This window comes from Alloacidobacterium sp. (assembly GCF_035631355.1).
In the GTDB taxonomy this organism is placed as follows: Bacteria; Acidobacteriota; Terriglobia; order Terriglobales; family Acidobacteriaceae; genus Alloacidobacterium.
The window spans coordinates 1-48,971 of the sequence record NZ_DASQIX010000054.1 but is presented as its reverse complement, the minus strand read 5'-3'; the positions used below and the strand labels follow the sequence as shown (position 1 = coordinate 48,971).

46 protein-coding genes and 1 pseudogene are annotated in these 48,971 nt (G+C 56.4%); 28 read left to right on the top strand and 19 right to left on the bottom strand.

Annotated elements, in window-relative coordinates:
- Positions 1-581: FAD-binding protein (locus VEV40_RS09680; RefSeq protein WP_324831957.1), on the bottom strand; the 581-nt coding region annotated here is incomplete at its 3' end.
- Positions 582-747: 166 nt separating this feature from the next.
- On the opposite strand from VEV40_RS09680, the gene VEV40_RS09675 reads away from it, so the two are divergent.
- Positions 748-1,863 (top strand): VWA domain-containing protein, encoded by a 1,116-nt coding sequence (locus VEV40_RS09675; RefSeq protein ID WP_324831956.1) that lies wholly within the window; start codon positions 748-750, stop codon positions 1,861-1,863.
- A 73-nt stretch (positions 1,864-1,936) separates the two neighbouring features.
- On the opposite strand, the gene VEV40_RS09670 is transcribed toward VEV40_RS09675, so the two are convergent.
- Positions 1,937-3,652 carry an acyl-CoA carboxylase subunit beta gene (locus VEV40_RS09670; protein WP_324831954.1) on the bottom strand — a complete coding sequence of 572 codons (1,716 nt, stop codon included), beginning with the start codon at positions 3,650-3,652 and terminating at the stop codon, positions 1,937-1,939.
- A gap of 113 nt (positions 3,653-3,765) precedes the next feature.
- Between VEV40_RS09670 and VEV40_RS09665 the strand changes: the two genes are divergently transcribed.
- On the top strand, positions 3,766-4,638 hold the full coding sequence (locus VEV40_RS09665) for an ATP-binding response regulator (protein ID WP_324831953.1): 873 nt from the start codon (positions 3,766-3,768) through the stop codon (positions 4,636-4,638).
- 3 nt (positions 4,639-4,641) lie between these two features.
- Here VEV40_RS09665 and VEV40_RS09660 read toward each other — a convergent pair whose 3' ends face one another.
- Positions 4,642-5,667, bottom strand: a complete 1,026-nt coding sequence (locus tag VEV40_RS09660) for an acetamidase/formamidase family protein (protein WP_324831952.1) — start codon at positions 5,665-5,667, stop codon at positions 4,642-4,644.
- 131 nt (positions 5,668-5,798) lie between these two features.
- Here VEV40_RS09660 and VEV40_RS09655 point away from each other — a divergent pair, with 131 nt between their 5' ends.
- The 4 genes from VEV40_RS09655 (at position 5,799) to VEV40_RS09640 (ending at position 7,786) form a co-directional block, all read left to right on the top strand.
- Positions 5,799-6,248, top strand: a complete 450-nt coding sequence (locus VEV40_RS09655; protein WP_324831950.1) for a MarR family winged helix-turn-helix transcriptional regulator — start codon at positions 5,799-5,801, stop codon at positions 6,246-6,248.
- Entirely contained in the window at positions 6,245-6,883 is a 639-nt protein-coding gene (locus tag VEV40_RS09650; RefSeq protein ID WP_324831949.1) for a hypothetical protein, read from the top strand. The genes VEV40_RS09655 and VEV40_RS09650 overlap by 4 nt, the downstream gene beginning before the upstream one ends.
- Positions 6,884-7,024: 141 nt before the next feature.
- Positions 7,025-7,411 carry a hypothetical protein gene (locus VEV40_RS09645; protein WP_324831947.1) on the top strand — a complete coding sequence of 129 codons (387 nt, stop codon included), beginning with the start codon at positions 7,025-7,027 and terminating at the stop codon, positions 7,409-7,411.
- A gap of 48 nt (positions 7,412-7,459) precedes the next feature.
- Entirely contained in the window at positions 7,460-7,786 is a 327-nt protein-coding gene (locus VEV40_RS09640; RefSeq protein WP_324831945.1) for a hypothetical protein, read from the top strand.
- Positions 7,787-7,873: 87 nt separating this feature from the next.
- On the opposite strand, the gene VEV40_RS09635 is transcribed toward VEV40_RS09640, so the two are convergent.
- On the bottom strand, positions 7,874-8,524 hold the full coding sequence (locus tag VEV40_RS09635) for a hypothetical protein (protein WP_324831944.1): 651 nt from the start codon (positions 8,522-8,524) through the stop codon (positions 7,874-7,876).
- Positions 8,525-8,547: 23 nt separating this feature from the next.
- Positions 8,548-9,174, bottom strand: a complete 627-nt coding sequence (locus tag VEV40_RS09630) for an HD domain-containing protein (RefSeq protein WP_324831943.1) — start codon at positions 9,172-9,174, stop codon at positions 8,548-8,550.
- 179 nt (positions 9,175-9,353) lie between these two features.
- Between VEV40_RS09630 and VEV40_RS09625 the strand changes: the two genes are divergently transcribed.
- From VEV40_RS09625 to VEV40_RS09615, 3 genes are all read left to right on the top strand, one after another.
- Complete coding sequence (locus VEV40_RS09625) at positions 9,354-9,893, top strand: helix-turn-helix transcriptional regulator (protein ID WP_324831941.1); 540 nt, start codon at positions 9,354-9,356, stop codon at positions 9,891-9,893.
- Positions 9,894-10,113: 220 nt separating this feature from the next.
- A complete protein-coding gene (locus tag VEV40_RS09620) occupies positions 10,114-11,565 on the top strand; it encodes a DUF3300 domain-containing protein (protein ID WP_324831939.1) in 1,452 nt (483 codons plus the stop codon).
- A gap of 103 nt (positions 11,566-11,668) precedes the next feature.
- Positions 11,669-12,490, top strand: coding sequence for an isoprenyl transferase (locus VEV40_RS09615; RefSeq protein ID WP_324831938.1), 822 nt, complete (start codon positions 11,669-11,671; stop codon positions 12,488-12,490).
- Positions 12,491-12,588: 98 nt separating this feature from the next.
- Here VEV40_RS09615 and VEV40_RS09610 read toward each other — a convergent pair whose 3' ends face one another.
- On the bottom strand, positions 12,589-13,518 hold the full coding sequence (locus tag VEV40_RS09610) for a hypothetical protein (RefSeq protein WP_324831937.1): 930 nt from the start codon (positions 13,516-13,518) through the stop codon (positions 12,589-12,591).
- Positions 13,519-13,600: 82 nt separating this feature from the next.
- Here VEV40_RS09610 and VEV40_RS09605 point away from each other — a divergent pair, with 82 nt between their 5' ends.
- The 5 genes from VEV40_RS09605 to VEV40_RS09585 all read left to right on the top strand — a co-directional run bounded on the left by VEV40_RS09605 (position 13,601) and on the right by VEV40_RS09585 (position 18,057).
- Entirely contained in the window at positions 13,601-14,425 is an 825-nt protein-coding gene (locus VEV40_RS09605) for a phosphatidate cytidylyltransferase (RefSeq protein WP_324831935.1), read from the top strand.
- 161 nt (positions 14,426-14,586) lie between these two features.
- Positions 14,587-15,774 carry a 1-deoxy-D-xylulose-5-phosphate reductoisomerase gene (locus VEV40_RS09600; RefSeq protein ID WP_324831934.1) on the top strand — a complete coding sequence of 396 codons (1,188 nt, stop codon included), beginning with the start codon at positions 14,587-14,589 and terminating at the stop codon, positions 15,772-15,774.
- A 30-nt stretch (positions 15,775-15,804) separates the two neighbouring features.
- Positions 15,805-17,178: an RIP metalloprotease RseP gene (gene rseP, locus VEV40_RS09595; protein ID WP_324831932.1), complete on the top strand. Its 1,374-nt coding sequence runs from the start codon at positions 15,805-15,807 to the stop codon at positions 17,176-17,178.
- Positions 17,179-17,244: 66 nt separating this feature from the next.
- Positions 17,245-17,673 (top strand): thioesterase family protein, encoded by a 429-nt coding sequence (locus VEV40_RS09590; RefSeq protein ID WP_324831931.1) that lies wholly within the window; start codon positions 17,245-17,247, stop codon positions 17,671-17,673.
- Positions 17,674-17,745: 72 nt separating this feature from the next.
- A complete protein-coding gene (locus VEV40_RS09585) occupies positions 17,746-18,057 on the top strand; it encodes a hypothetical protein (RefSeq protein ID WP_324831930.1) in 312 nt (103 codons plus the stop codon).
- Positions 18,058-18,079: 22 nt separating this feature from the next.
- Here the strand turns inward: VEV40_RS09585 and VEV40_RS09580 are convergent, their stop codons facing one another.
- The 6 genes from VEV40_RS09580 to metG all read right to left on the bottom strand — a co-directional run bounded on the left by VEV40_RS09580 (position 18,080) and on the right by metG (position 24,836).
- Positions 18,080-19,456: an alkaline phosphatase family protein gene (locus VEV40_RS09580; RefSeq protein WP_324831928.1), complete on the bottom strand. Its 1,377-nt coding sequence runs from the start codon at positions 19,454-19,456 to the stop codon at positions 18,080-18,082.
- A gap of 89 nt (positions 19,457-19,545) precedes the next feature.
- Entirely contained in the window at positions 19,546-19,968 is a 423-nt protein-coding gene (locus tag VEV40_RS09575; RefSeq protein ID WP_324831926.1) for a cobalamin B12-binding domain-containing protein, read from the bottom strand.
- A 120-nt stretch (positions 19,969-20,088) separates the two neighbouring features.
- On the bottom strand, positions 20,089-21,078 hold the full coding sequence (locus VEV40_RS09570) for a polyprenyl synthetase family protein (protein ID WP_324831924.1): 990 nt from the start codon (positions 21,076-21,078) through the stop codon (positions 20,089-20,091).
- Positions 21,079-21,114: 36 nt separating this feature from the next.
- Positions 21,115-21,615, bottom strand: coding sequence for a YajQ family cyclic di-GMP-binding protein (locus tag VEV40_RS09565; protein WP_324831922.1), 501 nt, complete (start codon positions 21,613-21,615; stop codon positions 21,115-21,117).
- A 38-nt stretch (positions 21,616-21,653) separates the two neighbouring features.
- Entirely contained in the window at positions 21,654-22,481 is an 828-nt protein-coding gene (locus VEV40_RS09560) for a TatD family hydrolase (RefSeq protein WP_324831920.1), read from the bottom strand.
- 159 nt (positions 22,482-22,640) lie between these two features.
- The gene (metG, locus tag VEV40_RS09555) at positions 22,641-24,836 is read right to left on the bottom strand and encodes a methionine--tRNA ligase (protein ID WP_324831918.1); all 2,196 of its coding nucleotides are present in this window, start codon (positions 24,834-24,836) and stop codon (positions 22,641-22,643) included.
- A gap of 201 nt (positions 24,837-25,037) precedes the next feature.
- Between metG and VEV40_RS09550 the strand changes: the two genes are divergently transcribed.
- A complete protein-coding gene (locus VEV40_RS09550) occupies positions 25,038-27,101 on the top strand; it encodes an arginine--tRNA ligase (protein WP_324831916.1) in 2,064 nt (687 codons plus the stop codon).
- Between the two features lie 45 nt (positions 27,102-27,146).
- Here VEV40_RS09550 and pstS read toward each other — a convergent pair whose 3' ends face one another.
- Positions 27,147-28,187: a phosphate ABC transporter substrate-binding protein PstS gene (gene pstS, locus VEV40_RS09545; RefSeq protein WP_324831914.1), complete on the bottom strand. Its 1,041-nt coding sequence runs from the start codon at positions 28,185-28,187 to the stop codon at positions 27,147-27,149.
- A 228-nt stretch (positions 28,188-28,415) separates the two neighbouring features.
- Between pstS and VEV40_RS09540 the strand changes: the two genes are divergently transcribed.
- The gene (locus VEV40_RS09540) at positions 28,416-28,979 is read left to right on the top strand and encodes a type 1 glutamine amidotransferase domain-containing protein (RefSeq protein ID WP_324831913.1); all 564 of its coding nucleotides are present in this window, start codon (positions 28,416-28,418) and stop codon (positions 28,977-28,979) included.
- Between the two features lie 69 nt (positions 28,980-29,048).
- Here the strand turns inward: VEV40_RS09540 and VEV40_RS09535 are convergent, their stop codons facing one another.
- Positions 29,049-30,542, bottom strand: a complete 1,494-nt coding sequence (locus VEV40_RS09535) for a leucyl aminopeptidase (RefSeq protein WP_324831912.1) — start codon at positions 30,540-30,542, stop codon at positions 29,049-29,051.
- A 75-nt stretch (positions 30,543-30,617) separates the two neighbouring features.
- Between VEV40_RS09535 and VEV40_RS09530 the strand changes: the two genes are divergently transcribed.
- Positions 30,618-30,989: a hypothetical protein gene (locus VEV40_RS09530; protein ID WP_324831910.1), complete on the top strand. Its 372-nt coding sequence runs from the start codon at positions 30,618-30,620 to the stop codon at positions 30,987-30,989.
- A 75-nt stretch (positions 30,990-31,064) separates the two neighbouring features.
- Here the strand turns inward: VEV40_RS09530 and ggt are convergent, their stop codons facing one another.
- A complete protein-coding gene (gene ggt, locus VEV40_RS09525; RefSeq protein WP_324831907.1) occupies positions 31,065-32,759 on the bottom strand; it encodes a gamma-glutamyltransferase in 1,695 nt (564 codons plus the stop codon).
- A 201-nt stretch (positions 32,760-32,960) separates the two neighbouring features.
- Here ggt and VEV40_RS20705 point away from each other — a divergent pair.
- Positions 32,961-34,252: pseudogene (locus tag VEV40_RS20705) on the top strand (cation:proton antiporter).
- Between the two features lie 215 nt (positions 34,253-34,467).
- Here VEV40_RS20705 and smpB read toward each other — a convergent pair.
- A complete protein-coding gene (gene smpB, locus VEV40_RS09510) occupies positions 34,468-34,998 on the bottom strand; it encodes an SsrA-binding protein SmpB (RefSeq protein WP_324831902.1) in 531 nt (176 codons plus the stop codon).
- A 182-nt stretch (positions 34,999-35,180) separates the two neighbouring features.
- Between smpB and VEV40_RS09505 the strand changes: the two genes are divergently transcribed.
- The 4 genes from VEV40_RS09505 (at position 35,181) to VEV40_RS09490 (ending at position 39,335) form a co-directional block, all read left to right on the top strand.
- The gene (locus VEV40_RS09505) at positions 35,181-37,490 is read left to right on the top strand and encodes a cohesin domain-containing protein (protein WP_324831900.1); all 2,310 of its coding nucleotides are present in this window, start codon (positions 35,181-35,183) and stop codon (positions 37,488-37,490) included.
- 63 nt (positions 37,491-37,553) lie between these two features.
- The gene (locus VEV40_RS09500) at positions 37,554-38,021 is read left to right on the top strand and encodes a type II secretion system protein (protein WP_324831899.1); all 468 of its coding nucleotides are present in this window, start codon (positions 37,554-37,556) and stop codon (positions 38,019-38,021) included.
- Complete coding sequence (locus VEV40_RS09495) at positions 38,015-38,431, top strand: type II secretion system protein (RefSeq protein ID WP_324831897.1); 417 nt, start codon at positions 38,015-38,017, stop codon at positions 38,429-38,431. The genes VEV40_RS09500 and VEV40_RS09495 overlap by 7 nt, the downstream gene beginning before the upstream one ends.
- 163 nt (positions 38,432-38,594) lie before the next feature.
- Complete coding sequence (locus VEV40_RS09490) at positions 38,595-39,335, top strand: hypothetical protein (protein ID WP_324831896.1); 741 nt, start codon at positions 38,595-38,597, stop codon at positions 39,333-39,335.
- Here VEV40_RS09490 and yihA read toward each other — a convergent pair.
- On the bottom strand, positions 39,314-39,940 hold the full coding sequence (gene yihA / locus VEV40_RS09485; protein ID WP_324831894.1) for a ribosome biogenesis GTP-binding protein YihA/YsxC: 627 nt from the start codon (positions 39,938-39,940) through the stop codon (positions 39,314-39,316). The genes VEV40_RS09490 and yihA overlap by 22 nt on opposite strands.
- 248 nt (positions 39,941-40,188) lie before the next feature.
- Here yihA and VEV40_RS09480 point away from each other — a divergent pair, with 248 nt between their 5' ends.
- Genes VEV40_RS09480 through accC form a run of 3 tightly spaced genes read left to right on the top strand, consistent with a single transcriptional unit; the run spans position 40,189 to position 43,190 of the window.
- Positions 40,189-41,277, top strand: a complete 1,089-nt coding sequence (locus VEV40_RS09480; RefSeq protein WP_324831893.1) for an aminopeptidase P family protein — start codon at positions 40,189-40,191, stop codon at positions 41,275-41,277.
- A gap of 14 nt (positions 41,278-41,291) precedes the next feature.
- Positions 41,292-41,807, top strand: coding sequence for an acetyl-CoA carboxylase biotin carboxyl carrier protein (accB, locus tag VEV40_RS09475; RefSeq protein ID WP_324831892.1), 516 nt, complete (start codon positions 41,292-41,294; stop codon positions 41,805-41,807).
- Between the two features lie 6 nt (positions 41,808-41,813).
- The gene (accC, locus tag VEV40_RS09470; RefSeq protein ID WP_324831891.1) at positions 41,814-43,190 is read left to right on the top strand and encodes an acetyl-CoA carboxylase biotin carboxylase subunit; all 1,377 of its coding nucleotides are present in this window, start codon (positions 41,814-41,816) and stop codon (positions 43,188-43,190) included.
- A gap of 71 nt (positions 43,191-43,261) precedes the next feature.
- Here the strand turns inward: accC and VEV40_RS09465 are convergent, their stop codons facing one another.
- Complete coding sequence (locus tag VEV40_RS09465; RefSeq protein ID WP_324831889.1) at positions 43,262-44,578, bottom strand: ankyrin repeat domain-containing protein; 1,317 nt, start codon at positions 44,576-44,578, stop codon at positions 43,262-43,264.
- A gap of 201 nt (positions 44,579-44,779) precedes the next feature.
- Here VEV40_RS09465 and thiE point away from each other — a divergent pair, with 201 nt between their 5' ends.
- The 3 genes from thiE to VEV40_RS09450 are packed head-to-tail and all read left to right on the top strand — an operon-like array spanning position 44,780 to position 48,568.
- Complete coding sequence (gene thiE / locus VEV40_RS09460; protein ID WP_324831887.1) at positions 44,780-45,412, top strand: thiamine phosphate synthase; 633 nt, start codon at positions 44,780-44,782, stop codon at positions 45,410-45,412.
- 12 nt (positions 45,413-45,424) lie between these two features.
- Complete coding sequence (locus tag VEV40_RS09455; protein WP_414637836.1) at positions 45,425-46,993, top strand: APC family permease; 1,569 nt, start codon at positions 45,425-45,427, stop codon at positions 46,991-46,993.
- 27 nt (positions 46,994-47,020) lie between these two features.
- Positions 47,021-48,568, top strand: coding sequence for an amino acid permease (locus VEV40_RS09450; RefSeq protein ID WP_324831885.1), 1,548 nt, complete (start codon positions 47,021-47,023; stop codon positions 48,566-48,568).
- A 79-nt stretch (positions 48,569-48,647) separates the two neighbouring features.
- Here VEV40_RS09450 and VEV40_RS09445 read toward each other — a convergent pair.
- On the bottom strand, positions 48,648-48,971 hold a 324-nt coding region (locus VEV40_RS09445), incomplete at its 5' end, for a GNAT family protein (RefSeq protein WP_324831884.1).

Here is a 48,971-nt window from a genome sequence, read left to right as displayed (position 1 = left end):
CCGACCGCTCCCAGCGCGACGACTGCGCCGTTGAAAGTGTCGCCGTCTTTGGCGCGCGAAAGCGTGGCCAGATTCCCGTCGGCGGTGACGAATTCAATGGTGGAGACGGCGGTGCTCAGGTTTCCGTTGTGAATACCCGATCCGTGAGTACCGGTTGAGCATGCGCCAACGACGGTGATGTGCGGAAGCGAGGCGAGGTTGTGAAGCGCATAGCCGTGGGAGTCGAGGTAAGGAGCGAGCTTGCCGTAGCGAACGCCTGCGCCTACGGTGACGGTATGCGCCTTATCATCAATGGTCATCTCGTCGAGATGTTCGAGCGAGACTTGGTTCGCGTTGCTGTCGGCGATAGCGTTGAAGGAATGGCGAGCGCCGAGAGCACGGAGCTTGTCGCAGCCTTTGACTACCTTCTGGACTTCTTCGACTGAAGTTGGCGAAAATAGCCGGTTTGTCGAATAGGTGAGATTGCCGGACCAGTTGGTGCGCGGGACTGCAGGTTGGCTTTGTTCAGCGGAAACGAGTCGGAACAAGGTGGCTCCACTGAGTAGTATGCCGGAAGTCTTGAGGAAGTCGCGCTTGTTCATGTTGGGCAACGTTGTATCACGGGGTCTGGGATTATGGCGAGATGGGGTGAGGTTTGTAGTCGCTCACCTCTCGCTGCACGAGGAAGGGTACCCATTTTCGTGCCACGATGGGTCTTTGCCGCCCAGGTCGTGCGTCCAATGTAGCGGACGTGTCAATGGGGGCCTAATGAGCAAGTTGTTGCGGGTTCGCGTGGTTCTGATTTGTTTTCTGGTTTTTCCTTTGCAGCATTTCTCAACGCAGCCGGCCGCAGCGCAGGCAGCCGCCGATTCAGACGGGAAGAAGCTTGTGCCGCGCACGCCAGAAACTGTAGAGAAGGCGATGCAGGCAGAGCGTCATATCAATCTCGATGTAGTGGCAACGGACTCAGCAGGTCGGTCCATGCCCGGGCTGCAGCAGCAGGATTTCACGATTCTGGACAATAACCAGCCGCAGAAGATGGCATCATTTGCTGCGTTGCAAGGACCAACGGCTGACCCTCCGGTGGAAGTGATCCTGCTGATCGATCTGGTGAACACGGGCTTTTCGCGGGTGGCGTATGAGAGGCAGGAGATTGACAGGTTCCTGCGTCAGAACAATGGGCAACTTGCTTATCCGATGACACTGGTCGTGTTTAGCGACACGAATACGGACATGCAACCACAACCTTCACGTGACGGAAACAAGATGGCTGACCTCCTGAGTTCAACCAACTCCTCGCTACGGATTATTGGCAGGTCGGCAGGCTTTTATGGCGCGGAGGAACGGCTGGAAAAATCCTTGAATGCTCTGGATAAGCTAATCGCTTATGAGGGCCCGAAGCCGGGCAGGAAGATGGTGATCTGGATCAGCCCTGGATGGCCGCTGCTCGAAAATCCTAATGTGCAATTTGACGCGAAGGCGCAGCAAGCTTTTTTTAACTGGATTTCGGATTTCAGCAACTCGCTGCGTCAGTCGCGCATGACTCTGTACGCTGTCGATCCGGTCGGAGCGGGCGAGGGCAATATGTTGGGCATGTTTTACTACCAGAGCTTTTTGAAGGGTGTGAAAAAGCCGAGTCAGGCTGGATCGGGCAATCTGGGGCTGCAGGTGCTGGCAATGCGCAGCGGCGGACGCGTGCTGAATTCGAGCAATGACCTGACGAGCGAACTCAACTCATGTGTGGCCGATGCGGGAGCTTATTACGAAATGTCGTTTGACGCCGCACCTTCAGACAAGGTGAATGAGTATCACGAGCTGACGGTGAAGATTGACAAGCCGGGCGCGAAGGCGCGGACGGATGCCGCTTATTATGGGCAGCCTTAGTAATACTTCGAGAAAAGCAGATCCTTCGCTCCGCTCAGGATGATGACCTTCCTTTGGTGGCGAGATGTAGTGATTACGTCTGTAAAATCCCAACATTGAATTTTGGAACGTCGGAGTTGAGTGAGGCGGCCTCGAGGGCCAGCATCAGGGCTTCGCGCGTTTTTGCCGGGTCAATGATAGCGTCTACCCAGAGGCGGGCAGCGGCGTAACGGCAGTCGGTTTGCTCTTCATAAGTGGCTTTGATGGAGGCCAGGAGTTCCTGTTTTTCCTGCTCGCTTAGTTTTTTGCTGCCGCGTTCGAGCTGGCGGATTTTGATTTCGACCAGAGTGTTGGCGGCGGATGCTCCGCTCATGACGGCATAGCGGGCGGTAGGCCAGGCGAAGATGAAGCGCGGGTCATAGGCCTTGCCGCACATGGCATAGTTGCCCGCGCCGAATGAACCGCCCACAATAACGCTGATCTTAGGTACGGTTGAGTTAGAGACGGCGGTGACCATCTTGGCTCCCGCTCGGATAATACCGCTCCATTCGGCATCGCGGCCTACCATAAAGCCATTGACATCGTGCAGGAAGATGAGGGGGACGAGGTTCTGGTTGCAGTCCATGATGAAGCGCGCGGCTTTTTCGGCGCTTTCGGAGTAGATGACGCCGCCGAATTCGACGCGCTTTTCGCCGGTGTGGCTGGTCTGGGGCTGCGGCGTTTTCTGGTTGGCGACGATGCCCACAGCGGTGCCTCCGATGCGTGCATATCCGCAGATGAGGGTGCGGCCGTAGTCGGGACGGTATTCGTCAAACTCGCTGCGGTCTGTGATGCGGGCGATAAGCTCGTGCATGTCATAAGCATTCGCCGCGCTCTTTGCGGGATCGGGGTCGAGCAGGGAATAGAGATCATTGGCGGCGTATTTTGGCGCGTCTTTTTCGATATCGAACTTCGTGCGACTGAAGGGAGCTTGCTTACTTTCACCGAACTTCGAGACGAGCGAGCGCAGGCGCGCGATGCAGAGATGGTCGTTCGGCTCTTTGAAGTCGACGGTGCCGGAGATTTCAGAGTGCATGGCCGCGCCGCCCAGTTCTTCCGCTGAGTACTTCTGTCCGATGGCGGCCTGCACGAGAGCGGGTCCGGCGAGAAAAAGGCCGCTGCCTTCCGTCATGAGGACGTGGTCGGTCATGACGGGGAGGTAGGCTCCGCCGGCGACACACATGCCCATGATAGCGGTGACTTGCGGGATGCCCATCGCGGACATGACGGCGTTGTTGCGGAAGATGCGTCCGAAGTCGTCCTGGTCGGGGAAGACGTCTTCCTGCAAGGGCAGGAAGACCCCGGCGGAATCGACGAGGTAGAGCGTGGGAATGCGGTTTTCCATCGCGATGGTTTGCGCACGGATGACTTTCTTGGCCGTCATGGGGAAGAAAGCTCCCGCTTTGACCGTGGCATCGTTGGCAATGATCATGCAGAGACGTCCGGCGACGCAGCCCAGACCAGTGACAACTCCGGCGGATGGCGCGCCTCCCCACTCGTCATACATGTCAAAAGCGGCGAAGAGGGCCAGTTCGAAGAGCTCTGTTTCGGGGTCGAGGAGCAGCGCGATGCGCTCGCGGGCGGTGAGACGCTTCTTGGCGTGCTGCGATTGAATGGCTTTTACGCCGCCGCCTTCACGGATTTGCGCTTCCTGATCATGAATGCCGGCGAGGAGGGCCATTACGCCCATCGCGTTATTGCGGGTGCGGTGGTTGTTGGGGTCGAGTTTGGAAGCGAGGGCGTTGTTCAGTTTTTGGTCTGGGCTGCTCATAGCAAACTGGCAAGAATAGCATTTTCAGGCTGTCACAGGTTGATTGTGGGAGCAAGCGCTGTCCGGTTTTCAGGCTGCTATGATTGACTTTCCGCATCTTGGAGACGCTTTGAATGATGGCTGAATTACCCTCGAATCAGCAGCCGAGAAAAGTGCTTCTGGTTGGCACGGACGTGCTTGTGGCAAATACAGTCTCGACGGTTCTGTCGGGATGGACCCTAATACGAGTGCACGACAATGATGCAGCGCTCGCGCTTCTGCAAAAAGACTGTGTCGACCTGGTAGTGACCGGAGAGCATACTAATGCCCACGAGGACATCAGTCTGCTCAGGAAGATGAGGCGGGTGTGGCCTCATACTCGCCTCATCATTCTTACCGACGAAAGCACTCCGGAAGATGTGATTGCGGCAATGCGCTGTCATGCCTTCAGCTTTTTCTCAAAGCCATACACGCAGCAGGCTCTTGGTGACATGCTGCGGCTGGCTGCCGAGGCCCCGGCATGGGACGACGGCATTGAATTGATTTCCGCAACACCGGAATGGATTGTTTTGACAGCCCGCTGCGATCTGGGCACAGCGGAACGGCTCTTTCAATTTGCTCACGAAGTAGCGGATTTGCCGGAATCGGAGCAGGAGAAGGTTGGGTTGGCGTTCCGGGAGATGCTGCTCAATGCCATGGAGCATGGCGGTCGTTTCGATCCCAGCAAGCATGTTGAGATTTCGTATGCGCGGGCGCGTCACATGGTCATGTGCCGGATCAAGGATCCGGGCCAGGGATTTTCTCTAAAGCAGAACCCCCATGCTGCCACCAGCAATCCTCCTGATGATCCTTTTCGCCACTTGAAGCAACGCGAGGCAGAAGGGATGCGCCCCGGAGGATACGGTATGTCCATTGCCAAGCAGATGTTGGATGAGGTGATTTATGGCGAAAAGGGAAATGACGTGCTGCTCATCAAGTATCTCGATATGACGCCTGCTGAAAAATAACTCCTACTCCTTACTGGTAAAAATTGCTTTCGGGCATATGGCATGCACTCCAACTTTGCCATCGACCAGCTGCGTAATATCTACATCGACGGCGACGCTGGTGAGCATGTAGGCTTCGTCGCGGGTGAGGTGCTTTTCCGTTACGAGGAAGTCGATCATGTTGCGGACGGCCATCTCGGTTGCAGCCTTCAGATCTTCGTTGAAGCCCATGGCAATGTAAGCGGTGGGTGTTTCGGCGCGCGGCCATAGCAGATGCTGGTCTTTGTGCACGATGAACTGGAAGGTTCCGGTGAGAAAGGTTTCCATGGCGGTGATGTCGACTTCGCCGTTGCCTTGCCCAGCGTGGCCGTCGCCCACTTCAAAGAGCGCACCTTTGGCGTGAACGGGGATGTAGAGAGTGGTGCCGGCGACGAGTTCCTTGTTGTCCATATTGCCGGCGTGCATCCATGGCGGGGCGCTGTTGTAGCGGCCCGCTGATTCGGGCGGGGCCACGCCCATGCTTCCGAAAAACGGGTGCAGCGGGATGTCGATGCCCGGCGCGAAGTGCGCGATCATCTTTTCGCGGTCGAGCGGAATGACACGGTTCCTGCCGTAAGGGAAGTCGTCGGGCAGAAAACCGCGGCCCACGCCGAAGGAGTTCACGGCGTAGGGCACATTGAGTTCGGTCTTCAGGATGCGGACTTCCAACACATCGCCCGGCTCGGCTTCTTCGATGGCAATGGGTCCGCTGAGAATGTGGCCACCGGGACCTTTGTCGGTGACCTTTTCGTGCACATCGCGGAAGAACTGCGGAATGTCCGCGGGCTTGATGCCAAGTTGTTCGAGACGCTCAGGCGACGGGCAGGCGCAGGAGGTTTCGACGCGGACCGTGTCGCCGGAATGGATGGTGAGCACCGGCTTAGCTTTGGCCGAATAGTATCCCCAGACGACAGTTTCGGGGCTGGCTTTGAGAGTGAAGTCGTTAGCGAAGCAGGCAGGAGTCAGCGTTAAACCTAAGCTGGCCGACAGCAGCAGAAGGCGCTTTTCCATGCGCCATCCTAGCATGCGTGTCTGCGTGGTCCGCCTGCTGTTTGCAGCGATGGAGCGCGGCATTCTACCGCTTCGGCGAATGTCTACAGAAATTCTGTATCCGAAAATATATGTACATACATCTAATTGTTATGAATGAATCCAGACTGCCTTCGCTTCCTTGTCTATGCGCGAGCTTCCGCCGGGCGGCGCGCGCTCTGACCCAGCGCTATGACGCGGCGATCCGTCCTCTGGGGCTGCGTGTGACGCAGTTCACGATTCTGCAGGCGCTCTCGCTGACGGGGGAAGTTTCGCAGGGCAAGCTTGGCGAGATATTGGCGCTGGACAGCACGACTCTTACTCGCACGCTGGATCATATGCGCAGGGCTGGCTGGATTTCCCGCCGGCGCGGCGAAGACCGCCGGGAATGGCGGCTGCGGCTGTCCGCTTCAGGACGCAATCAACTCGATCGAGCGCTGCCCACCTGGAAGGAAGCGCAACTCCACATGGCCGGCCGGCTTGGAGACAAGCTCTGGCAGGATGCTTTCCACCTAACCGGTAAGGTCGCAGACCTCGCCGTTGCTTCAGGAGATTTGTCATGAATAAGGAGATGTATCGCAAGCTCACATCGTGGTTGATAGCCGCGTGGTTCATTTTTGCGCTGTTGGCATCATCACTTCATTTATTTCAGGTTTCGCCAGGCGCGCCTCCGGTTGCGTTTGGATCGGCGGCGCTGTTGCCCATCATTATTTTCATGGCCTGGTTCAGTGTTTCACCCAGCTTCCGGGCCTTCGTGCTGGGCCTGAATCCCCGCACCCTGACCATGGTTCAGTCGTGGCGAATTGCGGGATATGTTTTTCTTGTTCTCTACGCATATGGAATTCTTCCCGGCGCCTTTGCCATGCCGGCGGGGTGGGGCGATGTTGCGATTGGAGTGACTGCGCCGCTAATCGCCTTGAAGCTGGTTGGCCGCTCGCACCGCGCCGGGTTCATCTTCTGGCAGATTCTGGGCATGGCCGACCTGGTGACGGCTCTTGGCTCGGGGGTAGCGACAGGATTTCTGGGCCATAATTCAGTAGCGATGGCCCCCGTGACAGTGCTGCCGCTCAGCCTGATTCCGACTTTTGGCGTGCCGCTGTTTTTCATCTTTCACATCATCTGCATTGCTCAGGCGAAGCAGTGGCGCGAATCTGTAGATGTTCCGGCAGGAAGACCTTTGGCCAATCCAGCAGTCTGAGACTGCAAATTGAGAATGCCTGATATCCGGTATGAAGCTAACGGTCACAGAACAGCGCATCTGTGGCCGTTTTCATGAATCCTTCCGGCGGGAAATACGTCTCAATAAGAGCGAATCAAAAGGGCCAATGGAGACCAGGGATTGCGATCACTTCTTTTGCCGGTATTTCTTGTGCTGGCCTCGGCATCATTTGCTCAGTTGAGGCAGCCGACCGGCATATCAGCCTTGTCTGTCAGCCTTCCGGATGCTCAACAGACGCAGACAAACGATGAAAAAACCGCGAAAGAAGCCACGACGGACAGCCAGAAGCCGCCTCCGCAGCCGAAACGGATCCTGGGCATCATGCCCAACTACCGGGCGGTGAGCGCCGGGGTCATTCCGCCTCCGCCGACTCCGAAAGAAGCATTCAAAATTGCCACGAAAAATTCTTTTGACTATTCCGCTTTTGTTTTTGTAGGGCTGACGCCGTTGATTGCGGAAGGAAATGACAGCCATCCGCAACTGGGAAAGGGAGTTGGAGGTTTCTGAGCGTATTCATGGCGTGGGTTCGTCGATAAAACGGACGGCAATTACTGGGTGATCTTCATCCTGCCGACGATCTTCCACGAAGACGAGCGCTACTACGCCATGGGCAGAGGGTCGTTCCTGAAGCGCTTCGGGTACGCGGTAACGCGCGTGGCTGTCACTCCGGATTACAACGGGCATAACACGATGAACGCGTCTGAATTGCTTGGGCGCGGCATTGCGCAGGGAATATCTCTCTCTTACTATCCAAGCCAGACCCGAACAGCGAGCGAAATTGCCAGCAAGTACGGCTATGCGATCCTGCGCGACGCTTCCACGAATGCATTCCGCGAGTTCTGGCCGGACATCGCCGTGCATGTGCTGCACCGCCATCCGTAACAGTGCCTCAAGTTAGATTTTTACGGTGACGCGGTTCCCATTGCCCCCCGCTGTCTTACATAGTTGCCAGCCAGTCTGTTTTGTGGATCAGAATTGAAATAGGAGCGGCAGATGTGGTCTGAAGTCCTTGGATTGCTTGCGGCGGTGGCTGTCGAATTCAATTTCGAGAAGAGGTTTTTCTCCTTCTCGTGTTGAGAGAATTCCGTTCTCCATCACGGCGCGAGCCGCAGCAGAGAGAAGCGGCACGGGCGTCGTCAGTGTCAAGCCAGTTATCTCACGAATTCCGATTGGGTGCTCGATAAAGTGCTCTTTGCGGTGGGAGCGTCGCATGAAGCTCATGTAAACCCACATCGGTTCCGTGATTTCCGCCTCCCCAATGTGCATACAGAGCGGATCGTCTAAATAGACAGGCCGATACTCCCAGGTGGGAAAAGGCGGCTCTTCGTCTCTTGGATCGATGGGGCGAAGACAGATGCCGAAAGGTGAAGCTGCTCCATCGCGTCCTGACCAGCGCTCCCACAGCTTGCTGCACCGTGAGCGCGGGTTTTGGGCCTCACCTGTGTCGCTTACCCAGAACAATTCAATCATGGCGTTGGCAAGGGAAAATCGCCGGCATGCCGTTCCCTGACCGGGATGCTGATTAGGAGGGCCCTCGCGCAAGCCGAATTGAACCAATTCTTCTGCTTCGGGAGCGCCCGGAGCGGTACAGACGAAGAAGTGGTCCAACTCAATGCGCATGGCCGACATTTTAGTGCAGGCTGTTACGGGGAAGTTGATGCGATTCCAGCCAGTCCCAGCGCCTCGGCATTCTTCTGCATGGCTGCGATGCAAAAGGCGATGTGCCCGTCGAGGAGAACACCCAGTTCTTCTGCGCCTTTGATGATGTCGTCGCGGTTGACTCCTTTGGCAAAGGCTTTGTCTTTCATCTTTTTTCGCACGCCCGCGGCTTCGACATCGTGGATGGATTTTGTAGGCTTGACGAGGGAGCAGGCGGTGAGGAACCCGGCGAGTTCGTCACAGGCAAAAAGCGCTTTGGCGAGATGTGTTTCGCGGGGAACGCCGGAGTATTCGGCATGCCCGAGGATGGCTGTCCGGACCGCTTCGGACCAGCCCTGTTCGGTGAGGATTCTGTTGCCAACGAAGGGATGCTCCTGTTGCGTGGGATATTTTTCGTAGTCGAAGTCATGCAGCAGCCCGGTGACGGAATAGAGTTCGATGAAAGCGTCGCGCTCTTCGCCTGAGAGACCCTGCGCGTCGGCCTCGTGCTCGCCATAGGCGCGGACACATGTTTCTACTGCAAGCGCGTGTTTCAAGAGGCTGGGGGATTGCGTGTACTCATTCAATAGAGACCATGCGCGCTGGCGCGAGTAACCGTTCTGGTTCGGCATAGCACCTCATTTCGGTTTTTGTGCCTTTAGTTTAGGGTTTCTTGGGGTCGAATCACAGTTTTCACTTGACAACAAAGATACCTTTTCTGCATGGTAAACGAGAGTTGGCAAGATTCCGGCATACAATGCCGGGCGCTTCCCAGCTAGGATGCCCAGCTCTGGCCTCCGTAAAACTGATTATGGCAACAACCCTGGCAACCGTTGAGGCACGCGAGGTACTTCGTTGCGAACACTGCAGTCTGGTGCAATTCCGCACGTCGAATTCCCTGTGCAGACGCTGTCACAAGCCCCTCGAAATTGAAGAACCGGAACCACTCGTCCCGCAACTGGTGACGGGGACGGGCGCGCCTGCTGCTTCCGGAGAATCCGGTCTCGACGTTGCGCACGCGGTGCGGGAAATTCGGCGCGGCCGCAAACTGAGCCAAAGGCAGCTTGCCGGACGTATGCAGGTACCGCGCACCTATATTTCAAAGATCGAAAACGGCAAGGCGGTGCCCACGCTTTCTTCGCTGGAGCGGCTGGCGACAGCACTGGAGGTAGACATCTGCGACCTGTTACGGGATGCGCGAAGCCGCCGGTTCGAAGAAGCGTCCGCGATTCTGGCCGATCCGTTTTTGAAAGAGATTGCGCCTTATGTGCGGCATATGGACGCGTACAACAGGTCGGTTTTCCTCAACCAGGTGCGCGACATGGCTATAGGACGGCGGCGGCTGGCTTAACATCTTAGCCTGCGCAAATTGCAAGCTTTATTTTGCAGGGAAACTCCGGCGGAGGGATCGGGTTCTTACTAATGTAAGGCGACATGGCCAACAAGGATGTCGTAAGGTGAGAACAGAAATGATCCCAAGATCAACGTTGTACAAATTAAGGGCGCAATTCAAGACGCCCGTACAGTTTCTTCAGGCTTCAAGGCTTCAGGTATTTTTGGCAGCGTGCTTTGTGACGGTCCTGGTGTTCGCTGGCAGCGGAGATCTGCTGGCGCAGGATGTTCCCCCGCCTCCCCCTGACTCTTCACAACAGACACAGCAGAACAACCAGCAGTTGCCGCAGTATGGCGCGCCCGTACCGGAAGACAACGGCGCAGCACCGCAACAACAGCAGCAAGAAGAATATCCGCCACAGCAAGGACAGGCGCCTGCACCGCAGGGGCAACCGCTCAGTGCCGAACAACTGGACCAATTGGTGGCTCCTATCGCGCTTTATCCTGACGCGCTAGTGGCACAGGTGCTGGCGGCATCGACTTATCCAACACAGATAGTGGAAGCAGAGCAATGGCTGCAATCGCAGGGCAATGCTCCAGCCGACCAGATTGCCGCGGGTGCGAATGCGCAGCAGTGGGATCCAAGCGTGAAGGCGCTGACGGCGTTTCCGTCGGTATTGTCGCAGATGGACCGCAATATGCAGTGGACGACCGACCTTGGCAACGCGTATTACAACCAGCCTCAAGACGTGATGGACGCCGTACAGCAGATGCGTCAGCGCGCGCAGCAGTCGGGCAGTCTGCAATCGACGCCGCAGCAGACGGTAAGCGACGATAACGGCGAGGTGGAGATTCAGCCGGCCAATCCGGAAGTGGTGTATGTGCCGGTGTATAACCCGTGGGTGATGTATGGACCACCGGTTGTGGCGTTTCCGGGCTACTATTATCCGCCGCCGCCGGGCGTCTTTTTCGGTATTGGATGGGGCTTCCGCATCGGCTTTGGCTGGGGTATCCCGATCAGGCCATGGGCACCGTGGGGCTGGGGATGGCACAGCTGGGGCTGCGGCTGGTACAACCGCACGGTCGTCTATAACCGGACTACTTACATCACGCGTAGTACTACGGTCATTAACCGCGGATACAACCGTCCTGGCGGGCCTCCTGTGCAGCTAGCGGGACAGAGCGGATCGTTCACGAATCACCCGGGGTATTCGGGTTATGCGAGGAACGTGGCTACGGGTGCGCGGCCCGCGCCGAATGGATATGTCAATCGGCCGGGAAACTTCAATAACCGTCCGGCCCCGGCCAGTTTGAACAACCGCCCTGCCTGGCAGCCCACCTATAACCATGTGCAGCCGGGATATAACCGTCCTGCTCCGGCGAATGGGTATATGAATGGCAACCGGCCTGCTCCGGTGTCGTCTGGTTTCGGACAGCGGCCGGGCTATACTCCGGCTCCGACTTACAACCGGCCCACCTACAATGCGCCGCCATACCGGCCCTCGGCTCCGCAGAATTACAGCCGACCGAGCTACAGCGCGCCTGCATACCGGCCGCCTGAGAACTACAGCCGGCCTGCGCCACGGATGGAGTCAGCGCCTCACTATTCGGCTCCGCATACTGAGTCCGCTCCCCACTATTCGGCTCCGCATGGAGGTGGTGGAGGCGGCGGGGGCAGTCACCACCACTGAGTAGCTTCAGGCTGTCTTCACACAGGCGCACTACAATCGGGAGTGACCATTGGTTGATTGCGATGGTCACTCCCCTGTGCTACGGTCGGACAAGAGGACTGATTTGAACCGTATTCATGAGCTACCGCCGGAAGAGCTGGCGATCTACCGCCGTCTCGATCCGGAGCGCCTGCCGAAGCACGTCGCCATCATTATGGACGGCAACGGGCGCTGGGCGGGGAAACGCAGCCTGAAGCGGTTTCTTGGACACCAGCAGGGCGCTGAAGCGGTGCATTTTGTCGTGGAAACGGCATCGCGCATCGATCTGCCGTGGCTCACACTCTATGCTTTTTCGCTCGAAAACAATCTTCGTCGGCCCAAAGCGGAAGTCAATTTCCTGATGCGCCTGTTGAGCACTTACCTCACGAACAATGTGAAGCGGATGAATGACAACAACGTCCGCATCCAGTACATCGGAAGGACGCATGAGCTTCCGCACGAAGTGCAGGAGCGGATGCAGTGGGCGGCCGAGGCGACGCAGCAGAATACGGGAACCACGCTGACCCTGGCGCTCAACTATGGAGCGCGGTCTGAGCTGGTGGACGCCTTCAAGCGACTGCATGCGGAGATTCGGCAGAAGCACATCCACATTGACGATCTGACGGAGCAGGACATCCAGCGGCATTTGTATACCGCGCATATGCCCGATCCTGATCTCTTGATACGCACGTCGGGAGAGATGCGGATCTCGAATTACCTGCTCTGGCAGATTGCCTACACGGAGATTTTTGTCACCAGCAGGCTGTGGCCCGATTTCCGCGGCCTGCACATGTTGGAAGCGATTGAGGACTTTCAACGCCGCGAACGGCGCTATGGCGGACTTTCAGACGGCAGCGAGTCGGATGACGTGGCTTCACTGCCGGCGAACCAGTTGGTGGGGCGCTGATTCGTCATCGTCGAGGGCAACATAGCTCCTAAGTTTTCGCGCCTTTATTCAGGGAAGCAGGTTCTTCACTTCATTCAGAATGACAGCACCGTAACTCCTCACTGTGCCGCTCCGACCGGCACTCTCTGGGGCGCATCGAGGCTGACGCGCGCCACGTCGGTTTTCACTTTCAAATCGACCAATTGCTGATTTGGCTTTGTTCGCGTAGTGAAGCCGAGTTCGTACTGGTTATCGAGACGTTTGCTCAAATCTGAGAGGAACGGCTGAAAACTCACAGGATTGCTCAATCCTTGCCAATAGAGCTTGCCGCCTGTCGCCTGCGCAACCTGGGAGAGCAGGTTCTGTCCGGCATTGGTCTCGTAGTAGCTGTTGTCGAAGTGCCCGGTATCGCGGAAGAAAATCGAGTAGACGATCAGTCCGGCCTTCTGCGAGTCACTGATGGAAGCCTGCATGTATGGATCCTGGGGATCGTAACGTGGGCTGTAGCGGTCAACGCCGTCGGTAATCATCAGCACCTCGCGGCGGTTCTTTGGGTCTTGTGAAGGCCAACGCTTTGCCAGGTCGGAGAGGCAGAAGTACGGGCTGGCGCTGCTTCCTGGAGGTCCGCTTGCGAGACGAAGAGCTTTCGCGGCGAGTGCGTGGTCGGGGGTAAGGTTCTGGGCAAAGACGGCGCGTCCGTTCTGCATGTAGGCCACGCCAACCAGCGCTGTAGGCGGCAGCGACTGAATGAATTTCGCCAGATCATTCATCTGCAAGCCGAAACTGGAGCGTGCGGAATCGTCGATCAACACGACGAATTCAAGCCCGGCGCGGTCGCCGTGTAGGGACTGCCACTGAGTCACTGAGCTTTCTTTTCCATCGGCCCAGACTTTCAGGTTCTGCTGCTGCAGATCCGGTACTTCGCCGCTTTTGGGAACCACAGTCACAACCGTTTGCGCAGTGGCCGTGTCGCTCTGCCCCAAGGAGGGAAACGCGCATGCCAGCGAGCAGAGAATAAGGCCCGCGGCAAGAACCTTCAGCTTCGCCATTTTTCTTTCTCCCTGTTATTTAGACGCTCCGCGACTCTTATTCGACGCCCGCATGGGCAATGACCATGTATTCTTACGAACGATGAAACGTGTTCTTACCGCAGTCATTTTGATTCCCATGGTCTTGTTGCTGGTTTTTAAGGGCCCCTTCTGGCTGATTACGCTGGCGGCAGCAGCAGTTGCGGTGCTGGCTGCATGGGAGTTTCTGGCGCTCGCCGACGCTTCCGGCGCAAAAACTCCGCGCATCGCGGTGTTGTGCGGAATCGTACTTCTTTTCGTGTGTATTTTTTTTCGCCCTGAATACGCGACTCCGCTGCTCGGCTGCCTGAACTTTGCAGTGTTTATCATCTGCGCCTTTCGCTCGCCTCTGCCGCGCGTGCTGCCGGACACGGCCTATTCGGTTTTCGGCTTGCTGTATATCGGCCTGTCGCTGACGACGATTCCGTTGCTCAGCGCGCAGGAAAACGGTGACTCACTCCTGGTATTTCTGTTTTTTGTCGTGTGGGTTGGCGATATTGTCGCGCTGTATGTGGGGCGCGCTTTTGGCCGCAGGAAGCTCGCGCCTTCCATCAGCCCGAACAAAACATGGGAGGGCAGTATCGGTTCTGTCGCGGGCAGTTTGCTGGTTACTCTTTTGCTCATTTTTCTCGGCGGAGTGCTCACGCGAAACAACTTTGACTTGATTTCGTATCCAGGGCCGGTCTGGCGCTGGCTGGTTTTGGCTGTGCTGCTGAATATCGCGGCGCAGGTGGGAGATCTAATTGAATCGGCAGTCAAGCGCGGCGCGGGTGTCAAAGATTCCGGGTCGCTTTTGCCTGGACATGGGGGCATTCTCGACCGCATTGACGCATTGCTGTTGGCTGCTCCCGTGTTGTGGTGGGCGCAGCTGGCGCAGCAATGGTTTTAGGCATTGCATGCAGCGGACGCGCCAACGGAGCCATCTATACATTTGGCAACATCGACTTTTAGGTTGCTTCCGGCAGATAGTATGACTGCACTTCGTTCATTGTGCTGGGTTCTGAGATTAAATGACACATTAGCTTTAAAATCATTAAGGATGCAGATAGCTTGAAGCACATTGCCATTCTCGGCTCGACCGGCTCGATTGGGCAGAGCACTTTGAGCATCATCGAGAGTTTTCCTGAACGTTTTGCCGCGGTCTCGCTGGCTGCCGGGCGGAATGTGGATGCCGCGTTCGAGCAGTGTGTGCGCTGGCGTCCGCGTGTGGTTTCGGTAGCTACCGAGGAGTTGGCCTCAACGCTTTCGGTGAAGTTGAAGGCGGCGGAGGTGAGCGGGATTGAGATTGTTCATGGCACGGAAGGCACGGTGCGCGTTGCCACGCTGCCGGAAGTGGAATTTGTTGTTTCCGCCATCGTGGGCGTTGCCGGACTTGAGGCCACTTATGCGGCGGTCGAGGCAGGAAAGGCCATCGGCCTGGCCAACAAAGAAGCCATGGTTGCTGCCGGGGAGATTCTGACTGCAGCAGCACGGGCGAAGAAGGTTCCCCTTCTGCCCATTGATTCCGAGCACAATGCCGTACACCAGTGCATGAGGGCGGGGAGGAAGGATGAAGTACGGCGTATCTGGTTGACGGCATCCGGCGGCCCGTTTCGTACTTTGCCGCTGAGCGCGTTTGAGTCCATCACGGTGGAGCAGGCGCTGAAGCACCCCACATGGGTGATGGGGCGGCGCATCACGATTGATTCAGCCACGATGCTCAACAAGGGGTTGGAAATCATTGAAGCCTGCCGTCTTTTCGATCTGTCCCCGTCTACGATCAAGGTCTCAGTGCATCCGCAATCCACAGTTCATTCGCTGGTTGAATACATCGACGGCAGCATTCTGGCACAGATTTCAGTAACGGACATGCGGCTGCCGATTCTGTATGCCATGAGCTATCCCGAGCGTGTCGAGTCTGACCTGACCTTTGACATGGCTGCCTTGGGCCAGTTGAATTTCGAGCCGCCGGACTTTGCCCGTTTCCCTTGTCTTCGCCTGGCGTACGAGGCGGCAGAAAAGGGCGGCGCTCATTGCATTGCCCTTAATTCCGCAGATGAAATCGCGGTGGAAGCCTTTCTCGAAAGACGCATCCCTTTTACGGGCATAGCGCGTACAATAGAAGCAGTATTGCAGGCCACCCCCGAGGGCCATCCAGGGACGATCCAGGAAGTGCTTGTCTGCGACAGGCAGGCGCGTGAGACGGCCCGGGAGGTCTTGGTCAAAGCCGGACATGAAGTTGCTGCTCACCGGTTTTGACGCCCGCTGACAGGTTTTCTTTATACAGACATGCCTTTTGCTTTAACCGCGATTTTCTCCATGCTCGTTGTGCTCGGCATTATGGTGCTCGTGCACGAGTTCGGCCACTTTGCCGTCGCCAAGTTCTTCCGCGTTCGCGTGGAGGTTTTTTCCATCGGCTTTGGTACGCGTCTTCTCGGCTTCCGCCGCGGCGATACAGACTATCGGTTGAGCCTTTTGCCTTTGGGCGGCTATGTCAAGATGGCCGGGGAAAATCCCGGAGAAGAGCGGACCGGAGACCCGGGAGAATTCGCATCGCATCCGCGTTGGCAGCGTATTCTGATTGGACTGGCCGGCCCGGTAGCCAATTTCCTGCTCGCCTTTGTGCTCATGACCGGCTACTACATGATGCATAACGAGGTAGAGCAATACCTGTATGGTCCGGCCATCGTGGATTTCGTTCCCCAGAACTCCGCTGCAGCCCATGCGGGGATTCAGCCGGGCGACCGCATCGTCAGGTTCGACAAAGACGTGAATCCGACATGGGAGAAAGTTCGTATCCGGTCCGCGCTCGACGCCAATTCCACAGTGCCGTTTACGGTGGAGCGGAACGTCAACGGCCAGGCACAGCAATTTTCCAGCGATCTCTATTTGCTTGACCCGAGCAAGGGTCAGGATTTTGAAATTGAATCGCTTGGCCTGATTCCGCGTTACCAGAACGACCCTCTGAAGGTGCATGACATTCAGCCTGGTTTTCCTGCTGAGAAGGCAGGTCTCAAATCGGGGGATTTACTGCAGACCATCAACGGGCAGGCAGTTCATTCTGTTCCTGCCGTAATGGCGGTCCTACAGCAGGATAGCGGTCAGCTGGTCACGGTAAATGTTTTGCGCGGTGGTCAGCAGGTTACATTACAGATTAAGCCGATTTGGGCCGACGACGGGGTCGGACACATGGGTTATCGCCTCGGCTTCACGGCTTATCTGCCGCCTTTCCGCGTTGAACAACTGCCTTTTCCCGCGGCAGTGAGCCGCTCGGTTAGCTTTAATCTGCACAACTCGGGCTATATCCTCGACGTGCTGCACCGTCTGCTCACGCGGCGTTCGAATGTGCAGCAGTTGAGCGGCCCCATCGGTATTGCCCGCGACACTGGCGAAGCCATCACCATGCCCGGCTGGCAGCCGATCATCACGCTGATGGCGCTGATCAGTTTGAACCTGGGTATCTTCAATCTGCTTCCGGTTCCGATTCTTGATGGCGGGATGATTCTGCTGCTGCTGATCGAAGGAACGATTCGCCGCGATCTGAACCAGCAGTTCAAGGAACGCATTTACCAGGTTGCGTTTGTGGTGTTGGTGCTGTTTGCCGTCTTCGTAATGTTCAACGACGTATCGAAGTTCAGCATTTTTTCAAAATTGAAGCCGTAACCCGAATGCAATGTGAATTAAAGCCTGCTCCGCGCAGGCTTTTTTCTTGGTTAAACTCGAATCTGCATGACAGAACCCTCGACCATCACTGTGCGCGTGCGCTATGCGGAAACCGACCAAATGGGCGTCGTCTATCACGCCAATTACTTTGTATGGTTTGAAATGGGGCGTGTGGAGTGCCTGCGCCAGCTTGGCTTTGACTACAAGCAGATGGAAATTGCCGACGACTGTCATCTTCCAGTTGTCGAGGCGAGCTGCCGGTACAAGGCCCCGGCCCGCTATGACGAATTGCTGACTATCGAGACCCGCATTGTGGCTATGCGGTCGGGAATTGTCCGATTTGCCTATCGACTATTGCGCAATGAAGGGTCTCAGGTTCTGGCTGAAGCGCAGACGACGCATGTGGTTGTGGATGGCCAGATGCGGAAGCGGGTGCTGCCGGAAAAATATGCGACGGCGATTCGCTCGCGGTTAAAAGTAACTTCCGGCAAATAATTTCAACGCCGTTGGTTGATGTTGCTGCATGGCGTTCCATCTGTGGGTTAGAATCGTCGGCGGAGGATTTGCATGACGTTTGCTCGCACGTTTCTTCTCACCGGCGCAGCCCTGCTGCTGGTGAGCGGCTGTGAAACCGGGCGTACTAACAAGGCCCATGCGGCGTGGCAGCATGTTTCAGAAGAGAGCACGACCGGCAAACCGGATCTGTCCAAGGTGGCGTCGGCTACAGGACAAGTGCCGGTTCCAGGCTCCCCGACAGCAGCCGGGCCTGATGGTTTGCAGCCGCTGAATGACAATGAAGCACGGCAAAGTGTTGGAACCGAAGAAGGCCGTGCCACTCCTCCGCGGACACAGAAGAAGGATCCTTTCGAGCGGCAATAAGCTCTTACAGAACTGCTTTGCTTTATCGAATACCAGCAGGAATGAGCCAACCATTCATCAGCTCGGATTTCAATAACAGGTAGAACGCCAGGCTCTCGTTATCGACACGCTTTGCAGGCTCCCCGCGCGTTAGAGACATGGCCTGATCGCCGATGGTCGGGACCGCTTCGTCATCTGAACAAAGTTTTGCTGGCGGAGTGATGACCGGCAATGCGGGTAACGACGTGTCTGGGTTGCTGAAATCAAGAGCCAGCGCGAGATTTGCAATGTCGTTTGAAGAGTCGCGAGGCGTCAAAGGCTGTAACTGCCAGCGCCATTCGATGAGCTTCAGGACGGACGTATGATCGTATGTTAATGAATTGATGCGTGGATTGCCCGGATTGCCCTTGCTGAAAGGCGAAATAACCAGCACCGGCACGCGGCATCCGAGCAGAGTCTTGCCATCTACGATATCGGTATCCACAGCATTTGCCGCGGTGGCGCGTGGAGGGACGACGTGATCGAAAAACCCGCCCCATTCATCGCGGTTGATGATGAGCACGGTTTTCGACCAATCCGGACCGTTGGCTAGTGCCTCGACCACCTGGCGAAGGAAGATCTCACCGTTACGCAGATCTGCAAAAGGATGGTCGTCATTGCCCTCATCGAAAGTTGTGAACCATGGGTCCACGAAGGAGACTGCAGGCAACGTGCCATTGGCCGCATGCGTCAGGAATTCGGAGTGTGAAGCTGAAATACCAACGTATTTCAGCCCCCACAGCGCCAGAAACGGAACATTTGAGAAATAGTACTTGCAACTAATGCCGGCGCTCTGCAGCCGGTCCCAGATTGTGGGCAAGGTAGAAAGGAAGAGCGAATTATCCAGCCGGTCTGTTTGCGCGGAGTGTTGGAAGAACCGGTTTGGAAAGGTGGAAGACATAATGGACGGAAAATAGTTGCAGAGAGTGGTGTAGTTGCGGGCCAGTGTACTGAAAAGGGGTAAATCGGCTTCCTCGTAATATCCAATTGAGAATGTGTCATTTGTACCGGTGCGCAGCCAGGCGTCCATCTTTCCGGCGTTATATTCGGACCGGCCTCCGCTATAAGAATGATCCGGGTCGGCGTATGAGCAGCCAGCAAAGGTGGTTAGACGATAAGTTGCGTGCGTTATCCCGCTTTTGTCGGTATATTGCAGGCCAGCCTGGCTACCATTTGCATTGGGCATCCAGCCAAGAAGATGGTCAAAACTGCGGTTTTCCATCATGACGACAACGATGTGCTCAATCCCGGAGACATCTGGGCTCGGCAGCATTGGGTTGACTGTGTCTATCTGCGTCCCGCAAGAAGTAGCGGCGCCGGCAAGCGCCGCGCCGGATACGCCAGCCACGCTGCGAATGAAGTCTCTGCGATTGATGCCCATGGAGATTGCCTCTCCGCCGACAGTTTAGCTCTGTGCGAATGCTGGCGAGTGCTGCTCGATTGACGGGATGAAAATGGTGGAACGTCGGGTCAGGCCATTAAATGGCGTGATCGGACATTTTGCCGAATGAAAGTGACGGTGGATTCCAGCGGCGTTCCCGGGCCGAATATGGCCGCGACGCCCTGAGACTTGAGAAACTCGGCATCCTGTTCGGGGATAGTTCCACCAAGAACGACCAGAATGTCTTCCGCGTCGCGCTCTTTAAGGAGCGCCGTCACTCGGGGCACAATGGCCTTGTGCGCGCCGGAGAGAATGCTCAGGCCGACGCAGTCCACATCTTCCTGAATAGCGGCGTTGACAATCATCTCCGGCGTCTGGCGCAGGCCGGTGTAGATGACTTCCATCCCGGCGTCGCGTAATGCTCGAGCGATGACTTTCGCGCCGCGATCATGGCCATCGAGGCCGGGCTTGGCGACGAGTACGCGGATCGGAGTTGTGCGCTGGTCGGTCATGGAACTCGAAAGGATAGCACAAGCAGGGCACAGGGCTCAGTTTTATGCCTGAACAAATATGAGGCCCTGCGGGATTGCTCAAGAGTAGTGGAACTCATCTTGAGTCCTGAGACCTGTGCCCTATTTGTCCCTTGCCACTACAAAATCCGGCACCCAGAGCAGGGCGCGTTTGAAATCGGAGTCCGGCAGATCAGCGAGTGCAGTCCGCGCTCTTTCGGCGTGTTGGAAGGCGATGTTCATAGCGTAATCGACAGACTGGTTGCGGGAAAGGACACCGAGAATTTCGTCGTGGGTCACGCGATCGAAGTTCTGGTCGGTGAGCACCGTGAGAATCGCGTCGCGTTCGGTGGTTGAGCCATTTTCAAGCGCGTGAATGACAGGAAGCGTGGCCTTGCCTTCGCGCAGGTCGCTGGCCACGGGCTTGCCGAGCACGTCTTCGCTGGCGGTGAGGTCGAGCACATCGTCGACGATCTGGAAGGCGAGTCCGAGCGCATGGCCGTATTCGCCCATAGCTGCTTCCGCGCTGCCGTTCACCTTGGCGAGCACCGAGCCGAGGCGCATCGACACTTCAAAGAGGCAGGCGGTCTTGCGGTAGATGAGGTCGTTGTACTCGCGTTCGGTGACGGCGCGACCCAGCGTCTCCATCTGGAGCAGCTCGCCTTCGACCATCTGCTGCGTGAGGCTGATGAGCAGGTCCAGCACGCGGAAATTGCGTTCTTCGAGCGCGACGCGAAAGGCCTGCATGTAAAGCCAGTCGCCGGCGAGGACACATTTCGCGTTGCCCCAGGTGGTGTTGGCCGAGGGGCGGCCGCGGCGCGTGTCGGCTGCGTCAATGATGTCGTCGTGGACGAGCGTGGCCGTGTGGACCATTTCGACGACCGCGCCGAGGCGGACCATGCCGTTTCCGCAGTAACCCTGGGATTTAGCGGAGAGCAGCAGCAGCGACGGGCGAATGCGCTTGCCGCCTCCTTCGCGCAGATAGTCGGAGATTTCGGTGATGGCCTTGACCGAGGAGACGGCATCGTCGCCGAACTCGCGCTCAATGGCGCGCAGGTCGTCGTGGAGAAGGTCGAAGACCTCTTTTGCCGTCGCTATGGTCGTTGTACTCACTTGCCCTCTGTTTCGTGCTCAGACTGTGGTTCGTCTTTAGTTCGACCGGTAGTTCGTAAACTGCATGTCAATGCCGAGGTCTTTCGCCTTCAGCATCGCAATCACTTCCTGTAGAGTATCGCGATCCTTGCTGCTGACACGAACGGTATCACCCTGGATCGACGCCTGCGCCTTCTTTTTTGAGTCTTTTAGGATGCGGACGATCTCTTTGGCTTTCTCCGTCGGTATGCCCTGCTGAAGAGTGATTTTCTGGCGCACGCTCGATCCGGTTGCGGGCTCAACTTTGCCATAGGTGAGCGCCTTGAGCGAAATGCCGCGCTTGACCAGTTTATGGCCCAGGATTTCCTTTACCGCTTCAAGCTTGTACTCATCGGCGGAGGCGAGCTGAATGGCGTCATTGCCTTCAAGCTTGATTTCGGAGTGCGAGTCCTTCAGGTCGAAGCGCGCGCGCAGTTCCTTGCTGGCCTGCTCGATGGCGTTCCGCACTTCCTGTGTGTCCACTTTGCTTACGATGTCGAAGGAATTGTCTGCTGCCATAGCTTTCTACCTCGGATAGTACCCGCAAACCGCTGTCTTCAGTGTGCCATGTCCGGCGTAATACTGAAAAACCGGTAGAAGTTTTCCGTGGTGCGGGAAGCTACTTCGTTCACAGGTAGATTGCGGATTTCAGCCAGCTTTTCTGCGACTCCGGCGACCCACGCAGGCTCATTGCGCTTCCCGCGATTGGGTACAGGAGCGAGAAATGGCGCATCGGTTTCGACCAGCATACGGTCGAGCGGGACCCGGACCGCCACGTCGCGAATAGGCTGCGCTTTGGGGAAAGTGATGTTTCCGGCAAAGGAGATGAGGAAGCCGCAGTCCATCGCGCGCTTTGCATGGCTCCATTCACCGGTGAAGCAGTGCAGGATGCCGCCAAGGCCTATCGCCGCCCATTCGGTTTCGATCAGCTCCAGGGTGTCGTCCCACGCGTTAGTGCTGTTGTCCGAAGGGCGGCAGTGAATGATGATGGGCTTTTTGTAGGTCGCGGCGATTTCCATTTGTTGGCGGAAGACAGTCTTCTGCGCATCGCGCGGCGAGTGGTCATAGAAGTAGTCGAGGCCGATTTCACCGCAGGCGATAACTTCCCGTTCTTGCAGCAGACTGTCGAGTTTTGCCAGAGCTGCTGCGTCGCAGAGTTGCGCTTCGTGTGGATGGACTCCGGCGCTGGCATAAATGCGCGGTGTTTCCGGTTTGCCTGCATATTCGCGGCTTAGCTCAAGCGCGCGGTGCATCGTGTCCGGGCCTTCGCCGATGCCGATGGAGAGCACAGTGCGCACACCCGCCTGCCACGCTCGCGCGAGCAGGGTATCGCGGTCTTCGTCATAACGCGGGCTGTCAAGATGTGCGTGGGAGTCGATGAGCAATGGTGGCCTCAGTTTTGAAGGTGTACGGCTTCAGCCGTGCCGAACGATCCTGAATTTGAAAGGGCTTTAGCCCCTGAGAGAAAGTTCCCTCGGCGACTGAAGCCGCGTGAGTTTTGGTTCTTACGGCACGACAAAAGTCGCGCCCTTTCAAAGCCGCAGCTACTTCAGCCGCGCGCCGATTTCGACATCTTCTAAAAATCCAGCCAGCACCGGCTTGCCCTTTTCGCCAATGGATGCGGCGACGATCATGCCATTCGATTCGAGTCCGCGCAGCTTACGGGGCGCGAGGTTGGCGACGATGACGACTTTGCGGCCAATCAGCGATTCCGGCTCGTAGGCTTCGGCGATTCCGGCCAGGATCTGGCGCGTTTCATAGCCGAGATCGACTTCGAGGCGCAGCAACTTATCGGCCTTTGGGATGCGCTCGGCGACTTTCACCTGGGCGACGCGGAGTTCAACTTTAGCGAAGTCGTCGATGGTGATTTTTTCCGAAGTTATTGAAGTGGCATGCCCTGTGGCATGAGGCTCCTTTGGTCCACCGGTAATGTCATTCCGGATCGCTTCGGTGAAAGCCGCGACGGTGCTGCTTTCGCTGGTGGACTCGGAGATGGCGACGGCCAGGCCGTCGATAATGGATTCGAGCTTAGAGGCATGGTGCTCTGGGGCCGCTGGAGCCACAGGCTCAGCGGCTTCGGTTGCTTTTGCGTTCTGCTGTTCGATGTCCTGCATACGGGTGATTGCGTCCTTTTCTGCACGAGGAAAGACGGGGCCGAGTTCGCCGAGTTTGGTGCCGGGCTTCAGTCCTCCCCATTGAAGATTTTTCAGATCGGCTTGCTTGATGTCCCCGAGGCCAAGTTGTGCCCAAACCTTTGCTGCTGCGTCGGGCATGACGGGGTAGACGAGGGCTGTGATGATGCGGATGGCTTCGGCCGCTGTGTAGAGAATATTTCGAACATCAAGGGGAATATCGCGTCCTTCGGCTTGAGCTGACGCGGCGACCTTCCACGGTGCTGACGAGGTCAAATAGCCGTCGGTAAAAGCAATTAGAGCCCACACCTTCTCTAGTGCTCTCGAGAAATCAAGCTTGTCGAACAAGATGCTCGCTTCACGGATCGTTTCTTCAGCGATGTTCTTGACTCCGCTTCCTTCTTGTTCCGTTGGTGGAATCTGAACACTGCCTCGAATTATTCCGAAGCTGTAATCTTCTGAAAAGTAGCGTGCAATCATCGCGAACGTCCGACTTACAAGGTTCCCATAGCCATTCGCCAAATCACTGTTGTAACGCTGCACCAGTGCATCGAACGAGAAGCTTCCATCCTGGCCGAAGACAATTTCGCGCAGAAGGAAGTAGCGCAACACATCGGCTCCAAACAGGTCTTGTTCGCGATTTGGCAGTTCGGGCTTGAGTGCACCGAAACCTTCAAGAATCGTCTCAGCGCGCACGATATTTCCGCGCGACTTTGACATCTTGCTTTCTTCAAAGAGCAGCCAGCCGTGCGCGACGATGCTCTTCGGCAATGGCAGACCCGCGGCCATCAGGAATGCCGGCCAGTAAACGCAGTGGAACCGGCTGATTTCTTTGCCGATGATTTGCAAGTCGGCTGGCCAATATTTCTCGAACTTGCCCGGGTCATCGCTTCCGTAGCCTAGCGCTGTGATGTAGTTGGCAAGCGCGTCGAACCAGACGTAGATGACATGCTTCTCGTCGCCGGGAACGGGGATGCCCCACTTGATGCTGGTGCGGCTCACCGAGAGATCTTTGAGGCCGCTGCGCACGAAGGAAATGACTTCGTTACGGCGCGTTTCCGGGCGAATGAATTCCGGGTTGGCGTCATAAAACTCAAGAAGCTTACGCTCGAAAGCTGAAAACTTGAAGAAGTAGTTCTCTTCGCTGATGGTTTCGGTAGTGCGTCCGCAATCGGGGCATGGCGCTCCCGGCGGAACATCGACGTAAGCCTCGTCAAAGACGCAGTACTGGCCGGTGTACGAGCCTTTGTAGATGTAGCCGCGATCCTTGAGTAGGGAGAAGAACTTCTGCACAGCCTGTTTGTGGCGCGGCTCGGTGGTGCGGATGAAGTCGTCATAAGTGAGACCCATGCGGTCCCACAGGCCCTTGAATTCGGACGCGACCTTGTCAGTAAATTCCTGCGGGCTGCAGTTGGCTTTCTGCGCCGAGCGCTCGATCTTCTGGCCGTGCTCGTCGGTCCCGGTCAGGAACCAGGTGTCGATGCCCAGGGCGCGTTTGCGGCGCGCGACGGCGTCCGCCACGATGGTGGTGTACGCATGGCCGATGTGCGGGCGCGCGTTGACATAGTAGATCGGCGTGGTCAGGTAAAACTTTTCGGGGTTCGACATGCGCAGAAAATTTTCGGAGCTGCTCTTTTTATCTTAAAACAGCGGGTGCCCCATGTCTCGGAGAGACATGGGAGAGCTGTAGAGATCCTGCAAACCCACATCTCTTCGAGATGTGGGGCACCCACAGACTCTGCCTGTTAGAATCAAGCAGTCAATCAGCTATTTCGTCAAAGTTTGTCCCCAATTTTCCGGTGAACCCACGTGTATTTAAGAGAACAGAAGAAGCTGCTTGAACGTCTGCGCATTGTGCTGCGCGAGAAATTTCAAATCGAACTCGAAACGATTGCGATTGAGCAGCCGCCCGAGATCAGGTTCGGCGAGTATGCGCTGCCTGTCGCCTTTGAGCTGGCGCGCAAGCTGAAGAAGTCCCCGCGCAAGATCGCGGAAGAGATTGTGGCCGGGATCGCGCCATTGGAGGGCTTTGCCGGGTTCGAGGTCGCGGGCGCGGGGTATATCAACGCTCGACTAGATCGGGCAACTGCTGTGCACGATGTTGCTGCCGGTTCCGATGTGTCTGTGCTTGAATCGCCGGTGCACTCGCTGGTGGAGCACACGAGCATCAATCCCAATAAGGCCGCGCATGTGGGGCATCTGCGGAATGCGATTCTCGGGGACACGTTTGTGCGTCTGCTGCGGGCGGCGGGACAGAAAGTCGATGTGCAGAACTACATCGACAACACCGGCGTGCAGGTGGCTGATGTTGTCGTGGGGCTGACGCATCTGGAACGCAAGGATCTAAAAAATGTTCAGGATTTAGTACATGTATTTGAGCAGTTCAGGAGTAATAGTCCTTTTCCTGCAAGTTTAAATGCATTGGTTGAAAAATACCCTTTAACCTTTCTCGATGTGCAGCGACATGATGGGCGCATCGATTATTACTGCTGGGACCTGTATGCGCGGGTTTCGCAGTGGTATGAGGCCGATGAATCGCAGAAGCAGACGCGCAGGCAAATCAGGCTGGATACGCTTCATGCTATCGAACACGGTGGCAACGAGACGGCGCAAATAGGCGAATTGATTTCGACTGCGGTGCTGCGGCGGCATCTGGAGACGATGCTTCGGTTCGGGATTGAGTACGACCTGCTGCCGCGCGAAAGCGAGATCCTTCACCTGCACTTCTGGAACCTGGCCTTTGAGCAGTTGAAAGCCAAGGGCGTGCTCTATTTCGAGATGGAAGGCAAGAACAAAGGCTGCTGGGTGATGCGCCGTGCAGGGACTGCTCAGGCAGAGGAGGCCGAAGGCCCGGATGAAGATGCGAAGGTCATCGTGCGCTCAAACGGAACAGTGACGTATGTCGGCAAGGACATTGCGTATCACCTCTGGAAGTTTGGTCTGCTCGGGCGCGATTTCGCCTACAACAAATTCTTCGATTACCCAAATCACACCTGCTGGATTTCCGCCGAGCAAGGTGAGCCGGACCATCCTCACTTTGGCGGTGCGCAGGCGATTTACAACGTAATCGATTCCCGGCAATCCGATCCGCAGGCGAACGTGATCGAGGCGCTGCGCGGACTTGGCTATACCGAACAGGCCGACCACTATACGCACTTCTCCTATGAGATGGTGGCGCTGACGCCGCGCTGCGCAGAAGAGCTTGGTTACGAAGTCGCAGAAGAAGACCGTGCGCGGCCTTATATCGAAGTCTCAGGCCGCAAGGGTTTCGGCGTGAAGGCCGATGATCTGATCGACAAGCTCGTCGCAGCAACGCAAAAGGAAGTGGATAGCCGGCATCCGGAATTAAGCGCGGACGAGCGCGGGCGGATTGCGAAGGAGATTGCGGTAGGCGCGCTGCGCTATTTCATGCTGAAGTACACGCGGAATACGATCATCGCCTTCGATTTTAATGAAGCGTTGAGTTTTGAAGGCGAGACCGGGCCTTACATGCAGTATGCCGTTGTGCGTACCCGTAGCATTTTTCGCAAAGCCGGCGTCACTGCCGGGCAGGCGCTGGCGGATTTTTCTGACGTCGATGCTTCGTCTTATCTTACGGGCGAAGATGGAGACGGCATCTGGCAGGTGTGGCTGCGTGCGGCCAAGACGACCCTTCTGCTTGACCAGTGCATTGCTACAGCCGAGCCAGCGTATCTGGCAAAGCATGCCTTTCAACTGGCCCAGGAGTTCAGCAATTTCTATCGCAAGCACCACATATTGACCGAGGCCGATCCCAAGCGGAAGAAATTCTTGCTGGCTACAGCGGCAATCACTCAGCGCGAGTTAATTCGATCACTGGCTTGGCTCGGGATCAACGCTCCGGAAGTGATGTGAAAAAGGGGCACAGGTCTGAGAAAGACCCTGTGCCCTGACTCATGACTACTGTAATGGCTGACCATCTGCAGTAAGCAGCTGTATTTGCTGTTGGTCGTACTGCTTTACGCCATCGGGCAGAGGCGCATAGTTCAACATGCCCGCCGCGAGTTGTCCGTCATTAATGATGTACTGGATGAAGCTTTTCAACGCAGCCCGCTTGGCTTTGTCCGGGCCGTCTTTCGGAATGATGAGGAAAGTAAGGCCGGATATGGGGTAAGCGTCAGTGGCGGAAGCCGGTGGGTTCACAATCGGAGTGCGCGGATCCTGGGCCAACTGACTGCTGAAGGAATTAACGGAGGCAGTTGTAGACAGGGCTGTGGGAGCGATGAACTGGCTGGCCTGGTTCTTGATCTTCGCCACCGGCAAGTGGTTTTGCTGGGCATAGGTCAGCTCGACATAGCCAATGGCGCCGGGGGACTGGCGAATATTGCCGGTGACGCCTTCACTCCCTTTGCCTCCGAGACCGACGGGCCAGCTTACGGAATTGCCTTTGCCCACCTTCGATTGCCACTCAGGACTTACAGCTGAAAGATATGTGGTGAAGATGTTCGTGGTTCCGCTTCCTTCCGCGCGATGGGAGACGACTACCGGCTCCTTTGGCAGAGTCATGCCAGGATTATCTTTTGCTATCGCGGGGTCCTGCCAGTTTTTGATTGTGCCCAGGAAGATGCCCGCCAGGCTCTCAGGCGATAACTGGAGGGGCTGCTTGAGTTCAGGCAAATTGTAGGTAATGCAGACAGGGCCTGCCGATTCCGGGATCTGGATGACCGGCTTCATCTCACCAAGCTGCTGATCGGTGAGTGCAGCATCCGAGGCCCCGAAGTCGACGGTGCCTGCCTTGACCTGCTGGATGCCACCGCCGGAGCCGATGGATTGGTAGTTGATTTGTGTATTGGTATGGACGCGGGAGTAGTCCTGAATCCAGCGCGTCATTACCGGATAGACAAAGGTGCTGCCTGCGCCGGAAAGCGTGACACTTTCAGGGCCGCTGTTCGATCTGCAACCCGCAAGGATAACCAGGGTGGAAGCGACGGCTGTGGCCATCAATTTGCTTGCAACGGTAAAGCTCCGCACTTGAATCCCTCCTAGGAATATCAGTTGTTTGCGCCAGTGTAGATGGATGCTTTGAGGCAGGAATTCTTCACAGAAATTTAAATTTCCTTCTCTGATTTTTGCACAGCGACGGCTGGCAACACTTCCACAAACGAAGTCTTCCTACCGAATAGAGCACGTAACTTCCAATGGTATGCCAAAGAAGTGGAGGTATTCGGCATGCAGCAAACCCTGAAAGGTAAGAGAGTCGCGATTCTGGCCACGGATGGCTTTGAACAGGTTGAACTTACCGAACCGAAGAAGGCGCTCGAACAAGCCGGCGCAGCGACGGAAGTGATTGCGCCGAAGTCCGGAGAGATCCGAGGCTGGAAGTTCAAGGACTGGGGCGATTCGGTGAAGGTAGACAAAACACTCGAAAACGCGAAGACGGGAGATTATGATTTGCTGCTCCTGCCGGGCGGCGTCGCCAACCCTGACCATCTGCGCATGAATGAAAAGGCCGTGCGCTTTGTAAAGGACTTTGCCCAGTCAGGCAAGCCGGTTGCGGCCATTTGCCACGGTCCATGGACTTTGATTGAAGCCGGCGTGGTGAAGGGGCATACGATGACTTCATGGCCGTCGCTGAAAACGGACCTTAAGAATGCCGGGGCCAACTGGGTGGACAAAGAAGTCGTGATGGACGGCAATTTCATCACCAGCAGGAAGCCGGACGATCTTCCGGCATTCAGCAGAAAGGTGATTGAGGAAATTGCCGATGGGAAGCATCTAAAGGCCGCTTCTTAGCAGCTTTTTAGCTCCATTTTGAGCAAAAAACGCGCCAATTTGGCGCGTTTTTTGTGCTTTAAATTGCCTTTATTTTGCGTAGCTGCGGACCCACTCCACAATGCTGCGGACTGCGACCCCAGTCGGGCCTTTGGCGGCCCAGGGTTTGTTTTCGTCCTGCCAGGCCATGCTGGCGATGTCGAGGTGGATCCAAGGGGTGTCCTCTGCGAACTCCTTGAGGAACATTGCGGCGGTGATGGCCCCCCCGTAGCGGCCTCCACTGTTCTTGATGTCGGCGATATCGGAGCGGATCTGCTCGCGGTAATCGTCGTCGAGCGGCAGGCGCCAGAAGCGCTCGCCGGATTTTGCCACGGCATCACTGAAGATTTTGTAGGTTTCTTCGTCATTCGCGAAAACCCCGGCATTAACCTGGCCGAGGGCCACGGCGACAGCCCCGGTGAGCGTGGCGGCGTCGATCAGATGTGTTGCGCCGAGTTGTTTCGCATAGGCTAGTCCGTCAGCGAGCACGAGGCGGCCCTCAGCGTCCGTGTTGATGATTTCGATGCTCTTGCCCGACATGGCAATCTGCACGTCGCCCGGCTTCTGGGCCTTGCCCGAGGGCATATTTTCGGCAGCGCACACAATGGCAATGACCTTTACGGCTGGCTTGATCTGGGCGATTGCTCGCATGGCGCCAATCATGGCGGCGCCTCCGGCCATGTCGTACTTCATCTTCTCCATGTTGTCGGAGGGCTTGATGGAGATGCCCCCAGTATCGAAGGTGATGCCCTTGCCGACGAGGCCGAGAACGGGACCGTTGGCAGGCGCGGTCTTTGGCTCATAGGCGATGACAATGAGTGCTGGCGGCTCGTCAGAACCTTGCGTGACGCTCCAGAAGGCCCCCATTTTGAGTTCGTGGAGCTTGTCGGCCCCGAAGACCTCGCACTTCAGGCCGACTGCCTGTGCCATTTCCGCCGCTCTCTGACCCAGAATCGTCGGGGTCATGCGGTTTCCCGGCTCATTGACCAGGCTGCGAGTGAAGTTCTGAGATTCACCTATGATGACGCCTTCATTGAAACCAGCGTCGGCAGCTTTCTGGTCCGAAGCCAGGACGGTCAGCGAATCGATGCTCTGGTCTTTGCGGTCGGAGCGGTATGTGTCAGGGTCGAAGTCGGCTAGGATCGTCCCTTCGGCAATGGCGCGGGCGGTTGCGGCTGCGTCAAATCCGTTTGGAAGCAGGATGGCCAACTCGCGCAGCTTGCGCGGTTTGGCGAAGCGAACGGCAGTTCCAGCGGCTTTGCGAACATCGTGGGGCGTGGCTTTTGCCGTCTTGCCGAGTCCGATGAGGAGCAGGCGCGTTGCTTTGAGGCCCGCAGGCGTGTGCAGCAGAATGGTTTCGTTGCTGCCGCTGGCGAATTCGCCTGTTGTCAATACGTTTGCAGCAGCTTTCCTGATGACTTCGTCTTCGGTCAGGAGCGAGATTTCGGGCTTGGCGTCCTTGCCGGTGGCTGTATCGGTCGTAAATGCGACGAGAAGTTCGGTTTCAATGGCGGCAGTATTGCCGGTCTGGAGGGTGATCTTCATGTCTCCAGTGTAACCATTGCGTTAAGCCGACGAGCCCTATTCGCTCGCACTGGCATTTCAGTAATTGGAGGAAAGGTGGATCTCTACTTTGCCAATCTGACCGAATTAGCCAGTTTTCACGAGAACAGCAATTCATTCACGAGAAGGTCCCAGTTCAAGCGGAGTCCCTTCATGAGAGAGACGGCCAATTTCGATTCACTTGTTGCGATGACCGATGAGAGCGTCGAAAAACAGGCCCAGAATGGCTTCGACTTCTTCTTCTTTGATCGCCTTGCCGATCAAGAGGTCAATGCCGAGAGTGTTAGCAAGGGCGCCAAGGGCGGTTTCAGAGGCGAGAGTCGATACCGGCAGTTTGATCCCTGCGCCGCTATAGATTTCATCGAGAACAGCGCTGGTTGTGGCGAAGGCTTTGGTTTGCAATCCGGCCCAAACTTTATCTCCCGGTAGGGGTTGTGGTTTCACTCTTAGTGCACAAAGGGGAGCGCTGAGATGACTTCCGCAGTTGCGGACAATGCCTCGGCGTTACTTCGTTGTCGGCTCTTGCGGTATCGCTTCGCCGTCAGAGCGCGGATCAGCGCCGGCGAAGTTTACGTTGCGCTTGGTATCTCTTACTACGGCTTCACCCTGTCCTACCGAAAAGGAAAATGGCTCCAGCAGATGAATCTCGTGGCCACGTTTGGTTAGCTCTGCTCTCACGTCGGCAGGGATTGTGCTTTCGATTTCCACGTCGCAGCCTTGAAATGTGGGCTTGGTAAAGCGCGGCTGTTCGAGAGCGGCCTGGACGTTCATCCCATAGTCAACGACGTTGGCAACGAACTGTGCGTGCGCCTGCGCCTGGTTCCAGCCGCCCATGATCCCGAAGCCGATGTGGATGTCGCCCTTTTCCATGAAGGCGGGAATGATGGTGTGGAGCGGTCGCTTGTGTCCGGCGAGCGAGTTCGGAAGTCCCGGCGTAAGTTGGAACCCAGCGCCGCGGTTCTGGAAGGAGAAGCCCGTTCCCGGAGCGACCATTCCTGTGCCGTATCCGGCAAAGTTGCTCTGAATTAATGAAACGATGTTGCCGTCCTTGTCGATAGTCGAAAGATATATGGTTGTTTTGCCGTGCGCGTCGAGCTGCTGCTCGATGTCGGAAGGGACGACCTGGCAGGCGGCTTTATTCATGTCGATCAGCTTGGCCCGCTTGTCCGCCAGTTCTTTTGAGACCATCTGCTTGATGGGCACGGGCGTAAATCGCGGGTCACCGACATATTTGTACATGTCGGCATAGGCAAGCTTCTTGGCCTCGATCATGACGTGCAGCGCGTCAGCGGAGTTATGCCCATACTGCTGCATCGGGAAGTGCTCCATGATGTTGAGCATGGCCAGCGCGGCTATGCCCTGACCGTTCGGGGGCAGCTCGTATATCGTCCATCCGCGATATGTGGTTGATATGGGTTCAACCCACTCCGGTTGAAAATCGCGGAAGTCTTCGACGGTGTGCGTTCCGCCTTGCGCATCGAGGAACTTCACCATCGTCTCGGTCATCGGGCCGTTGTAGAAGGCATCTCGTCCGTGCTCGGCCACCTGTCGCAGGGAATTCGCCAGCGCTGGATTTCTGAACTCGTCGCCTACCTTGGGAGCGATGCCATTGGGTAGATAGGTCTCCTTGTATCCCGGCTGCTGCATCAGGCTTTTGGCCACCCAGTAACGCGCATTTCTTTCGGCAAGCGGAAAGCCATTCTGCGCGTAGTAAATGGCCGGGGCCAGCAACTGGCTGAAGGGCAGCGTGCCGAAGCGGCTGCGCAATGCGTCCCACCCGGCTACTGCGCCGGGGATATCGATCGTCTCGACGCCGATGGGATTGATATGGTCAACGCCGTGCGCCTTCAGGTAGTCGATGGTCAGCGCTTTAGGGGTCCATCCGCTGGAGTTCAGGCCATAAAGCTTGCCGGTCTTCGCCTCATAGACTATAGCGAACAGGTCGCCACCCATGCCGTTCACATAGGGCTGAACCACGCCCATTACGGCATTGGCCGCGATGGCTGCGTCTATGGCGTTGCCGCCTTCTTCAAGAATGTGCGCGCCTGCCTGCGCTGCAAGAAACTGCGGGGCGGCGACGATTCCCAGGTTCGTGACGACCATGGACCGGCCCTGTCCGGGGACGGAAGAGAATTCCTGTGCTGTGACGGTAGTGCAAATCGAGAGAATGAAAGCAGATGCGAGAGCGAGAAGCTTCATGACCATCCTTTCCGCGAACCATCATTGCATATTGAGCAGCTTTGCGACCTGAGTTAGAGAAGCGCGCAAAGAATTTGTCCAGCTATATGATTTGGTTTTCATTACGGCTTCTAAACCGAACGCCTATTTTCGTGTTCGGCGTTGTCGGAGACATTCCAAGTAGAAAATACGCATCTAAGGAAAGCGAATTGAGGCCTTCTCATGTCTGACGCTCAACTTACTTCCGTTCTCTTTCTGGTTTTGCTGCTGGTTGGCTTTGCACAGTTGCTTGGATATTTATTCACCAAGATGCGTCAGCCCAAGGTGGTAGGAGAAATTCTGGCTGGCGTCCTTTTCGGGAATGCGCTGCTTGGCCGGATGCCCGTTGTCGCGCACTTCGTCGACCATGTGACGCATCAGGGGAACATTCTGGACTTCCTATATTGGCTTGGCCTGTTGCTACTTATGTTTCTTGCCGGTGCTGAGACACAACAGCTATTTACGCGTGAAGAGCGCCGCGAAGTCGGCTGGCTGATCATCGTTGGCACAGGACTGCCGTTCGTACTCGGCCTGCTATTTGCTCCCTGGCTGATTCATCCATCATTGGAAGGGCCGAATGGAAACCGGCTCTCTTTGACCATCATTCTTGCCATCGGCGTCGCCGTCACCTCAGTGCCCGTGGTTTCAAAGATATTCGCTGACCTAAAAATTCTTCATACGCGTTTTGCGCGACTGGTCCTTGGAGTTGCTGTGATAGAGGACATCGCTCTGTGGTTTGCCCTGGCGATTGCAACTGCCGCGGCTGGTACTGCGGTCCTCCATCCCCGCCAAATGTCTTATCACCTTTTGAGTACAGTCGGCTTCTTCATGCTTGGCATGACCCTTCTTCCACGCGCCATCAAGAAATTCAACAAGGCGCGCTTCAATGTCCTCGCCAGATATTCCCCTCCGCATATACCATTGCTGTTCTTCTCGCCTATTGTGTGGTGGCAGGGGCTCTTGGCGTCAGCCTGGTATTTGCAGCTTTCCTCGCTGGGTTTGCTGTGGTCCACAAAAAACGCAGATTGTTTGCCGAAGCGCTCGACGCCATTGGGAAGGTGTCTTTCGCATTCTTCATTCCGGTTTATTTTGCGATTGTCGGATTAAAACTGGATCTCATCCGTGGCGTTTCGTTGTGGATGATGATTGCTTTTATTGGCGGAAGCTGCGTTATCAAAGTTCTTTCTGTATCGCTCGCAGGCCGTTTCGCGGGGTTTCGGGGACTTGATCTTTTCAATCTGGCTATTACTACAAACGCTCGCGGTGGCCCTGGCATAGTGTTGGCGAGCGTGGCATTCGACGCCGGAATCATCAGTTCCAAGTTCTACACCACATTGGTGGTAGCGGCTGTCCTCACGTCGCAGGTGGCAGGAGCGTGGCTGGATCATGTTCTGCGCAAAGGGTGGCCGCTTCTCAGGCCAATCGCCTCAGTTGAATCCGCAGTTACTTCGCCAGAACGTCCCTCAGTGGCTTGAATTTTTTCGCCGAAACCCGCGTTTTGGTTACATGCGCAGCGACGATGTGTTGAGATTTGTGGTTTCCCCACCTTAGCGCCAAACACGGGCGCTAAGATGGCCCCCCCGAGATCATGCCTCCGCGAAGAGAAAAGCAGGTCCTTCGACTTCGGCTGCTATGCAGCCTCCGCTCAGGATGACAATTTTATTTATTAGGAAGTCGCTGAAAAGGGGTGTCATTTGCCGCGGTTGCGGGCGATAGCGGCGCGGGCTTCTTTATCGGCTTCGCGGCGGCGTTCGGTTTCACGTTTGTCCCAGTCCTGCTTGCCCTTGGCTACTGCCAGTTCGCACTTGACTCGCCCGTTGCGGAAATAAAGGCGAGTAGGGATGAGCGTAAATCCCTTCTGCTGCGTCTTGGAAAGTAGTTTGCGAATTTCTTCCTGGTGGAGCAGCAGCTTGCGGGTGCGGAGCGATTCGTGGTTGGCCGAGCTGCCGTGGGAATACGGACCGATATGCGCGTTCAGCAGAAAGGCCTCGCCGTCCTTGATGATGCCATAGGCGTCTTTAAGATTGGCGCTGCCTTCGCGGATAGACTTGACCTCCGTCCCGTGGAGGGCGACGCCTGCCTCGAATTTGTCGAGCAGAAAGTAGTTGTGGCCCGCGGCGCGGTTGACGGCGGCGTCGCGCGTGCCGGATGCAACCGGGTCGCGAGGTTTGGATTTCTGCGGGGCGGCGGGAGCCACCTGATGGCTGGTTTGGCGGGCCATGGGTGCAATTCCACATGCTAGCACGCAGGCAGCAGGCGGGTATCCGGCTGCGTTGCGATGCTATAATCGGCCAACATCGTGGCATGAAAAAAAACAGGTTTTTAGCCCGGATTCCTTGCTCAAAACCGGCCCTGCGAGTTGCCACAAGAAACTTTTCCCTGGATGTGTCCGCTTGGAGTTGCATGAGCTATCGAGCCGCGAAACTGGCCTTCTTTTTTCTTGGATTTACCGTAGTTTTTGGCTTTTCCGCTACGGCGCATGCGCAGTCTGCAAAGCACTGGTTTAAGCAGGGTGTAGATGCTGAAGCCAAAGATGATGTCGAGACAGCCTACGAAGACTACTACAAGGCATACCAGAAAGACCCTAAAGACCTGCGCTATAAAACCGCCTATGAGCGGACGCGATTTTCGGCGGCTGCCTCGCATGTGCATCGCGGCGAAAAGCTGCGCGACCAGGGCGACGATACTGGCGCGTTGACCGAGTTTCTGCATGCTCTCGAAATCGACCCAAGCAATGAGCTGGCGCAGCAGGAAATCCAGGCGACGCGGGAGAAGATGAATGCGCCTCCGAACCAGCAGGAGACGCCGCTCTCGCTGAATGCCAATCCGGAATTCAAAGACATGGGCGGCCCGGCGGAGTTGAAGCCGATTTCAAATGAGCCGATCACGCTGCACATGGTGGAAGACAGCAAGATTGTCTACCAGACGGTAGGCAAGGCGGCAGGCGTGAATGTGCTCTTCGATCCGGAGTACACGTCGAAGCGTATCCAGGTGGACTTGACGAATGTGTCGCTGTACGACGCGCTGCGAATTCTTGGAACCATCTCTGGAACATTCTGGCGGCCCATTACCGCGAACACGATCTTTGTGGCGCAGAACAATCGCGGTAAACGAGCTGAACTGGATGAGCAGGCGGTCCAGACCTTTTACCTGACCAACGTTGCGCAACAGCAGGACCTGAATGATGTGCAGACAGCGCTGCGCAATGTGTTTACGACCGCCAAGCTGTATGCGGTGCCGAGCCAGAACGCCATCATAATGCGCGGCACACCGGATGAGTTGCTGCTGGCGCAGAAACTTATCAATGATCTGGACAAAGCGCGTCCTGAGGTCGTGATCGATGTGGCGGTGATGGAAGTGAACCGCGACAAACTGCGAACGATCGGCATTCAGCTGCCGCAGACTGCTACGATTAACTTCCAGACTTCGAACGCGAACCAGAGCTCAAGCTCCTCGTCATCATCGTCTTCCTCGTCGTCATCATCGTCCTCCACTCCAACCAATACCGGCACGTTGACACTAAATGACCTGGCGCACCTGAACGCCACGAACTTTGCGGTCACCATCGGGCAGTCGCAGGTCAATCTGCTATTAAATGACTCAGACACCAAGCTGCTGCAGAATCCCCGGGTGCGTGCGTCAGACAACCAGCAGGCAACTCTGAAGATTGGCGAAAAGCTTCCGGTCGCTACCGGATCATACCAGACGGGCGCAGCCACTGCGATTGTCAGTTCGCTGGTGAACACGCAATTCCAGTACCTGGACGTCGGCGTAAACATCGACATGAAGCCGACGGTTCATTACGACCGCGATGTGACCATCAAGCTGAAGATCGAAGTTTCATCACAGAGCGGCACAGTCAACCTCGGCGGCATCAACGAGCCGATCATCAAGAACAACAGTTCGGAGCAAACCATACGCCTGAAGGAAGGGGAAGCGAGCATTCTTGGCGGCATTCTTACGCGGCAGGACAACAAATCGCTGACCGGCACGCCGGGCCTGGCAGAGCTGCCGATTCTGCGTTGGATTTTTGGCTCAGAAACGCACGAAGTCATTGACGACGAGATTGTCTTCGTAGTGATTCCGCATGTGGTGAGAGCGGAACAGATTTCTCCCTTGAATACGCGGCAGATCGACACGGGTACGACGAACAACATTGAGTTGCGCCGGATTCAAGCCCCGATGACACCGCCGCCTTCGCAGCCGGTTTCGCAGAGCGATGGTCAGACTGTACCGGGCCAGACCGCTGTGCAGGCTGCGACAAACGCTGTAAGCCAGATGCAGCAGCAGGCGAACGCCGGTGCTCCGGTGACTTTCCAGTTGGCTGCTCCGCCGATGCCGCAGAAGGTAGGAAGCACCTTTCAGGTTGCGGTTGGACTCGCCAACGGACAGGATGTGTTTTCTGTGCCATTGCAGATGCAGTACGACACATCGAAGCTGAGCCTGATTAATGTTGATCTGGGGAATTTCCTCGGCAAGGACGGGCAGACGGTGGCGCTGGTGCATCGCGATGACAATGGCAACGTGACGATTTCGGCGTCGCGGCCGCCGGGGGCTGCAGGCGTGAACGGATCCGGGTCGGTTGTGGTGCTGACATTCCAGGCCAAGGCCGCGGGCGACGCTTCGGTGGCGATTACGCGTCCAGTAGTAAGGAATAGCGCACAGCAGGCGGTGCAGGCGCAGGGTTCGCAGGCGGTGGTGCATGTGCAGTGAGCCTGATCCCACATCTCAAAAGCGAGATGTGGGGTCCCTGCGTCTATTCTTTGTGGTTAATTGATGCCGTTCAAAACAAAATTCAGGCAAGGTGAAGCCGGGCTCACGCTTGTTGAGCTGATTGTTACGGTGGCGATTCTGGCGATTCTGGCGTCAGCGGCAGTGCCGCTGACGCGTCTGACGGTGAAGCGGGAAAAAGAGCGCGAGCTTCGGTACGATCTTTGGGAGATGCGTGACGCCATCGACCACTACAAGGACGCAGCTGACCGCAATGCCTTCATGACCAAGGTGGACAGCTTTAACTACCCTCCCGATTTGCAGACGCTGGTGGACGGCGTAGACGTGCAAGGGAAAAAGGTGCGCTTTCTACGGCGGATTCCGGTTGATCCCATGACGGGGAATGATGACTGGGGACTGCGCTCGATGCAGGATGATCCCAACAGCGATTCGTGGGGCGGACAGAATGTGTTCGATGTGTATTCAAAGTCAGACGGAACGGCGCTGGACGGGACGAAGTACAACACATGGTGACGATGCAGGCTGAAAGAACAAGACGCTGTCAAGACGGCTTTACGCTGGTGGAGCTGATGGTGGTGATGCTCATCATCAGCGTGCTGGCGGCGGTTGCCATTCCCGCGTTTATTGCGTCAATCAAGTCCGCACGCGAAGCAGTGCTGAAGGAAGACCTGCATGTGCTGCGGCAGGCGATTGATTCCTACACCATGGACAAACAGAAGGGGCCACAATCGCTCGATGATCTGGTGCAGGCTGGATATCTGAAAGAGATTCCAGTGGATCCGATGACGCACAGCAGCACAACGTGGGTGACGGCTACGAGCGATGTGCTGGAGAGCGTGGACCAGTCTGATCCGGGGATCAATGACGTGCACAGCGGGTCAGATGAGGTTGGGACGAACGGTCAGCCTTATTCGAGCTGGTAATGTGGTTGCTCATTATTGCCTTTTTGAGATTTGTGCTTCCCACCCTTGCTGCGCAAGGATGGGCACCCCCGGTTTCGTGCCGGTGCCGGGTAAAAGCAGGTTCCTTTGCTCCGCTCAGGATGACAAGCCATTACTCTCAATGGCAGCATCTAATATGTCATAGATGGCTGACGCGGACATTCCAGATACAGCTGAAGTTTTCGATCACTTCGCGGCGCTGAAGTCTGTTACGCCGGAGCCGGGCGGTTTGCTTGTGTTCTACGGCGAATTGGATCGGCAGGGAATGGCGATGGCAGTAGCGGCGAACATAGCAGGAGCCGCTTCGCTGGGCATTGATGCTGATGCTGATCGCGCAAAGCTCGCGCTGCGGCAGGGATTTTGTGATTTTGTGGTGAACAGCCTGGATGAGGCGTTGCGCATTTTGAAGAACGAGGTACGCAAGAAGCAGCCGGTCGCGGTGGCGCTGGTGGGCGATCCGGAAAGCATAGTTGCCGAAATGCTGGAACGCGGAGTGCAGCCTGACCTGGTAGCTTGCGGCGGCTTGCAATCAGAGGCTTTCATTAAGCGCGGTTCGACGGCGCTTCCTGCGGCGGCAACAATTGCTGACACGCTGGTCGTGACGTGGAGCGTATCGCGGGATGCCGCGATGTGGCTGCCGCGCGTGGATGCGATTGCGATGGAGTCATTGGAGAACGCATCGGATGCGCGGGCAAAGTGGATCCGGCTGGCTCCGCGCTATCTACAAAAGAACCTGGCGCGTGAGCACTATGTGCGGATGCGTTCGGAAGAGCTGCTGCGCTTTGCCGATTTACTGCAAACGCGCATGCAGTCAGGCGAGATCACCGTTCCTGTGCATGTTGCAAGCAGTGGACTGCCGATAATTCATTCTCCCGCTGCGGTGTAAATCGCCGACCATACTTCTTTCAATCCAGCGCCTGTTTTTGCAGAGCAGAGGAGAAGGTCTTCAATGGCAAGACCTTTGCGTAGCTCGGCCTGCGCTTTAAATCGCGCGTTGCCGGAGAGGCGGTCGGCTTTTGTTCCCACAATGAGAATGCGGCGATGGAAGGACTGCAGGAAATGGATGAGCTGTACATCGCTCTTTTGGGTGGGGATATTGCTATCAACGAGGCAAAGACAGAGCGCGAGAGTGGGGCGGTCGGACAAGTAAGGCTCGATGAATTTGGGCCACTCGGAGGAGATGGATTTCGACAACTTAGCGTAACCATAGCCTGGGAGGTCGGCAAAATACATCTGCGGCTGCTGGCGCTGAGGCGAGTCGGTGATGGAAAAGAAATTGATGGCGCGGGTGCGTCCGGGTGTTGAGGAAACATGAGCCTGTTTCGATCCCAGGAGCGCGTTCAGCAAGCTGGACTTGCCAACGTTGGAACGGCCCAGGAAGGCAATCTCCGGGGTGGTGGGCGCGGGAAATTGCTCAGGGAATGTTGCTGAGAGCAGGAATTTAGGATAAATGCGCTGCATGGTGAAAGAGCAAGTATAGAAGAGATTCATGTGTGGGTTGAAAAGGTTGGTTGGGATTCTTACCTTCCATATTAGCGCCCAAAACAACGGGCACTAATGTGGGGCACCAATTTTCGCGCTGATGCTGTGAGAAAAGCAGGTCCCTTCGGCATGCTCAGGGCAGGCTCTTCCGCTTCGCTTCACTGCGTGAAGCTAGGCTCAGGATGACAAATCAGGGAAACGCGCGTTGTTCAGGATGACAATTCTTTGGGAAGTGTACCTGCTATAACTTTGGAGAGATGAATCATTCAGGACGAATGCGTGCGTTGCGCAAGCGGATGCAAGAGCAGGGCATTGAGTCGGTGCTGGTGACTCATCTGCCGGATGTTCGCTATCTTTGCGGGTTCACGGGATCGAATGCCGCGCTTGCGGTGACAGCGAAGCGCGCAGCGATGTTTACCGATGGGCGCTATACGTCGCAGGCAAAGGAAGAGACAAAGGGCGCGCCCATCGTGATTGCGAAGAAGTCGGTGCTGCGCGAAGCTTGTGTCTGGTTGGAGAAATCGGGCGCAGCGACAGCGCATTTCGATCCGGAGCAGACGACATTTGCCGCGCTCAACATGATGCGCGATGCGGTAAATAAGGGCAAGCGGCGCGGATTCTTTCAGCCTTTGAAGAACGCTATTGTTCCTGAGTTGCGCATGCTGAAGGACGGCGACGAATTGCTGCTAATAGAAGAAGCGGCTCTGCTAGGATGCAATCTGTTTACGCTGATTCTGCCACACATTCAGGCGGGCGTGAGTGAATCGGAGATTGCCGCTGATCTTGAGTTTTTTGCGCGCAGCATGGGCGCAGAGGGCATGTCGTTTGAGACGATTGTCGCTTACGGGAAGCGGTCGTCATTTCCGCATGGACGAGCGACTGCGGCGAAGCTGTCGGGGCGCGGCTTCGTGACGCTCGACTTCGGTGTTATCCTCAATGGTTATTGTTCTGACATGACTCGGACTGTTCACATGGGCAAGCCGGGCAACCCAGAACAGTTTGCGTATGAAGCCGTACTGGAGGCGCAGGAGGCGGCAGTTGCCGCCGTAAAGCCGGGCGCAACATGCGGTGAGGTGGATGAGGCTGCGCGAAGCGTGTTGCGCAAGGCAAAGCTGGACCGGTACTTTACGCATTCGACCGGGCACGGCGTGGGGATTGAGATTCATGAACCGCCGCGAGTCGGGTCGGAGCAGAAACAGGTGCTTGCGCCGGGTATGGTGATTACAATCGAGCCGGGTGTTTACATCGAGGGGAAGTTTGGCATTCGCATTGAGGACATGATTGCAGTGACAGCAAGCGGCGGGAAAATTCTCACGCCAGCGCCAAAGGCAATGATCCAGTTGTAGCGAGACATTCAGAGATGAATCCAGAAGAGCTGAAGGAACTGAAGGAACTGATCGAGTTCCTGAAAGAAAACAAGATTGGTGAATTTGACCTGGAGCGCGGCGAACTGAAGGTCCGCATCAAGTTTGCCCAGGAAGGCACTTCGGCCGATCTGGCGAGCGTGGCCCGACTGCTTGCGGCCGCGCCTGCTGCTGCCGCTCCGATGACGCTGCCTGCAGTACATGCGGCCTCGGCTCCGTCTCCTGCGGCGCCTGCTGCCCCGGCCCCTGCGTCTGCGAGTGAGGATGCTTCGCTACACATTGTGAAGTCGCCGATTGTAGGGACGTTTTACGAGTCGCCGTCGCCGGGGACTCCGGCTTTTGTGAAGGTCGGCGATCAGGTGGAGCAGGGGCAGGTGCTCTGCATTATTGAAGCGATGAAGCTGATGAACGAGATCGAGTCCGATGCGGCTGGCGAGATTGTGAAGCGATTTGTGCAGAGCGGCCAGCCGGTTGAATACGGCCAGCAGCTCTTTGCGGTGCGTCCGCACTAGGTTTCTATGTTTAAAAAAGTTCTGATCGCCAATCGCGGCGAAATTGCGCTGCGTGTGATTTGCGCCTGCAAGGAGTTGGGCATTCGCACGGTCGCCGTGTATTCCGAGGCTGACCAGCATTCACTGCATGTGCGCTTTGCCGATGAGGCCATCTGCATCGGGCCGCCGCGCTCGTCAGAAAGCTACCTGAATGTGCCGGCTGTGATCAGCGCGGCGGAGATCGCGGATGTGGATGCGATCCATCCCGGCTACGGCTTGTTGAGTGAGAATGCAAACTTCGCTGAAGTGTGCCGCCAGTCGAACATCAAGTTCATCGGGCCGCCACCGGAAGTGACGCGCTTGATGGGCGAGAAGGAAAAGGCGCGTCAAGCAATGAAGAAGGCCAGGGTGCCGATTCTTCCGGGATCGGACGGTGTGATTCAAAACGGGGAAGAAGCGCTGGAGTGGGCGAAGTCGGTTGGCTTCCCAGTGATTCTCAAGGCCTCGGCGGGCGGCGGCGGCCGCGGCATGCGCGTGGTCCGCTCTGCTGAAGAATTGCCGGGGCTTTTTCAGGCGGCGCATACAGAAGCGGCGAATGCGTTCGGCAACGGCGATCTCTACATGGAGAAGTTCATTGAGCGGCCGCGGCATATCGAGTTTCAGATTCTTGCCGATGAGCATGGCAACGTGATGTCGCTGGGCGAGCGCGAATGTTCGATCCAGCGGCGGCACCAGAAGCTGATTGAAGAAGCGCCGTCACTGCAGGTAACGCAAAAGCTGCGCGACGATATCGGCAAAACGCTGAAGCGGTCGCTGGAAGCAGTCGGTTACCAGAACGCGGGCACGATTGAATTTCTGATGGATGAAGACGGCAAGCTGTACTTCATCGAGATGAACACGCGCATTCAGGTTGAGCATCCGGTGACGGAGATGGTGACGAGCATTGATCTCGTCAAGGCGCAGCTTCGCATTGCCTCGGGCGAGAAGCTGTCGAGCATCGTGCCTGAACAGCCGCCGATACGCGGACATGCGATTGAGTGCCGTATCAATGCGGAGCATCCAGAGAAATTCACTCCGTCAGCCGGGAAGATCAGTGTCTTCAACGTGCCGGGCGGCAATGGCATTCGCGTGGATACCGCGCAATATGCTGAAGGCATTGTGCCTCCTTACTACGATTCATTGATTGCCAAGCTGATTGCCCATGGCAAGGACCGCGAAGAGGCAATGGCGCGGATGCGGCGAGCGCTCGATATGTTTGTGGTCGAGGGGATTTTCACGACGGTTCCGCTGCATCGCGGGATTTTTGAGGATGAAGAATTCCGTACGGGCAAGTTCGATACGAAGTTTATGGAGCGGTACTTCGAGCGCGAGAAGGAGCGCAAGCTGGCGGAACTTGGAGTTTAACAGCGAATTGCACTAAACATATGCGAATCCGCGCTTCCGGAATCTTTCTTCCTTGTAATCCTACTTAGGAATTAAGTTCGCGGCTTCTCATCCACTGACCAGTACCACATTGGTTCGGCATGGCTTCCATACTTTTCGAGCCAGTCATCGATTCGCCGATTAACCGGCACGTGACGTTGCGGAAGCTCCGCGCCGGCAGCGATCAGCGTTTCGATGATTTTGATGTAGTGTTCGGGATCGCCTCCGTGTGCTGCCGACCATAGTGCCTGGTCGAGCACGGTTCCTCCATAGATGTTTTTTGCTTCAAGTAATGGATTCCGCTGGAGCAGGAGTCTGATCGTGTCCAGATGGCCTCCGATGACGGCGCGATGCAGTCCGGTTTGTCGGTCGTCTCCATGCGTTGACAGGTCGATGCCTTTATTCAGCAGAAACTCGACGATTTTAGTGTGGCCGTAACCACATGCGTATAAAAATCCTGACCTCATCTGCTTATTCGTTGCGTTTGGTTTCAGCGTACCGTCCCCGCCGAAATAGCTTTGGACCAGATCCAGACGGCCGATGCCTGCGGCGGATTCCAGAGTCAATCCCGCGCCATGGCTGGCAAGAAAGACTGCAGCTTTTATACGGCCATTGGCCAAACAGCCCAGGACGGCTGGATCGTTGTTGCCCGCGTCGCCCGGCTGGTCGATGGTTGCATTGTGATCGAGCAGCGTCTGAAGGAGTGCTTCCTGCACGCCAGCAAGTTCGGGATGAATGCTAGTTGAGGCCAGGCCGAGCGTTGTGGCTCCTCCGCCATAGATGTCTGCCGGGGCATCGATGTCCGCGCCAGCCTTGAGAAGCAGATTTGTAATCTGCACGATATTTTTCGGGCTTTTCTGGCGGTAATTTTCGACTCCATTTGCTCCGACATAATGCAGCAGTGTGGCACGATGTTCGCGTGTCGAACGCATGTGCACGACCTTGGGGTCTTGCCGGAGCAGCCGTTTCAATACCGTCATTTTTCCGGTGACGATGGCGTCCGCAGCGGCTTCAAATCTGGTGACGGATGAATCTCGTTTCGCTAATGCTCCAAGATGCTTTGCGAATTTTGGCCAGCTTTCAAAGCCGTGTGAGCGTGCAATGACAAACTGCGCGTTCGACAGGGTGTAGCCTTCTGAAAGCTTTTCTAGCGCAAAGCGTTCAGTTCGATTGGCGTCGCGGATTTTATCAATGGATGATCGCTCGCCGCCTGTGTGCTTAGCGAGCGCTTCGATCCATCGGTTCGTCCACTCGCCGACGGCAGTTTCCTGGCCTGATTTGAAGACTTTAACAAGTTCTTTGGCTAGTTTCTTGTAGCGTTCAAGGCTTGGGCGTGACGGAAGGGGTAGAACCTCTTGCGGATTGGGCATACGAATCTCCTTTCATTGCATGCCTGAAGTCCGCACGAGTCAGGCTGAAAGAAGGTTCGTGACCTTCGGTTGTGATTTCATGGGTGGGCAGAGCCCTTTCCGCGGACTGGGTGCGTCCCTAACGCTGTTCTTCTCTTATCACAGCGCTGAAATGGGAGGCAACATGGGATGCTTTGTGTGCTTTTCATTTAGGCTGTGGGCATGGCTTTTTTGTTGCCGCCGCTTTATCCCATCATGGATGCATCGTTTCTGCCTTCCTTTGAGCGAGGGGCTTACCTGATGCGTGTTGTCTGTGAGCTTGAAGACGCCGGTGTCACGTTGCTGCAGTACCGGAATAAGCACAGCATTGAGGAAATTCCACATGATGCTGTGATCATACGAGGCGGTGCTACCAGCGCGGTTACGCTCATCATGAATGATCATCCGGAGCTTGCGGTCAACGCCGGTTTCGATGGGGTGCATGTGGGGCAGGGGGATGTTTCTCCGGGCTCGGCCCGAGAAATTGTTGGGCCGGACAGAATAGTTGGCATATCGACCCACAATCTCGGGCAATTGAAAGCCGCAGACCTGATGCCGGTGGACTACATTGCGTTTGGACCGGTTTTTGCAACTACATCGAAGTTGAATTCTGACCCGGTTGTTGGACTGGATGGAGTCTGCGAAGCACGCTCGCTTACCAGCAAACCTTTGGTGGCCATAGGAGGAATTACGCTTGAGAATGCGCGCGCTGTCCGTAAGGCGGGAGCTGATTCAGTAGCAGTGATTTCGGCAATGTTCGGGCCCGATGAAAATCCTGTAAAAATAGCGAAAGACTTTCTCCGCATTTTCCGGTAGAACAATCAAGAAGTGACCACGAGTACCCGACCCTCTCCAACACAGGCAGATGCGGGCAGCCCGCATGGCGCCGACAGCCCGCACCTGGTGCAGCGGCTTGGACTATTCAGCTCGACGGCAATTGTCATCGGGTCAATGATCGGCTCCGGCATTTTTATCGTTCCAGCGGAGATCAGCCGAGGCGTAGGCTCGCCGGCGCTGCTGATTGGCGCATGGCTGGTGACGGCAGTGATGACGATCATCGGCGCTCTGAGCTATGGCGAGCTGGCAGCGATGATGCCATCCGCAGGCGGACAATATGTATATCTGAGAGAAGCGCTTGGCCCCATGTGGGGCTTTCTTTTTGGGTGGACTCTCTTTCTCGTCATTCAGACAGGCACGATTGCAGCGGTTGCCGTCGCTTTCGGCAAGTTTCTTGGCGTCTTCTTCCCGGCGGTCTCGTCATCGCACTGGCTGCTGCATCTGGGACATATTCCCGGGTTCAAAATCGGGCCAATGATGCTTGGAAACATGGATATTGGCCTGAACACGGCTAATCTGACCGGTATTGTCATAGTGCTGGTGTTGACCGGTGTAAACATTCTTGGCGTGCGGCTGGGCGCGCTGGTGCAGAACATTTTCACTACAGCAAAAACAGCGGCGCTGCTGGGGTTGGTGGTGCTGGGATTTGCATTTGGCCGCCATCCCGCAGCGATGGCTGCGAATTTCAGCCATAACTTCTGGCAGGGCGTTTCGTGGCACGCGCTGCATCCGGTGCAAGTGGGCGTGGGCGGGCCAATTGCGATGGTCGGTCTGTTGGCTGTGCTTGCCGTAGTGCAGACGGGGTCGCTGTTTTCCGCCGATGCCTGGAATAATGTGACCTATACGGCCGGCGAGATTCGCAACCCGAAGCGGAATCTGCCGCTCTCGCTCGTACTCGGCACGGTAATTGTGATTGCGCTGTATATTGCGGCCAATTTTGTTTACCTGTGTGCATTGCCTTTGCATGGCGATCCGCATGGTACGACCGCTTTTGCGCGCGGGATTCAATATGCGGCGGAAGATCGCGTGGCCACAGTGGTTTTGCAGCAGATTTTCCAGAATGGCGGCGCGTTCCTGATGGCGGCCGCAATTCTGGTTTCGACTTTCGGCTGCGCGAACGGGTTGATTCTGGCTGGGGCGCGCGTGTATTACGCAATGAGCCGCGATGGGCTGTTCTTTGAATCAACGAGCAGGCTGCATCCGCGCTATAAAACTCCGGTTGCGGCGCTGGTAATTCAGGCGGTTTGGACGTGTTTTCTGTGCCTTACGGGGTCGTATAGCCAACTGCTGCAATACATTATCTGCACCGAGTTGATTTTCTACATTTTGACGATTTCCTGCCTGTTTGTGTTGCGCAGGCGCATGCCGGATGCCGAACGTCCATATCGTGCGGTAGGATATCCGGTGCTGCCGCTGATTTATATCGGTATGGCGGCTTGGATATGCGTCGTATTATTACGCTACAAACCGCAATTTACCTGGCCGGGGATATTGATTGTGCTGCTCGGTATTCCTGTGTTTGCCGTGTGGTCGCGCCGCGGCAGATTGATTCAGGATTGATTTTCTTTGGAAGGAACGCGCACGTACATGGCTAATTTGTTTGCAATTAAACCAATCTCCGCGCTCAAGGCTGAAGCCTCCGAAGAGGGAGAACACACACTCAAGCGCTCTTTGGGGCCAGTGAATCTTGTGACTCTCGGCGTGGGAGCGGTGATCGGCGCGGGTATCTTTGTGTTAACCGGACAGGCTGCGGCGCTGCACGCCGGACCGGCGATTGCCTTGAGCTTCATAGTAGCGGGCATTACCTGCGCTTTCGCTGGGCTTTGCTATGCCGAGTTCGCTTCGCTGATTCCGATTGCCGGTTCTGCCTATACCTATGGATACGCAACGCTGGGCGAACTGGTGGCGTGGATCATCGGATGGTGCCTGTGCCTGGAGTACGCATTCGGCGCGGCGACGGTGGCCTCGGGCTGGGCGGGTTATTTCCTGAGCCTGATTGAGCAGATCGGGTTGACGCCTACTCCTTTCATGGCGCGCTTTACCGCAACATACGGGACTGATTTGTACCTGTACCACGGGCAGTGGCTGCCATTTATGTCATTGCCGCCGGGCGTCACGGATGTATCCGGGCTGACGCATGTCACCGGAATATTCAACATCGTTGCGTTCCTGGCCATTGTTGTTGTGACTGCGATTCTCGTGATCGGAATCAAGGAATCCGCGAACTTCAATTCCGCGGTTGTGTTTGTGAAGGTCGGCGTTGTCTGCATCTTTCTGGTGGTGGGCATTATGTATTTGCTGCATCATCCTGAACTGGTCCAGGCGAACTGGCATCCCTTCATTCCCCCGAAGACCGGGCCTGGAGCATTCGGCATCAGCGGCATTGCCGCGGGCGCGGCCTCAGTCTTTTTTGCCTATATTGGGTTTGACGCCGTATCCACTACGGCGCAGGAAGCGAAGAACCCACAGCGGGACATGCCGATCGGCATTCTCGGGTCGCTGGTGATCTGCACGATTCTATACATCGCTGTCTCGCTGACGCTCACGGGCCTGGTGAACTACAAGGCCCTGAATGTTCCTCAGCCTGTGGCGCTCGGCATTGATGCAACCGGCGTAAGCTGGGGCGGCATACTGGTGAAAATCGGTGCAGTGTTCGGTTTGGGCACGGTAATGCTGGTGATGCTGTTGGGGCAATCGCGCGTGTTCTACTCCATGTCGCGCGACGGACTGCTGCCGAAATGGGCGGGAGCCATCCATCCGAAATTCCGCACGCCATGGATTTCCAACATTATCGTCGGCTCGATTGTCGCGTTCCTGCCGGCGCTGTTGTCGATCAGCAGATTGAGCGAGCTGGTGAACATGGGCACGCTGCTGGCGTTTGCTATTGTCTCCGCCGGCGTATGGATTCTGCGTGTGCGCATGCCGGAGCTTCACCGGCCATTCAAGACGCCGCTAGTTCCACTGGTGCCGATTTGCGGCATCGTGAGCGCGCTTTATCTGATTGCGAACCTGCCCACCATAACCTGGATCGTTGTCGGCCTGTGGCTGGTCATCGGATTGGTGATTTACTTCACTTATTCAACGAAGCACAGCAAAGTGCAGAAGCTAGCGGCGGAGGTTGCCGCGAAGCGGTAGCTGCTGATGTTTAGGTTCAGGAGATAGACCGCGTTTCAGCAAGATCGTCAGAATGACAGCCAATTGGCAACTCTAATTGTTATGGTCGAGAGTGCCTTGTCATGCGCTCTTCTAAACGCTCCTTCACTTCCAGCCATTCTTCGGCGATGATGCTGTACCAATGGCTGTGGCGCGCGCTACCGTCGTGCATGACGTAGTGGTTGCGGAAGACGCCTTCAGGTTTTGCCCCTAATGCCTGGATAGCGGTCTGCGACTTCAGGTTCTCGTGGTGGGTCTTGAAGGCGACACGTCGTGCCCCCATTTCTTCAAAAGCATGGCAAAGCTGGAGATACTTCGCTTCGACATTGATGCCGCTGCGTTGATAGGCGGGATTCATCCATGTCCAGCCGATTTCGAGAGAGCG

Coding starts and splice junctions, on each gene's coding strand:
- VEV40_RS09675 (WP_324831956.1), top strand. CDS start 748: ATGAGCAAGTTGTTGCGGGTTCGCGTGGTTCTGATTTGTTTTCTGGTT.
- VEV40_RS09670 (WP_324831954.1), bottom strand. CDS start 3,652: ATGAGCAGCCCAGACCAAAAACTGAACAACGCCCTCGCTTCCAAACTC.
- VEV40_RS09665 (WP_324831953.1), top strand. CDS start 3,766: ATGATGGCTGAATTACCCTCGAATCAGCAGCCGAGAAAAGTGCTTCTG.
- VEV40_RS09660 (WP_324831952.1), bottom strand. CDS start 5,667: ATGGAAAAGCGCCTTCTGCTGCTGTCGGCCAGCTTAGGTTTAACGCTG.
- VEV40_RS09655 (WP_324831950.1), top strand. CDS start 5,799: ATGAATGAATCCAGACTGCCTTCGCTTCCTTGTCTATGCGCGAGCTTC.
- VEV40_RS09650 (WP_324831949.1), top strand. CDS start 6,245: ATGAATAAGGAGATGTATCGCAAGCTCACATCGTGGTTGATAGCCGCG.
- VEV40_RS09635 (WP_324831944.1), bottom strand. CDS start 8,524: ATGCGCATTGAGTTGGACCACTTCTTCGTCTGTACCGCTCCGGGCGCT.
- VEV40_RS09630 (WP_324831943.1), bottom strand. CDS start 9,174: ATGCCGAACCAGAACGGTTACTCGCGCCAGCGCGCATGGTCTCTATTG.
- VEV40_RS09625 (WP_324831941.1), top strand. CDS start 9,354: ATGGCAACAACCCTGGCAACCGTTGAGGCACGCGAGGTACTTCGTTGC.
- VEV40_RS09610 (WP_324831937.1), bottom strand. CDS start 13,518: ATGGCGAAGCTGAAGGTTCTTGCCGCGGGCCTTATTCTCTGCTCGCTG.
- VEV40_RS09605 (WP_324831935.1), top strand. CDS start 13,601: ATGAAACGTGTTCTTACCGCAGTCATTTTGATTCCCATGGTCTTGTTG.
- rseP (WP_324831932.1), top strand. CDS start 15,805: ATGCCTTTTGCTTTAACCGCGATTTTCTCCATGCTCGTTGTGCTCGGC.
- VEV40_RS09590 (WP_324831931.1), top strand. CDS start 17,245: ATGACAGAACCCTCGACCATCACTGTGCGCGTGCGCTATGCGGAAACC.
- VEV40_RS09585 (WP_324831930.1), top strand. CDS start 17,746: ATGACGTTTGCTCGCACGTTTCTTCTCACCGGCGCAGCCCTGCTGCTG.
- VEV40_RS09580 (WP_324831928.1), bottom strand. CDS start 19,456: ATGGGCATCAATCGCAGAGACTTCATTCGCAGCGTGGCTGGCGTATCC.
- VEV40_RS09575 (WP_324831926.1), bottom strand. CDS start 19,968: ATGACCGACCAGCGCACAACTCCGATCCGCGTACTCGTCGCCAAGCCC.
- VEV40_RS09565 (WP_324831922.1), bottom strand. CDS start 21,615: ATGGCAGCAGACAATTCCTTCGACATCGTAAGCAAAGTGGACACACAG.
- metG (WP_324831918.1), bottom strand. CDS start 24,836: ATGTCGAACCCCGAAAAGTTTTACCTGACCACGCCGATCTACTATGTC.
- pstS (WP_324831914.1), bottom strand. CDS start 28,187: ATGGCCACAGCCGTCGCTTCCACCCTGGTTATCCTTGCGGGTTGCAGA.
- VEV40_RS09540 (WP_324831913.1), top strand. CDS start 28,416: ATGCAGCAAACCCTGAAAGGTAAGAGAGTCGCGATTCTGGCCACGGAT.
- VEV40_RS09535 (WP_324831912.1), bottom strand. CDS start 30,542: ATGAAGATCACCCTCCAGACCGGCAATACTGCCGCCATTGAAACCGAA.
- ggt (WP_324831907.1), bottom strand. CDS start 32,759: ATGAAGCTTCTCGCTCTCGCATCTGCTTTCATTCTCTCGATTTGCACT.
- smpB (WP_324831902.1), bottom strand. CDS start 34,998: ATGGCCCGCCAAACCAGCCATCAGGTGGCTCCCGCCGCCCCGCAGAAA.
- VEV40_RS09505 (WP_324831900.1), top strand. CDS start 35,181: ATGAGCTATCGAGCCGCGAAACTGGCCTTCTTTTTTCTTGGATTTACC.
- VEV40_RS09500 (WP_324831899.1), top strand. CDS start 37,554: ATGCCGTTCAAAACAAAATTCAGGCAAGGTGAAGCCGGGCTCACGCTT.
- VEV40_RS09495 (WP_324831897.1), top strand. CDS start 38,015: ATGGTGACGATGCAGGCTGAAAGAACAAGACGCTGTCAAGACGGCTTT.
- VEV40_RS09490 (WP_324831896.1), top strand. CDS start 38,595: ATGGCTGACGCGGACATTCCAGATACAGCTGAAGTTTTCGATCACTTC.
- yihA (WP_324831894.1), bottom strand. CDS start 39,940: ATGAATCTCTTCTATACTTGCTCTTTCACCATGCAGCGCATTTATCCT.
- VEV40_RS09480 (WP_324831893.1), top strand. CDS start 40,189: ATGAATCATTCAGGACGAATGCGTGCGTTGCGCAAGCGGATGCAAGAG.
- accB (WP_324831892.1), top strand. CDS start 41,292: ATGAATCCAGAAGAGCTGAAGGAACTGAAGGAACTGATCGAGTTCCTG.
- accC (WP_324831891.1), top strand. CDS start 41,814: ATGTTTAAAAAAGTTCTGATCGCCAATCGCGGCGAAATTGCGCTGCGT.
- VEV40_RS09465 (WP_324831889.1), bottom strand. CDS start 44,578: ATGCCCAATCCGCAAGAGGTTCTACCCCTTCCGTCACGCCCAAGCCTT.
- thiE (WP_324831887.1), top strand. CDS start 44,780: ATGGCTTTTTTGTTGCCGCCGCTTTATCCCATCATGGATGCATCGTTT.
- VEV40_RS09450 (WP_324831885.1), top strand. CDS start 47,021: ATGGCTAATTTGTTTGCAATTAAACCAATCTCCGCGCTCAAGGCTGAA.